Consider the following 57671-nt stretch of genomic DNA (forward strand, 5'->3'; position numbering starts at 1 on the left):
CTGATCAACGCGATCCTGGCGCTGCACGACCAGATCCAGAAGGAGCCGCTCGGCGTCAACCGCATCGAGGCGGCGCGCGCCGCCGAGGCGGCCGCGATGGAGGCCACCCCGACCTTCGAGATGAAGGGCCTGCTGCGATGAGCGAGGTCACGCCGGCCGGCGACCAGGGCGTGCAGCCCCCGGAGGGGGCGGCCACGCTCGAGATCGTCGAGGTCAAGCGCGGCATGTTCGGCGCAGGCGGCTCGGGCGACACGTCCGGCTACGGCGGCCTGATCACCCCGATCGCGATGCCCGCGGCGTCGGCCCGGCCCTACGGGAGCTGGTTCGACCAGGTGGTCGACGTGCTGATCGAGGTGCTCACCGAGGCGGGCGTCTCCCCGCAGGAAGCCATCGAGCGGGTGGTCGTGGACCTGCACGGCGCCGACAGCGCGGACGCGCAGCAGGCGGAGCTGACGATCAACGTCGCCCGCGGGCACATCGTCGCCGTCTGCCAGGCGCTGCGAGACGACCAGGACCTCCGGTTCGAGCTGTCGCTCGGCGTCAGCGGCGTGCACTACCCGCACGACGCCGGGCGCGAGCTGCACGCCGTCTACCACCTGGCCTCCATCACGAACTCGCGTCGGCTGCGCCTGGAGGTCACGGCCCCCGACGACGACCCGCACATCCCGTCGACAACGTTCGTCTACCCGTCCAACGACTGGCACGAGCGCGAGACCTACGACTTCTTCGGGATCGTCTTCGACGGACACCCCGCCCTGACCCGCATCGAGATGCCGGACGACTGGGTGGGCCACCCGCAGCGCAAGGACTACCCGCTCGGCGGCATCCCCGTCGAGTACAAGGGGGCCACGGTGCCCCCGCCGGACACGAGGAGGAGCTACTGATGAGCGCTCCGACAGACCACCGGCCGCGCGCCCCGCACGCGACCAGGCCCGCCGGGAACGAGGACATGTCGTCGACGGTGCGCGCCTTCGAGGCATACGGCGACGGCGACTGGGACGACATCGCGCGCGAGGCGATCGGCGAGGAGCGGATCGTCGTCAACATGGGCCCCCAGCACCCGTCCACGCACGGGGTGCTGCGCCTGATGCTGGAGATCGACGGCGAGACCGTCACCGAGGCCCGCGCCGGCATCGGCTACCTGCACACGGGCATCGAGAAGAACATGGAGTTCCGGACGTGGACGCAGGGCACCACGTTCTGCACCCGCATGGACTACGTGGCGCCCCTGTTCCAGGAGGCCGCCTACTGCCTCGCGGTCGAGAAGCTCCTCGGCATCACCGACGACGTGCCCGAGCGCGCCTCCGTGATCCGGGTCCTGATGATGGAGCTCAACCGGATCTCCTCCCACCTGGTCTGCCTCGGCACCGGCGGCAACGAGATGGGCGCCACCACCGTGATGACCATCGGGTTCACCGCCCGCGAGGAGATCCTGCGGCTTTTCGAGGCCGTCACCGGCCTGCGCATGAACCACGCGTACATCCGTCCCGGCGGAGTCGCGGTGGACACCCCCGAGGGCTTCACCACCCAGGCTCGCGCGGCGCTCAAGAACGTGCGCGGCTACCTCAAGCAGCTCGGCGACCTCATGCTCGCCAACCCGATCTTCAAGGCCCGCCTGACCGACGTCGGCGTGCTGAACCTGACCGGGTGCATGGCGCTCGCGGTGACCGGCCCCGTGCTGCGCTCCACGGGCCTGCCGTACGACGTCCGCAAGGACAACCCGTACTGCGGCTACGAGACGTACGACTTCGACGTCCCCACCGCCAAGGGCGCCGACTGCTACGACCGGGTCGTGCTCCGCGTCGAGGAGTGCTACCAGTCCCTGAAGATCGTCGAGCAGGCCCTGGAGCGGCTCGACCGCACCGAGGGCGAGCCGGTCATGGTGGCCGACAAGAAGATCGCCTGGCCCGCCCAGCTCGCCGTCGGCGGCGACGGGCAGGGCAACTCGCTGGAGCACATCAAGCAGATCATGGGCACCTCCATGGAGGCCCTGATCCACCACTTCAAGCTGGTCACCGAGGGCTTCCGCGTCCCCGTCGGCCAGGCCTGGCAGACCGTGGAGCACCCGCGGGGCGAGCTCGGCGTGCACGTCGTGTCCGACGGCGGCACCCGCCCCTACCGCGCGCACTTCCGCGACCCCTCGTTCAACAACCTCCAGGCCACGTCGGTGATGTGCGAGGGCGGCCAGGTGGCCGACGTCGTCGTCGCCGTCGCATCCCTGGACCCCGTGCTGGGAGGCGTGGACCGATGACCGCAGACCCGCAGACGCAGTCCGCGACGACCAAGACCCGTTACGACGCCGCCACGTGGGCGTCGCTGACCGCCGACGCTGGCGCGATCATGGCGCGCTACCCGGACCCGCGCTCCGGCCTGCTGCCGATGCTGCACCTGGTGCAGTCCGTCGACGGGTACGTGAGCCGCGACGGCATCCTGTTCTGCGCCGAGATGCTCGGCATCACCGCCGCTGAGGTCTCCGCCGTCGCCACCTTCTACACCCAGTACAAGCGGCACCCCAACGGCACCTACACCGTGGGCGTCTGCACCAACACGCTCTGCGCGGTCATGGGCGGCGACGCCCTCTTCGACGAGCTGAGCGACCACCTCGGCGTCGGGCACGACGAGACCACCGACGACGGCGCGATCACCCTGGAACGCATCGAGTGCAACGCGGCCTGTGACTACGCGCCCGTCGTGATGGTCAACTGGGAGTTCTTCGACAACCAGACCCCCGAGAGCGTGACGGCGCTGGCCGACAAGCTGCGCCTCGGTGAGGACGTCGTACCGACCCGGGGCGCCGCCTCGGTGTGCTCGTTCAAGCAGATGAGCCGGGTCCTGGCCGGGTTCCCCGACGGCCGCGCCGACGAGGGCGGACCGGCCGGCGAGCCGACGCTCGCCGGGCTGCGGATCGCCCGCGAGCGCGGCTGGACCGCGCCGTCGGCCGAGCAGGCCCGGACGTCCGGCGTACCGGCTGAGACCGGTCCGGTGGGCAAGCCCGGATCCTCCGCCGAACGTCCGGCCGTGACGCAGTCGGACACCCAGGTCGGCAAGGACAAGAAGCCCGGAGAGGACGCGAAGTGACCACGCTGACCCCCGTCCTGACCGACACCTGGGACAAGGACCGTTCCTGGCGCCTGGCCACGTACGAGCGCGCCGGCGGCTACGCCGGCCTCAAGAAGGCCCTGACGATGGACCCGGCGGCCGTGGTGCAGACCGTCAAGGACTCCGGCCTGCGCGGCCGCGGTGGCGCAGGCTTCCCCACGGGCATGAAGTGGGGCTTCCTGCCTCCGCCTGACGGCGGTCCGCGCTACCTCGTGGTCAACGCCGACGAGTCCGAGCCGGGCACCTGCAAGGACATCCCGCTCATGCTCGCCAGCCCCCAGCACCTGATCGAGGGTGTGGCGATCACGAGCTTCGCGATCGGTTGCGACCACGCGTTCATCTACGTGCGCGGTGAGGTGCTGCACGTCTACCGGCGCCTGCTGAACGCCGTCGAGGAGGCGTACAAGGCGGGCTACCTCGGAAAGAACATCCAGGGGTCGGGCTTCAACCTCGACGTCACAGTGCACGCGGGCGCGGGCGCCTACATCTGCGGAGAGGAGACGGCGCTGCTCGACTCGCTGGAGGGCCTGCGAGGCCAGCCGCGGCTCAAGCCGCCGTTCCCCGCCGTCGCCGGCCTGTACGCGCGGCCCACCGTGGTGAACAACGTGGAGTCCATCGCCTCGGTCCCCGCGATCGTCGCCAACGGCGCCGACTGGTTCTCCTCGATGGGCACCGAGAAGTCGCAGGGCCACGGCCTGTTCTCCCTGTCGGGGCACGTCACCACGCCCGGCCAGTACGAGGCGCCGCTCGGCATCACGCTGCGCGAGCTGCTCGACCTGGCCGGCGGGGTCCGCAAGGGGCACGAGCTGAAGTTCTGGACCCCGGGCGGTTCGTCGACGCCGATCTTCACGCAGGAACACCTGGACGTGCCGCTCGACTACGAGTCCGTGGGCGCCGCCGGGTCGATGCTCGGCACGCGCGCGCTGCAGATCTTCGACGAGACGGTCTGTGTGGTCCGGGCGGCGACCCGGTGGACCGACTTCTATGCGCACGAGTCGTGCGGCAAGTGCACACCGTGCCGCGAGGGCACCTACTGGCTCAAGCAGGTGCTGCACCGCATCGAGGACGGCGCTGGGCAGGACGGCGACCTGGAGCTGCTGGTCGACCTGTGCGACAACATCCTGGGCCGGGCGTTCTGCGCGCTGGGCGACGGCGCCGTCTCGCCGATCACGTCCAGCGTCCAGCTGTTCCGCGACGAGTACCAGGCGCACATCGACGGGCATGGCTGCCCGTTCGACCCGAGTGCGTCCGCGCTCTTCAAGTACACCCCCAAGACACGTACACCGGGTGCCCTCGCGGGCGCCGGCGCGGGAGGTCACTGATGACCATCACCACGAACAACCCGAAGAGCGAGGCCGCTCCGGTCGATCTGGTCACCTTCACGATCGACGGCACGGAGGTGAGCGTGCCCAAGGGCACGCTGATCATCCGCGCCGCCGAGCAGGCGGGCATCCAGATCCCGCGGTTCTGCGACCACCCGCTCCTGGCGCCCGCGGGCGCCTGCCGGCAGTGCCTCGTCGAGGTCTCGATGCCGGACCGCGAGGGCAACGTGCGGCCGATGCCGAAGCCGCAGGCCTCGTGCACCATGACGGTCGCACCCGGCATGGTCGTCAAGACGCAGCACACCTCGGCCGTCGCCGACAAGGCGCAGCAGGGGGTCATGGAGCTGCTGCTCATGAACCACCCGCTGGACTGCCCGGTCTGTGACAAGGGCGGCGAGTGCCCCCTGCAGAACCAGGCGATGAGCAACGGCCGGCCCGAGACGCGGTTCACCGACGTCAAGCGCACGTTCCCGAAGCCGATCCCGCTGTCCACGCAGATCCTGCTGGACCGCGAGCGCTGCGTGCTGTGCCAGCGCTGCACCCGGTTCAGCGAGGAGATCGCGGGCGACGCGTTCATCGCGCTGCAGGACCGTGGCGCGCACCAGCAGATCGGCCGGTTCGACGAGGACGTGCTCGGCTTCGCCGGGGCCGAGTCGAGCACGGGTCCCGTGGACCGCCCGATCGGGGAGGCCACCACCGACACGTCCGGGCGGCCGTTCTCCTCCTACTACTCGGGCAACACGGTGCAGATCTGCCCGGTGGGCGCGCTGACCGGCGCGGGCTACCGGTTCCGGTCGCGCCCGTTCGACCTGGTCAGCACCGATTCCATCGCCGAGCACGACTCATGCGGCTCCGCGATCCGTATCGACCACCGCCGCGGCCAGGTGCTGCGCCGGCTGTCGGGTGAGGACCCGGTTGTCAACGAGGAGTGGATCACCGACAAGGACCGCTTCGCCTTCACCTGGCAGTCCGCGCCGGACCGCATCGCCGGCCCGCTCGTCCGTGAGAACGGCGAGCTGCGTCCCGCGTCCTGGGTCGAGGCCCTGGAGATCGCGGCGGCTGGGCTGGCCAAGGCACGGCAGGACGGCGGCGTCGGTGTGCTGCCGGGCGGCCAGGCTCACCGTCGAGGACGCCTTCGCCTGGTCGCGGTTCGCCCGCACGGCCCTGGCCACCAACGACGTCGACCAGCGCGTCCGGGTGCACTCCGCCGAGGAGGCCGCGTTCCTGGGCCACGTGGTGGCCGGGTCCGGCATCGGCGTCACGTTCGGCGACCTGGAGCAGGCGCCCGCGGTGCTGCTCGTCGGCCTGGAGGCCGAGGAGGAGGCAGGCATCACCTTCCTCAGGCTGCGCAAGGGTGCACGGGGCAAGGCCGGTACCAAGGTCTTCTCGATCGCCCCCTACGCAACCCGTGGCCTGACCCGCCTGGACGGCACGCTGCTGCCGGCCGCTCCCGGCACCGAGGCCGAGTGGCTGACCAGCCTGACCACCAGCCTGGTGGGCGGCCTGTCCCCGGCGGACGCACCGACGTCGGACATCGACACCAGCGCCCTGGCCCAGCCGGGCGCCGTCATCCTCGTCGGCGAGCGCCTCGCCGGCTCGCCCGGTGCGTACTCGGCGGCCCTCGGGCTGGCCGAGGCGACCGGCGCGCGGCTCGCGTGGATCCCGCGGCGTGCGGGCGAGCGCGGCGGCGTCGAGGCCGGCTTGCTGCCCGACCTCCTGCCGGGCGGCCGCCCGGTCGCGGACGCCGCGGCACGCGACCAGATCGCCCAGGCCTGGGGCACCGAGATCCCGGCCACTCCCGGCCGCGACACCGCCGGCATCCTCACGGCGCTGGCCTCGGGTGCGCTGGGCGGTGCGATCGTCGGCGGGGTAGAGCTTGCCGACCTGCCCGACCCGGCCGCCGCCCGCGCTGCGCTCGACGCAGCCGGGTTCGTGGTGAGCCTGGAGGTGCGCGCCTCGGAGGTGACCGAGCGGGCCGACGTCGTGCTGCCCGTGGCGCCGCCCGTGGAGCGCGCCGGCTCGTACTGGAACTGGGAGGGCCGCGTACGGTCCTTCGGCGCCGCGCTCGAGTCGAGCGCCCTGCCCGACCACCGCGTGCTGCACGTGCTGGCTCAGCACCTGGGCGTGGACCTGCAGGCGGCCTCGCCCGCCGAGGCCCACCTCTCCATCGCCATGGCCCAGCGCACCGCGTGGGCCGGGAACCGGATCACCGTCGAGGGCGGCGCCCCCGCGGAGCCGCCGGCGGTCCTGCCGGGCCAGGCGGTCCTCGCGACCTGGCGCCTCCAGCTCGACTCGGCGCGCGGCCAGGACGGCGAGCAGTTCCTTGCCGGCACGGCCAAGCAGGCTTCTGTCCGGCTGTCCGCGGCCACGGCCGCCGGCTTCGGTGTGGTCGACGGCGACCGGGTCGCCGTCAGCACCCGGCGCGGCGTCATCGAGGCACCCGTCGCGGTGACCGACCGGATGGTCGACGGCGTCGTCTGGCTGCCGCTCGCCTCTGCCGGGAGCCGCGTCCACGACGTGCTCGGCGCGACGGCGGGCGACCTGGTCTCGGTCACCGCCCACCTGTCCGACCCGCGGGTCATCCGGGTGACCCGCACGTCCGACAACTCGGAAAGGGGAGGGCGATGAGCCCCGTCCTGGCAGCCGCGGCGCCCGGCGTCGTCGCCGACTTCTCGCAGGAGACCATCTGGGCCTCCATCGTGAAGGCCGTGTTCATCGTGGTGTTCCTGCTGACCAGCGTGCTCTTCGCCATCTGGTTCGAGCGCAAGGTCGTCGCGCGTATGCAGGTGCGTCCTGGCCCCAACTGGCACGGGCCGTTCGGCCTGCTGCAGTCGCTCGCGGACGCCATGAAGCTCCTGCTCAAGGAGGACCTGACGGTCACGCGGGCCGACCGGTTCGTCTACCTGCTGGCGCCGATGATCTCGGTGTTCTGCTCGCTGCTCGTGTTCGCCGTGATCCCGTTCGGCCCCAGCCTGCCGTTCCCCTGGACCGACTGGACCACCCCGGCACAGCTCACCGACTTCCCGGTGGCGGTGCTGTACGTGCTGGCCGCCGCGTCGCTCGGGGTCTACGGCATCGTGCTGGGCGGTTGGGCCTCCGGCTCCACCTACCCGCTGCTCGGCGCCGTGCGCTCTACGGCGCAGGTGATCAGCTACGAGCTCGCCATGGGCCTGTCGCTGGTGAGCGTGTTCATCATGGCGGGGTCGATGTCGACGTCGCAGATCGTGGACAGCCAGACGCAGATCTGGTGGTTCATCCCGCTCGCGCCGGCGTTCGTGATCTACGTGATCTCGATGATCGGTGAGACCAACCGCCTGCCGTTCGACCTCCCTGAGGCCGAGGGCGAGCTGGTCTCCGGCTACATGACCGAGTACTCGTCGATGAAGTTCGCCTGGTTCTTCCTGGCGGAGTACATCAACATGCTCAACGTCTCGGCGGTCTGCGTCACGCTCTTCCTGGGCGGCTGGCGGGCACCGGTGCCCGACGCGTTCCTGGGCGGCGCCCTCAACGAGGGCTGGCTGCCCGTCATCTGGTTCCTCATCAAGCTGTGGGCAGTCATGTTCGTCTTCGTGTGGGTGCGCGGCACGCTGCTGCGCCTGCGCTACGACCAGTTCATGGTGTTCGGCTGGAAGGTCCTCATCCCGGTAGCGCTGGGGTGGGTAGTCGTGCTCGCCGTCGTGCAGTGGCTGCAGCGGGTGCAGGGCGTGTCCTACCAGCAGTTCATCCCCGTGATCATCGGGGCCGCCGTCGTCTTCATCGCGGTCATGTGGTTCTGGCCGGAGAAGAAGGAGGCGCCACCGGGTACCGGCAAGAAGGAGACCGTCGACGCCTTCGCCGGCGGGTTCCCGGTGCCGCCGCTGCCCGGCGAGAAGCTGCCCCCGTCCAAGCGGTTCGGAAAGGAGGTCCACGGTGAGTGAACAAAAAGCGGGCGAGTACCAGCCCCTGCGGCCTCAGCCGGGGATCGTCGGGGAGCTCTTCGCCCCCGTCGCGGGCTTCGGCGTGACGCTGTCGTCGATGTTCAGGCCCACGGTCACGGAGCAGTACCCGCGGGAAAAGGTGCCGACCCAGCGCCGGTTCCACGGCCGCCACCAGCTCAACCGGTACGCCGACGGGCTGGAGAAGTGCATCGGCTGCGAGCTGTGCGCCTGGGCCTGCCCGGCGGACGCGATCTACGTGGAGGGTGCGTCCAACGCCGCCCTGCCGCAGAACGCGGGCCTGCAGGTGAACGCGGACGACTCCCAGGGGGCCCACATGAGCCCCGGCGAGCGGTACGGCGCCGTCTACCAGATCAACTACCTGCGCTGCATCTTCTGCGGGCTGTGCATCGAGGCCTGCCCCACCCGCGCGCTGACGATGACCAACGACTTCGAGCTAGCCGGCAACTCCCGTGCCGGCATGATCTACGAGAAGCAGGACCTGCTGGCCCCGCTCTCCGAGGGCATGCTCGCCGCGCCCCACCCCATGGTGGAGGGCACCACGGACACCGACTACTACAGCGGTGACGTCCTGGGCCCGACGGCGGCGCAGGTCAGCTGGGTCCGCGAGCAGCGGCCGGACGACGAGACCCTGGACGCTGCGGATGCGGCGGCCTCTGGCAAGGCGCCCGCGCCTACCCAGCTCAAGCACGAGCTGCGCCCCGACGAGGGCCCCGGCCCGGCGGAGAAGTCCGCGGGCGCGGCTGCCGTCGGCTCGGTGCACGCTCGCCCGACCGCAGGTACGGGGGTGACCGCATGACCCCGGGCGCTCTGGTGATCTCGGGCGGCGAGACCGTCCTGTTCTGGGCGGTCGCACCGCTGATGGTGCTCGCCGCGCTGGGCCTGCTGTTCGTGAAGCGCGCGGTGCACGCCGCGATGTGCCTGGTGTTCGTCATGGTCAGCATGGCGGTCCTGTACATCGCGCAGGAGGCGCCGTTCCTCGGGGTTGTGCAGGTGGTGGTCTACACCGGCGCCGTGATGATGCTGTTCCTGTTCGTGCTGATGCTCGTCGGCGTCGACGCGTCCGACTCGCTCACCGAGACCATCCGGGGGCAGCGCTGGATCGGCCTGCTCATCGGTATCGGCCTCGCGGCGTTGCTCGGCGGCGTCGTGTCCCGTGCCGCGTTCCCGCCCGCCGTCGGGCTGAACGGGGGAGACCCGGGCGGCGTGGCCAACCCGCAGGCCCTGGCCCGCGTGCTGTTCGCCGACTACGTCGTGGCCATGGAGGCCGTTGGTGTGCTGCTCGTGACCGCAGCGGTCGGCGCGCTCGTGCTCACGCACCGGCGCCGGCTCACGCCGAAGCAGGACCAGCGGGCGGTGGCGGACGCGCGCATCAGGGCGCTGCCCGACGGCGTGGTGCTCACCCCGCTGCCGTCACCCGGCGTGTACGCCCGGTCCAACGCGATGGACACCCCCGCGCTCGGCCCGGACGGCGAGCAGGTGCCGCAGTCCGTCTCGCGCGTGCTGCGTATCCGCGGCCAGGAACGTCCTGCGCCGCACGGTCCGGTGGGCGAGCTGGTCGAGACCAAGTCCTCGACGAGCCCGGCCCCCGATTCGGAGGGCGAGTCCTGATGGACATCACCAACTACGTGGTCCTGGCCGCCATGCTCTTCGCCATCGGGGCGACGACCGTGCTGCTGCGCCGCAACGCGATAGTCGTGTTCATGGGTGTGGAGCTCATGCTCAACGCGACCAACCTCGCCTTTGTCACCTTCGCCAGGCTGCACGGCGACCTGACGGGCCAGGTGCTCGCCTTTTTTGTCATGGTCGTCGCCGCCGCTGAGGTCGTCGTCGGCCTCGCGATCATCGTGACGATCTTCCGCACTCGCCGCTCGGCCTCGGTCGACGACGTCAACCTCCTGAAGGGCTGAGACGTGAACGACGTGATCGGGCTCGCCCCTTGGCTGGTCGGCATCCCGCTGATCGGTGCAGCGATCCTGCTGCTGGGTGGCAAGGCCACCGACCGCTGGGGTCACTGGCTCGGGGTGCTGGCCTCGGCCGCCTCCGCGGTCATCGGCTTCATCCTGATGTTCCGCATGATCGGTACGCCGGCCGAGGGTCGCTCCGTCGACCAGCACCTGTGGACATGGTTGTCCGCGGGCGGCCTGGACGTGGACCTGGGCCTGCGGCTAGACCCGCTGTCGATGACCTTCGTGATGCTCGTGACCTTCGTGGGCATGCTCATCCACGTGTACTCCGTGGCCTACATGGACCACGACCCGCACCGGCGCCGGTTCTTCGCGTACCTGAACCTGTTCATCGCCGCGATGCTGACGCTCGTCCTCGCCGACTCCTACCTGATGCTCTTCGTGGGCTGGGAGGGTGTGGGCCTCGCGTCCTACCTGCTCATCGGGTTCTGGGACACCGGGCGGCCCTCCGCTCGGGAGAACGCGGTGGCGGCCAAGAAGGCGTTCGTCATGAACCGCATCGGCGACATGGGCCTCATTGCGGCCATGGCGCTGATGTTCTCGACAGTGGGCAGCCTCAGCTTCGCGGAAGTGCTGCCCGCGGTCGGCGGACAGGAGGCGGCAAGCCCGCTCATCTCCACGGGCATGGCCACCGCCATCGGGCTGTGCCTGCTGCTCGCCGCGTGCGGCAAGTCGGCGCAGTTCCCGCTGCAGGCCTGGCTGGGTGACGCGATGGCGGGCCCGACGCCGGTGTCCGCGCTCATCCACGCCGCCACGATGGTCACCGCCGGTGTGTACCTCATGGTGCGGTCCGGCCCGATCCTCGAGGCGGCGCCGACGGCGCAGCTCGTCGTGGTGCTCGTCGGTGCCGTGACCCTGCTGTTCGGTGCCGTGGTGGGTACCGCGAAGGACGACATCAAGAAGGCGCTGGCCGCCTCCACGATGTCGCAGATCGGGTACATGATGCTCGCGGCGGGCCTCGGCCCGGCCGGGTACGCGTTCGCGATCTTCCACCTGCTCACCCACGGTTTCTTCAAGGCGGGGCTGTTCCTCGGCGCCGGCTCGGTGATGCACGCGATGGGCGACCAGACCGACATGCGCCGCTTCGGCGGGCTGTCGCGGTTCCTGCCCATCACCTGGATCACCATGGGCCTGGGCTGGCTGGCGATCCTCGGCATCCCGCCGTTCTCCGGCTTCTGGTCGAAGGACGGGATTATCGAGGCCGCGTTCATCCCGGTCGACGGCCAGCCCTGGCGGGCCTGGGTGTTCGGCTCGGTCACGGTGCTCGGCGCCGCGATCACCGCCTTCTACATGACCCGCCTGTTCTTCATGACGTTCGGCGGACGCCGTCCGCGCTGGACGGAGAACCAGCACCCGCACGACCCGTCGCCACTGATGTGGTGGCCGCTGGTCTTCCTCGGCGTCGGCTCGGCCGCACTGGGCGGGGTGCTCGGCATCGGCGGCACGTTCGTCACCTGGCTGGAGCCGGTGGTCGGCCACGCCGAGCACCACGAGCCCGTGCTCCCGGTGCCGGTGATCATGACCCTCACCATCGTGGTCGTGGTCGTGGGGGCGCTGCTGGCCTTCCGGATGTACGCGGTCAAGCTTGTTCCCGAGGAGGCGCCGCGCGGCTCCGTCCTGACCCGGGCGGCCCGCAGGGACCTCTACCAGGACGCGGTGAACGAGGCGGTGGTGCTGCAGAGCGCGCACGGGATCGCCCGGCTCGTCCAGGTCGGGGACAGTGACGTCGTCGACCGCGGCTGGAGCCTCCTGCCCCAGACCGTGTCGTGGTTCGGCGCGCTGTTCCGCAAGGCGCAGAGCGGATACGTCCGCTCGTACGCGGCCGGCATGGCGGGCGGCGTCCTCGTGATCGCCGTCGTCGTGTGGCTCGTGTCCGGGCTCGGTGGTGCCCAGTGATCGGAGGAGAGATGTTTCCGTGGCTGACCGTGCTCATCGCGTGGCCGCTCGTCGGTGCGGCAGTGGTGGGGCTGGGCGCGCTCGGCCGGTCCCGCAGGGGCCCCGCTAGCGCTGGGGTGGGCTTCGCCCGCCCGCTGGCGCTCGTGTTCTCGGTGGTCGAGGTGGCCCTGCTCGTCGGGGCGTTCCTGGCCTTCGACACGACCGCGGCCGCTGAGCAGCAGTTCGTCCAGACCTACCCGTGGATCCCGCAGATCGGCGCCTCGTACGCGGTGGGGGTCGACGGCGTCGGCCTGCTGCTCGTGGCGCTGTCCGTAGTGCTGGTGCCGCTGGTGCTGCTGGCCGCATGGCAGGAGCAGGGGCGGGACGAGGCGCGGCTGCGCAAGTTCGTCGGCCTCGTGCTGCTGCTCCAGGCGTTCATGGTGGCCGTGTTCAGCGCCCGCGACGTGTTCCTGTTCTACGTGGTGTTCGAGGCCATGCTGATCCCGGCCTACTTCCTCATCGGCGGGTTCGGTCAGGGTGCCGGACGGCGCAAGGCGGCCGTCAAGTTCCTGATGTTCAGCCTGGGCGGCGGGCTCATCATGCTCGCAGCAGTGATCGCGCTGTACTTCCAGGTGCCGGTGGACCCCGAGACGGGCCTGCGGGCCTCCGACGCGTTCCTCACCGCGAACCTGGCCGGCCTCGAGCTGGACCCCGTGGTCGGGCGCCTGCTGTTCCTCGGGTTCTTCATCGCTTTCGCGATCAAGGCCCCGATGGTCCCGGTGCACAGCTGGCTGCCCGACGTCGCGGGGAACGCCACCCCGGGCACGTCGACCCTCCTGATCTGCGTGCTGGACAAGGTCGGCACCTTCGGGATGCTGACCCTGTGCCTGCCGCTGTTCCCGGAGGCGTCCCGCTGGGCTGCGCCGTTCGTGATCGCGCTCGCCGTGATCTCCGTGCTGTACGGGGCCATCATGGCGATCATGCAGACCGACCTGCTGCGGCTGGTCGGCTGGACGTCGGTGAGCCACTTCGGGTTCATCATCCTGGGCATCTTCACGTTCACGCCGCTGGGCACCGCCGGGTCGAGCTTCATGATGCTCAACCACGGTCTGGCCACCGGCGCGCTGTTCCTGGTGGCCGGGTTCCTCGTGGCCCGGCACCCGGAGAAGTCGCAGCGGATCACTGACTACAGCGGCCTGCGGTCGGTCACGCCGGTGCTCGCCGGGACGTTCCTCGTGGCGGGTCTGGCGACGCTGTCGCTGCCCGGCCTGGCCACGTTCGTCAGCGAGATCATGGTGCTGATCGGCGCGTTCGGCGGGTCGCCCGCCGGCTCCGCCGGATGGGCGATCGCGGCCATTCCTGGTGTGGTGCTCGCCGCGATCTACGTGCTGCTGACCTACCAGAAGATCTTCACCGGGGCGCCGGCCGCTGGGCTGGAGGCCCTGCCCGACCTGAAGGTGCGGGAGCGCATCGTCGCGGCCCCGCTCGTGGTCGGGCTCCTGGTGCTCGGCCTCGTGCCGAGCCTGGCCCTGACCTACGTGGACGCGCCGGCCGAGCAGTCGTCGGTGGCCATCACGGCGGTCGACGAACCGGCGGATGCCGCCGCGCAGATGGGGAGTAACCAGTGACCGAGTTCGTGGCACCAGAGATCAACTGGCTCGCCCTCGCACCGCTCATCGTGGTGCTGGGTGCGGGTGTGGTCGGCGTGCTCGTCGAGGCGTTCGTGCCGGCCGCGGCCCGCCGGGCGACACAGATCGTGCTGACCCTGGCCGCCCTGGCGGGCGGGTTCGCCTTCGTCGCGGTCCTGTGGCCGCAGATCGTCGTGCAGCCGGTCCAGGTCGTAGGCGGCAGCGTGACGCTGACACCGTTCGCGCTCGGTGCGCAGGGCATCATCGCGGTGCTCGCCTTCCTGGGTGTGCTCGTGGTGGCCGACCGCACCGCGACCGGCCAGGACGCGTTCGCGCCCGCGGCGTCGGCCGTACCCGGCACGTCGTACGAGGACCTGGCCCGGAAGTCGGGCCTGGAGCAGACCGAGATCTACCCGCTGCTGCTGTTCGCGGCGGGCGGCATGATGCTCTTCGCCTCCACGGACGACCTCATCGTCATGTTCATCGCGCTGGAGGTGCTCTCGCTCCCGCTGTACGTGCTGTGCGCGACGGCGCGCCGGCGCCGGCTCCTGTCGCAGGAGGCGGCCGCCAAGTACTTCCTGCTTGGCGCGTTCGCCTCGGCGCTGTTCATCTTCGGCGTCGCGCTGATCTACGGGTTCGCGGGGACGGTGCGGCTCCTGGAGATTGCCCAGGCCGTGCAGCAGGGCGCCCTGCCGCTGGAGGGTATGACCTGGCTGCTGGTGGCGGGCGTGCTGCTGGTAGTCGTCGGCCTGCTGTTCAAGGTCGGCGCCGTGCCGTTCCACGCCTGGACGCCCGACGTCTATACCGGCGCACCCACGCCGATCACCGGTTTCATGGCCGCGTGCACCAAGGTCGCGGCCGTCGCGGCCCTGGTGGAGGTGCTGTACCGGGTCTCGATCGGCGTGCAGGGGGTCAACCCCGAGATCATGCGGCAGCTCCAGATCGTCATCGTCGTGGTCGCCGTCCTGACGATGGTCGTCGGCACAGTGGTGGGCTCCGTCCAGACCGACGTGAAGCGCCTGCTGGCCTACTCGTCGATCGCCCACGCCGGCTTCCTGCTCGTGGGTATCGCGGGCTTCAACCCGCAGGTGCAGGCCTCGACGCTCTTCTACCTCCTGGCCTACGGCATCGCCACGATCGGCGCGTTCGGTGTGGTCACGCTGGTGCGGGAGCGCCGGGCCACCCCGGCCGGGAGCGAGGACAACGGTCCCGTGGACGACGACGGCGTGGTGCTCGGCGAGGCGACGGAGATCGCCCAGTGGGCCGGCCTGGGGCGCAAGGCCCCGTGGCTCACCGCCGCGTTCGCGCTGTTCCTGCTCTCGATGGCGGGCATCCCGCTCACCGCCGGGTTCATCGCCAAGTTCGGCGCGTTCACCGGGGCGACGTCGGGCGGGCTCTGGTGGCTCGCACTCCTCGGTGTGCTCGCGTCGGTGGTCGCCGTCGCGTTCTACCTGCGAATCCTCGTGGTCATGGTGTTCCAGCGCCCGCAGGCCGACTCCGCGGAGTCGGGCGCCGGCGGCGACGTCGTCCCGGCCGGGGCCGGAACGGCCGGGGGGACCGCGACCCTGACGAAGGTGCAGGTCACAGCCGCGCAGCGGGTCGAGGTGACAGTGGTGCAGTCTCGTGGACCGGCCGCCGTGGCCATCGCCGTCTGTGCGATCGCCACAGTGATTCTTGGCATTTTCCCCACTTCGGTTCTTGGTCTGGTGGAGCAGGCAAGTAAGTTCGTGCCGTGACCTCAGCACCGCTGCCGCCCCAGACGACGACGGGTACGTCGGCGTCCGCTTCGCCGGCCGCTCCGAACGACCTGCCCGATCCGATCACGCTCGGCCTACCGATCACCGATCCGGACCTGGCTTCCCGCCTCGCGGAGCGGCTGACGGTGGTCGACGCCGCGCTCCTGGAGGCCGTCGCCAGCGCCGACAAGCTGGCCGACGGCGCCTCCCGGCACCTCATCGACGCGGGCGGCAAGCGGTTCCGGCCGCTGCTGACCCTGCTGACGGGTGAGCTCGGCGACGGTATGGCCCCGGGCGTCGTCGATGCGGCGGTGGTGGTGGAGCTGACGCAGGTCGCCTCGCTGTACCACGACGACGTCATGGACTCGGCGCCGATGCGGCGCGGAGCCCCGGCGGCCCACATGGTGTGGGGCAACTCGGTGGCGATCCTCGTGGGCGACATGCTGTTCGCGCGGGCGTCCGCGCGCGTGGCGGAGCTCGGTCCCGAGGCCGTGATCCTGCAGTCCAGGACGTTCGAGCGGATGTGCCTGGGGCAGCTGCACGAGACCATGGGTCCCGACGACGGCGAGGACGAGGTGGCCCACTACCTCCAGGTGCTGTCGGACAAGACGGCGTCCCTGCTGTCGGCGTCGGCCCGCCTGGGCGCGATGATCGCCGGTGCACCCAAGGCCGAGATCGAGGCCGTGGGCGCGTTCGGCGAGAAGGTCGGTGTCGCCTTCCAGCTCGCGGACGACGTGCTCGACGTCGCCTCGTCCGGCGAGACCTCGGGCAAGACGCCGGGCACCGACCTGCGGGAGCACGTCCCGACCATGCCGGTGCTGCTGCTGCGGCAGCACGTCGCCTCGGACTCAGCCACCGACGAGGACCGCGACCTGCTCGCGGCGCTCGACGGCGACCTGTCCTCCGACGAGGCGCTGTCGGCCGCGTTGGAGCGGCTGCGCGCCCACGCGGTGCTGGCCGAGACGCGGGACCTGGCCGTGCAGTGGGCGCGTGCCGCGTCGGCCGAGCTGGCGCCGCTGCCGGAGGGACCGGTCAAGGAGTCCCTGGCGACGTTCGCCCAGGTATTGGCGGACCGGGCGGCCTGAACCGAAAGCCTGTTCACGTACCAGACGTATTCGTACAATCTGGACGACAGCATGGGTAGTCCTGCCCACCGAAATTCCACGACGAGTCACCCGCCGGCCGGTAGGGTGCTGCCGTTGCGCCTGTGTTGATCGTCCGGGCGGGCCCAAATTCGGTGAAGTGATGAAGAGGAGGACGCATGAGCCTGGCCTCACGCGTGTTCGAGAACCGTCGGTCGATCGTGTCTGCCGGCGTGGTGACCCTCTTCGGTGCGGGGCTGGTGACGTTTGCCCTGCTGTACGACGGTGAGGCAACGGCTGATGTTCAGCTGAACGATTCCGGTGTGTGGGTGACGCAGACGGCGTCGGGCCAGCTCGGCCGGTTCAACTACGAGGCGCGGGCGCTGGACGGAGTGCTGCTCGCAGGCGCGGCAAACTTCGACGTGGAGCAGGATGCGCAGCGGGTCCTGCTGGACAACACGGGTGATTACTCGGCCAATGCGATCGATCCGGCGCAGCTGTCCCTGGGCGGGCTGATGGAGTTCCCGGCGGGGGCGAAGGTTGCTGCCGGTGGTGCGACGACCGCGGTGTACGACCCGGAGACGGGTCTCGCCTGGGTGATCCCGTTCGACTCGGCTTCCTTTGACGAGAAGGAGCTCAAGCCGACGATCAAGGCCGGCAAGGGCGGCAAGCTCACGGTCGGCACCGACGGCACCGTCTACCTCGCCGTGCCGCAGGACCACACCCTGTACACGGTCAAGACCGGAGCGCAGGGCGTGGCGCAGGGCGTGGAGGAGTCGTCGCTGCCCCTGAGCCCGACCGCAGAGGTGCAGATCTCCGCCGTCGGGGACGAGCCGGTGGTGCTGGACCAGTCCACGGGGAACCTGATCCTGCCCGGCGGGGACTCGGTCGAGGTCGAGGATGGCGCGCAGGGCATGCTGCAGCAGCCGTCGGCCGAGGCCGAGAACGCGGTGATCGCAACCTCCAAGGGTCTGGTCTATCAGCCGCTCGGTGGTGGGGATCCGACCACGCAGAACCTTCAGGGTGCTGCGTCCGGGACGCCGTCGGCGCCGGTGCAGCTCAACGGGTGCACCTACGGCGCGTGGAACTCGGGCCAGGTCAAGCGCGACTGCGTGGAGCAGGACAACGACTTCGATCAGGTCCTGGAGGGCGTGGACGCCTCGATGAACCTGGTCTACCGGGTCAACCGGGACGTGATCGTGCTCAACGACGTCGCCAACGGTCAGTTGTGGATGGCGCCGGACGAGTTCCAGCTCGTGGACGACTGGGACCAGCAGACCCCCACGGACGCCGAGGGCGAGAACGACGAGTCCGAGGAAGCCACCCCGGAGCAGGTCGACAACTTCGTCGCCGACCGGAACAAGGCCAACCGGCCGCCGGAGCCGAAGGACGACACGTTCGGGGTGCGGCCGGGCCGCACCACGGTGCTGAACGTGCTGGGCAACGACGTGGACAAGGACGGCGACGTGATGACGGCGTCGGTCAAGTCCGCCCCCGAGGGCGACCTCAGTGTGGACCGGGTGCTGGACGGCGGGGCGTTGCAGGTCGACGTGCCCGCGGACGCGACCGGTTCCACCACGTTCCAGTACGAGGTCGACGACGGCCGCAAGGGCAAGGCGACTGCTGATGTGCGGGTCAACGTGGTCCCGCTCGAGGAGAACAACCCCCCGGAGCAGCCCGGCGAGCCGGTCCTGACGGTCGGGCAGGACGGGCTGGCCAGCATCAAGGTGCTGCCCTACTTCAAGGACCCGGACGGGGACGACCTGTTCCTGACCAACGCGAGCACGGCCGACCCGTTGGACGAGGTCCGGTTCCGCCCGGACGGCACCATCGAGTTCCGTGACGGCGGCACGACCACCGGGCGCAAGATCGTGGACATCACGGTCTCCGACTCGATGAACCTGCCCGCCGAAGGTCGCCTGCTGATCGACGTGGTCGCCACCAACGTGCCACCTGTTGCGGTGCAGGACCACGTCAGCGTCCTCGCCGGCCAGCCGGTCACGGTGCGGCCGCTGGCGAACGACCACGACGCCAACGAGGACAAGCTGCGCCTGACGTCGGTCTCGGAGCAGAACGGGGCGGAGATCGTCCCGAACAACCACGCGGGAACGTTCCGCTTCGACAGCGACGAGCCCGGCTCGTACGACGTGACCTACCAGCTCTCGGACGGGCCCAACGCGACGTTGGGTCTGGTGCGCGTGGACGTTCTGACGCCGCCGGACGAGGTCGGCTCTCCGGTGGCGGTCTCGGACCAGGTGCTGCTGCCCACCGGCGGGTCCGCCCTGGTGGACGTGGTCGCCAACGACACCGACCCCGCCGGCGGTGTGCTCGTGGTGCAGGGCGTGGACGTGCCGTCCGACGCCCCGGTCAAGATCGCCGTGCTGAACCACCAGATCCTGAAGGTCTCCGAGGTCAAGCGGCTCGACGCACCCGTGACCGTCAACTACAAGGTGGCGAACGAAGCGGGGACGGTAACGGGTCAGGTGCGGGTGGTGCCGATCCCGGCGCCGGCTCAGCTCCGGCCACCGGAGGCGGGCCCGGACCTGGCCACCGTGCACGTCGGTGACGTGGTCACCATCCCGGTGCTGAAGAACGACACGCACCCGGACGGCCTGGAGCTCACCCTGACGGACGAGCTGCAGGAGGCGCCGCCGGCGTCGGCGGGGGAGGCGTTCGTCTCGGAGGACACTGTCCGCTTCCGGGCGGGTAGCGAGGCCGGGACGTTCCACGCGGTGTACGAGGTGGCGGACGCCAACGGGCAGAAGGACTCCGCGCAGGTCACGATCAACGTGATCGACGCGCCGGAGAACACCGCCCCGCAGCTGCCCGACATCGAGGCGCGGGTGCTGGCCAACGGCATCGTTCGGATCCCGCTGCCGCTGAACGGCACCGATCCTGACGGTGACTACGTGACGCTCAGCTCCATCTCGGCGGCGCCGTCGCAGGGCAACGCCACCATCGTGGACGGGTTCGTCGACTACAAGGCCGCAGTGGATGCCGCCGGCCTGGACACCTTCACCTACCAGGTGGCCGACACCCGCGGCGCGCTGGGCGAGGGCCTGGTCCGCGTGGGTATTGCGCCCGCCCCGGCTGCCAACCAGCCGCCGCAGGCCACCGACGACGAGACGACCGTGCGGCCGGGCCGCACGGTGGCGGTATCGGCGCTGGAGAACGACACCGACCCGGACGGCGACCAGATCGGCCTGTACACGGACGGCTTCGAGGGCATCGGGGACCTGGAGCCCAAGGCCGTGGAGGACGACGTGGTCGTCACCGCGCCCGCCGAGGAGAACGCGTACTCCTTCTACTACGGCATCCAGGACCGCTACAAGGCGCGCGCCAGCGGCGCGATCACCGTGAACGTCGACGCGAACGCGCCCCTGCTTCGCCCCATCGCCAGGGACGACGTGGTAACCGTGGACAACGTCGATGGCTCGGCCACCGTCACGGTGAACGCGCTGGAGAACGACACCGACCCGGACGGCGTGGCGGCCGAGCTCGAGATCTCCGTGGACCCGTCCTTGGAAACGGTGCAGATCACCGACGAGGGCGCGATCGAGGTGCAGCTCACCGAGAACGCGCAGGTCATCACCTACACCGTGACCGACATGGACGGCCTGGAGGCCAAGGCGTTCGTGCGGGTGCCGGGTGACGAGTCGCGGCCGCACATCAAGCCGGGGCTGGACCCGCTCAAGGCGTTCAGCGGGGAACCGCTGACGATCGACCTCGCCAAGTACGTGGTGGTCAGGGACGGCCATGAGCCGCGGATCACCGAGGAGAACACGGTCAAGGCCCTGGAGGGCAAGGTCGAGGTCTCCGACGAGGACACCGTGGTCTACACCTCCGAGGACGACTACGCCGGTGCGGCGTCGGTCAGCTTCGAGGTGACCGATGGCGCCGGGCCCGACGACCCCGAGGGCCTGACCTCTGTCCTGACCCTGCCGATCGACGTGACGCCGTCCAAGAACCAGCCGCCCAAGATCACCGGTACCCCGGTGCTGGAGGTCGCGGCCGGTGAGGAGGCGCCAGTTGACCTGTCGCGGTACGTCAAGGACCCCGACAAGGACCCCCTGACCTTCGTGGTCGAGGGCAAGGCCGGCGTCACCACGAAGGTCTCCGGGGCCACGGTCACCGGAGAGGTCGAGGCCTCGGTCGCCAAGGGCACCTTCGTGCAGCTTCCCATGACGGTCTCGGACGGCAAGAACCCGCCCGTCGAGGCCGAGCTGACCGTCGAGGTAGTGGCCTCCACCCGGCCGGAGGTGAAGACGACGACGGACGTGGTGCTGGACGCCCACCAGGGTGAGGCGACGACGATCCCGGTACTGGCCAACGACACCAACCCGTTCCCCGAGGAGGATCTCACGCTGTCGGACGTTCCGGTGATCGAGACCGGTGTCGGCGAAGCGGACTACGCGGGCAACCAGCTTGTGGTCACGCCCAACGAGGACTACACCGGCACGATGCAGGTGCGCTACCGCGTGCAGGACGCGACCGGGGACCCGGACCGTGAGGTCGACGGCATCGCAAAGCTGACCGTGCTGGGCAAGCCTGAGTCACCCCGCGCCCCGCGGGTGGAGGAGGTGCGCTCCGAGACTGTGGTGCTGTCCTGGGACCAGCCCAACAACAACGGCGCCGACATCACCGGTTACACCTTGCAGACCGACAGGGGTCAGGAGCACGAGTGCGCCACGACCACCTGTACGTTCGACGGTCTGCAGAACAACGTGACCTACACCTTCACGGTCGTCGCGACCAATGAGGTGGGCGACTCGGAGCCCTCACCGGCCTCGCGTGAGGCGCGTCCGGACGAGAAGCCGGACAAGCCCGCGCCGCCGCGGCTGGACTTCGGCAACGAGAGCCTGACGGTGGCCTGGACCAACCGGTCCTACACCGACCGGTCCCCGATCGAGTGCGTGAACCTGGAGATCAGCCCGGCCCCGGCCGACGGTGCCATCCAGAAGGCGTGCGAGACCAGCAGCCCGATCACCTGGACCGGGCTGGAGAACGGCACCGCGTACACCGTGCGGGTCCAGGCCAAGAACCAGGCCCCCGACCCCTCGGAGTGGTCCGACCCGTCCGCGCCGGAGACCCCGGCCGCGCCCCCGGCCCAGCCGGCCCCGCCGACCGCCAGCCGGGTGGACACCGCCGTCGGCGGCCAGATCAACGTGAGCTGGACTGCGCCCGCGAACAACGGCGCCGCCATCGAGGGCTACACCCTGACCGAGTACCAGGACGGTTCCCTGACGCGCACCCTCCCCGTGACTGGCACGTCGCAGGTTGTCCAGGACCTGAGCACCAACTCGTCCTACACGTTCACGGTGCGTGCCGAGAACAAGGCGGGCGAGTCGCCGGACAGCGGGCAGTCCAACGAGGTAGTGCCGTACGGCACGCCTGACGTGCCTACCGGCGTGCAGGCCAGTCCCGGGAACGGGCAGGCCAACGTGACCTGGAGCGGCATATCGAGCGCGGCCTTCCGTGGCCCGGGGCCCCGGTACGAGGTCCAGGCCAGCGGCGGGGGCGTTCAGAACGCCGGGAATGCGACGTCGTACACCTACGGCGGCCTGAACAACGGGACCTCGTACACCTTCCAGGTGCGGGCCTGCAACCAGTACACGTGCTCCGGCTGGTCTGCTGCGTCGAGCGCGGTGGTTCCCTTTGGCCCTGTGCCAACGCCGTCGATCAGCGCGAGCGGTGGCGACCAGCAGGTCACGTTCACGTGGGACGCGACAGCCACCAACGGGCGCTCCACCACGGTGGCGGTGAGCGGCGCAATCACCAGCACGAACAAGAGCGGTAGGCAGTCGGCATCGGCCGGCTACAGCCAGACGCTCGAGGCGTGCGTCACGGTGACGGATACCGAGGGGCAGACCGCGCGGCAATGCGCCTCGGGCACGGCCGACCCGCGGCCCAACCCGACAGCGACAGTCTCGCGTGGCGCCAGCACCGGTGTCGTGAGCGGCTGCAGCTCCGGCACCTGCAACTACTACCGGGTGACCGTCAGCGACTTCGCGGCGGGCAACCACGAGGTCGCCTGCTGGGCCGGTGACACGTCGGCCTCCGGCGGCCCCAGCGTGTGGCACGACATCATCAACCACGCCACCACCTGGGCCGGCAGCTCGCGGAGGACCTACAACTTCCCGGCGAACGGCTCGATCCAGCTCAACTGCTACTTCGGCCACCCCGGCGTACCGGTCGAGGTCTGGATCGACGGCGTGGAGTACCAGAGATCTACCTGGTAGGACCGGCCGTGACCGGCCGCCGCGCCGTCGGCGGCCGGTCACGCCATGATCAAGACAAACTTTCACCCGATGAACGAGACGTAACGAGCAGTAGGGAAACTTGAGATGACCACGATGACCCCCGAGCAGGCGGCCTGGTTCGCCCAGACCTTCGACCGGCTCGTCGGCAACGTCGGCCAGGCGGTCCTGGGCAAGGCTCCGGTAATCCGCCTTGCGCTGACCTGCATGCTCGCCGAGGGCCACCTGCTCCTGGAGGATGCTCCGGGAACCGGCAAGACCATGCTCGCCCGCTCCATCGCGGCGTCGGTCCAGGGCTCGCACCAGCGCATCCAGTTCACGCCGGACCTGCTGCCGTCGGACGTCACCGGTGTGACGATCTACGACCAGAACACCCACAAGTTCGACTTCCACGCCGGCCCCATCTTCGCCTCCATCGTGCTGGCGGACGAGATCAACCGTGCCTCGCCGAAGACGCAGTCCGCGCTCCTGGAGGTCATGGAGGAAGGCCGCGTGACGGTCGACGGCGTCGCACACGAGACCGGCCGTCCGTTCATGGTGCTGGCCACCCAGAACCCGATCGAGCAGGCGGGTACCTACCGCCTCCCCGAGGCCCAGCTCGACCGCTTCCTGATGAAGACGTCGGTGGGCTACCCGGATCACGCCTCCACGGTGGAGATCCTGTCGGGGGCCGCGCTGAAGGACCGCAGCTCGGCTCTGCAGCCGATCATCACCACCAAGGCCGTCACCGAGATGGCCGACCTGGCGGCGACCGTGCACACCGACACCGCGGTGCTGGAGTACGTGTCCCGCCTCTCCGAGGAGACGCGTAACGCGCACGAGGTGCGCGTGGGCGTCTCCGTCCGTGGTGCGCTGGCCCTGGTGCGCTGCGCCAAGGTCTGGGCCGCCGCGCACGGGCGCAACTACGTGCTGCCCGACGACGTCAAGGAGCTGGCCCAGCCGGTCTGGGGCCACCGCTTCGTCCTGGACCCGGAGGCCGAGTTCGCGGGCGCCCGCCCCGACGTCATCCTGTCCCGGATCATGGCCGACGTCGCAGCGCCGCAGGAGCGGGCCGCGGTATGACAACCACCGGGATCGGCGCAGGGGGGTACGGCAAGCGCCAGGACAAGCCGCGCGGCCTTGCTGGAGCCGTCGCTGCGGGGCGCGCGCAGGTGCTGCGCGGCCGCCGTGGCTCGGTGACCGTCGCCGCAGCCATCCGTTCGTGGGCGAGGGCCGTGGGCAGCGTGCTCGCGCCGATCCGCCAGACGTTCAGCACGTTCGGGATCGCGGTGACGATCATGGCGGTCGCCGCCTGGGTCGCCGGGCTCATGCTTGGCTGGCTCGAGGTGCTGGTGGCCGCGATCGTGCTCACCGTGACGCTCCTGTGCGCCATCGTGTTCGTGCTCGGGCGGTTCAAGTACGACGTTGTGCTCGACCTGGCACAGGCGCGCGTGACTGTCGGCGACCGCGCCGTCGGCCGGCTCGACGTGCGCAACGCGTCGAGCCGCCCGCTGCTGCCGTCCGTGATGGAGCTCCCCGTGGGCACCGGCACCGCCGCGTTCCCCGTGCCGCGCCTCAAGGGCGGCGGCTCGCACGAGGAGATCTTCACGATCCCGACCCGACGCCGCAGCGTGATCACCGTCGGTCCCGTCAAGTCGGTCCGTGCCGACCCGCTGGGTCTGCTGCGTCGCGAGATGACGTGGACCGGCGAGCAGGAGGTCTTTGTGCACCCGCGCGTGAAGAACCTCACGGGTTCCTCGACGGGCTTCCTCAAGGACCTCGAGGGGCGGATCACCAACGACATCACTAGCTCGGACGTGAACTTCCACGCCCTGCGTGACTACGTGGCCGGCGACGACCGGCGGCACATCCACTGGAAGACGACGGCGCGTACCGGCCAGCTCATGGTGCGGGTGTTCGAGGAGACCCGGCGTTCGCACCTCGCGGTGCTGCTGTCCACGCGCGCCGAGGACTACGCGAACGAGGACGAGTTCGAGCTCGCCGTCAGCGTGTGCGGCTCCCTGGGCCTGCAGGCCATCAAGGAGGACCGCGGCGTCACCGTGCTCGTCAACGAGGCCACGCTGCACGGTGACCACCGCACTCGCCTGATGGACGACCTCTCTCGGATCGAGATGGAGTCCCGCAAGTCCAAGCTGGTGGACCTCGCCCGCGCCGCGAGCATGGCCGCCGCCGACTTCTCGGTGATCGCGTTCATCGTCGGCAGCAGGGTCACGCCGACCGAGCTCCGTGCGGCGTCGGCACGTGTTCCCGCGGGGGTGCAGGTCATGGCCATCCAGTGCGTGCCGGGCGCCTCCCTGGGCCGGCATGCCATCGCCGAGCTGGGGGTGCTCACCCTGGGCCGCCTCGCGGACCTGCCCCTTGCCCTGAAGAAGATGAGCGACGCATGAGTGACGAGAACACGCGGGGCAATGCCCCGGCGGCTGGACGGACGCAGAGCAGCCAGACGCCGTACGGCACCGGTCCGGGTTATCGGACCGGTACGGGTCGGGGCACCACGCGCCGCAAGGAGGCGGACCGCCCGCGCGCACTGACCCGGCTCGCCCTGGTCGACCTGGCGGCGCTTGTTGTGATGCTCGGTGCCGTCGCCATCGGCTTCGGGCCCGTCTGGGGCTCGCTCGGCTACCTGCAGCCGACCATCGGTGGCGTCGTCGTCGGGCTCGGGATCGCCTGGCTGGGCGCCTGGCGGCGCTTCCCCGCCGTCGTGGTCACGGCCCTCGCCGTACTGGCCTACCTCTTGTTCGGCGGCGCGCTGGCGCTGCCGCACACCACCATCTTCGGTGTTGTCCCCACCCTGGACACGCTGCGCGAGCTGCTGCTCGCCTCCGTGGAGGGCTGGAAGCAGTTCGTCACCACCGTGCCGCCCATGCGGTCGTTCCCCGACCTCGGCGTCGTCCCGTTCCTGCTCATGCTCATCGTGGCACTGGTCGCGGGCACCATCGCGTGGCGCGCGAAGCATGCGGTCTGGGCAGTGGTACCGGTCGTCGTCAGCCTGGTCGGCGTCATCCTGCTGGGCACGGTCAACGAGGCGCTGCCCGTCGTGCAGGGCCTCGTGATCGCCATCGTGGCCCTCCTCTGGGGTGGGGTGCGGGTCATGGAGGCGCGCGTCGGCACGCACTCGATCAGCACGGAGTCCAGCCGTGAGGCCACCCGGCGGCTGCGCTGGTACCGCGTCCGCACGGGCGCCACGATCCTGGCCGTCGCTGCCCTCGCCGCCGGCTTCACGGCGCCGATCCTCATGCCGTCGGGGCAGGACCGGGTGGTGCTCCGCGATGCGATCGTCCCGCCCTTCGACGTGCACCAGTTCACCAGCCCGCTCGTGGCGTTCCGGCACTACGCGAAGGACGTCCGTGAGGAGGAGATCCTCACCGTCAGCGCGTATCCCGAGGGCGCCCGGATCCGGATCGCGACCCTCGACCAGTACGACGGCGTGGTCTACGACGCCACTGGCAAGGGCGGCGACACGGGTGTCTACACGCGCGTCGGCGAGGAGATCGCGACGACCGACAAGGGCACACCGATCCCGATCCAGGTCGACATCCTGAACTACAGCGGCGTCTGGGTGCCCGAGATCGGCAACCTCACCGGCCTGCAGTTCAAGGGCAGTGACGCCGAGGCGCAGATCGACGGCGCGTACTACAACACGGACACCAGCACCGCGCTCACCACCGCGGGCCTCGGGCCGGGCGACTCCTACACCCTGCACACCCTGGTAAAGGAACAGCCGGACGAGGAGACCCTGCTGCAGGGCACGATCATGGACAAGAACCTGCCGGAGACCGACCCGAGCGTGATGCCGCCGGGCCTGGCCGGCAAGGCCACGCAGTTCATGGGAACAACGACCAATCCGGCCGAGAAGCTGTTCCTGATGCGCGACGCCCTGCAGGACTCGGGTGTGTTCTCCAGCGGCCTCGCGGACCAGACTCCGTCCCGGCCGGGCCACTCCGCCGAGCGCGTCAACACGCTCGTCGCGGAGGAGAAGATGGTCGGCGACGACGAGCAGTTCGCCGTCGCGCTCGCCCTCATGGCGCGCCAGGCGGGCATCCCGGCCCGGGTGGTCATGGGCTTCTACCCCGACAAGGACAGCGACTACGTCGAGGGCGAGCCCTGGACGGTGCTCGGCAGCGACGTGCACGCCTGGATCGAGGTGCCGTTCGAGGGTTACGGCTGGGTGCCGATCGACGCCGTCCCGGACGAGCAGCCGCAGATCCAGCCCCTGCCGCAGAGCAGGCAGGAGCCGAAGCCGCCGGTGCTCCAGGACCCGGAGCCGCCGGAGGAGCCCGACCAGGCGAAGGCCGGCAGCGTCGAGGACGACGAGCAGGACGAGGCGGAGAACGACCCGTTCGACTGGGGCCTGCTCGGGATGATCCTGCTGGCGGTCGGTATCCCGCTGTTGGTGATCCTGGGTCCGATCGTCGCGATCCTTGCTTACAAGGCCCGACGCCGGACGGCGCGGCGCACCGCCGAGCAGCCGGCCGACCGCATCAGCGGCGGCTGGCACGAGGTGGTCGACGTCGTGACCGACCTCGGGACAGTGGTGCCGCTCGGGGCGACCAGGCGCGAGAGCGCCGGGGTCATCGCCGGGGAGCGCCAGGCGCCCTCCAGCCTCATGCTCGCGCACCGAGCGGACGCCTCGGTCTTCGGACAGGGTGAACCGTCGCCTGCTGACGTCGATTCCTTCTGGCTAGAGGTCGACGAGCTGGTGGGCGGGTTACGCTCCAGCGTGAACAAGCGGCAGAGGATCATCGCAGCGTTGTCGCTGCGTTCCGTCTGGGCGCGTATGGGCGGTGGACGCGGGGTGCTCGCCATGATCGGCGAGCTCGGGTCCCGGCGGAAGAAGGAGAGTCGATGACGGACGTGGTCTGCGCTGGCTGTGGATCGACACAGCGAGAAGGCGCGCCGTTCTGTGCTGCGTGCGGGCGGGAGTTCCCCCGCACCGGCCGGCCCGTCATGGAGCAGGCTCCGCCGCCGAGGGGCCAGGTGCAGCAGACCGCTGCCCGGGCCGCCGCCGGCCGGGGCGGCTCCGGATCCGTGCCCATCGTGGAGAGCCACCCGCCGATCACCACCGAGGTCGAGGTATACACGGCCACGCAGATCCCCAAGTCGGGTACCGTGCCGCCGCCGTTGGCGGCGCCCTATGCGGGAGTCGGCAAGCGGTTCCTGGCCTGGCTGATCGACGGTGTGGTCGGCGGTGTGCTGGCTGGCATCGTCATGGGTATCGGCAGCCTGTTCATCGAAAGGCCGTCGGGCACCGTAGTGCCGTCGCAGGAGCAGACGGCCGAGATGCTGGGGCAGTTCTTCGTGGTCTATCTGATCGCTGGGTTCGTGGCCTTCGGCTACTGGCTGGCGATGTGGATCTGGGAGGGGCGGACCGGCCGTACGGTCGGCAACGCCGCGATGGGGCTGCGCACGGTCTCCGTGGAGGACCGCGAGCCGATCGGGTTCGGCCGGGTCATCCTGCGGGTGCTCGTGCTCGCTGCGGGCGCCGTGGTGCTCGGCATCGGTCAGCTCGTGGTGCTGCTGAGCCCGCTGTGGGACAAGGGCGACAAGGTCCAGGGCTGGCAGGACAAGGCGGCCCGCTCCGTGGTGATCGATACCCGTGCCCCCCGGATCATGATGTCCACCGGGCTGGCACCGGTCGCCCCTGGTCCCCGGGCCCCCGGGCTGCCCGCCCTGCGCCCGGCCGCGCCGTCCTTTGGTCAGCCCGGCTCGGCTCAGCTGCCGTCCCGGGCACCCGTCGGGCCGCAGGCTCCGGTACAGGCGCCCGTGGCGGCGCCGGACCCCTGGGCGTTCCCGCAGAGCCCGGCACCCGCGGCGGCAGCGCCGACCGGGGACGGCCTCATCACGGGGATCCCGGGGAGTGCGCCCGGTGCGCCGCCGGCCGGCCCGATGCAGCAACCGGTTCAGCCGGTTCAGCCGGTCCAGCAGCAGCCGGTTCAGCCGGTTCAGCAGCAGCCAGCCCCCGCGCCGGCGCAGCGCCCCGAGTCGGCCTGGCCGTCCAAGACCTGGCCCGCTCCGCAGGAGCAGGTGGCTCCGCCAGTGCAGCAGCCGGTCGCCCCGCCGGTGCAGCAGCCGGTCCGGCCCGAGCTCCCGCCCCAGCGCGACGAGCTGTCCGACGCGACCCGGATGCAGGCCCCGGTGCTCGAACCCGCGGCGGTGGCGACAGTGGTGATCGAGCTCGAGTCCGGCGAGCGGCGTGTCATCGACGGGCCGGCCCTGGTGGGCCGCAACCCGCAGGCCACGGATGGCACCGGCGTCATCCTGGTGCGGGTCGACGACCCTACCCGGTCCGTCTCGAAGAACCACGCCGAGCTGGGCGTCGACTCCGCCGGCCTGTGGCTGACGGACCGGGGCTCCACGAACGGCACCGTCGTCTCCGCCCCCGGCCGCTCGCCGCAGGTCGCCGAGCCGGGCGCGCGGGTCCGCGTGCCCGTCGGCTCGACCGTGCACGTCGGCGACCGGCGCATCCTGGTGCATCGCAACGAGACCCGGGCATGACCCAGCAGGAACAGGGACTGACGACGACCTGGGGCGCGGCCTCGCACCAGGGCCGCCGCCGGTCGCTGAACGAGGACGGATACCTGGCCACCGGCCGGGTGTTCTTCGTTGCCGACGGCATGGGCGGCCACGAGGCGGGTGAGGTGGCGAGCGCCGAGGCGTTGTCCGCGCTCAGCGGTCTCGCCGACGTGGAGCAGGTGGAGCCGGCGCTCGTCGAGGCGTTCCTCGAGATCGCGCAGCAGCGGGTCCGCGCCATCGAGACGGACTCGGGCAACGCGCCCGGGACCACGCTCACCGGCGTCCTGGTCGACGACCGGGAGGACGTGCCGTACTGGCTGTTCGTCAACGTCGGGGACTCGCGCACCTACATGATGACCGGTGGTGTGCTCGCGCAGGTGAGCGTGGACCATTCCGAGGTCCAGGAGCTTGTCGACGCGGGTGCCATCACCATGGACGAGGCCCGTCGGCACCCCCGGCGGAACGTGATCACGCGCGCGCTCGGCGCGCAGGACGACGTCCGGGCCGACTTCCGCTACATCCCGGTCACGCTGCACGACCGTGTGCTGATCTGCTCGGACGGGCTCACCGGTGAGCTGACCGACCAGCAGATCACCAAGATCCTGCTTGAGCAGCCCGACCCGGAGCGAGCCGCCGCGTGCCTCGTGGACGCCGCGATCCAGGCCGGCGGCCGGGACAACATCACGGTGGTCGTGGTCGACGTGACGGGTGTGGAACACGACACCTTAGGCTCGTCAACAGCACCGCGGCCGGGTGCGGAGCCGGACGAGGACACCCTGCCGCGCGAAGAGCACGACGCAAGGAGCCAGGGGGTCTGAGATGACTGTGCACTACAGCGAAGGATCAGCACGGGCGGTGGTCCGCAACGGCACGGTGGTCGTGCTGCCGGGCAAGGCGCAGGCCGGCGTCGTCGACGCGCTCTGGACCGCACTGGACCGGCCCGACGGCGGCGTCGCGGCCACTCTCGCCGTGCTGGCCGCGGATGGCCTGGCGCAGACGCCGCCGTTCGCCGTCGTCTCGCTCTCGAGCGGTGACCCTGCGACGGCCGCTCACGTCGCCGTCCGCGGGACCGGCGTGAAGGTGGTCGTCAGCGCCGCGGGCGCCGGAGGCCCGGTCGAGGTGACCGGCGCGGGCGTCGTCACGTGGTCGGAGCGGGTGGTGGACGGCCCGACGTCGTTCGCGATCACCACCGACGAGGTGCCGGCGGACGAGGAGTTCCCGGTGCAGGCGGCAGTGGTGCGCGCGAGCGCGCTGCGCCGCACCCTCGTGGACGTGCCGGAGACGGCGACCCCGAGCGCCCCGGTGGGCCTGGTGGAAGTACCCGCGTTCTCCAGGGTGCCGGACTCGGGAGCCGGCGGGCGTCGGAGTGCCCGGCCGCTCGGGGGTCTCTCGGCAGCGCTGCCCGGCGGGCAGGCCTCCGGCGAGACGATCGTGCCGGGCGCGCTCGACGTGCCCGAGCTCATCGGTGGCTCCGAGCCCGAGACAGCGGCCGAGGCCGGGTCCGGGGCAGATCCGGAGCCGGACCCCGCGCCCGAACCCGCGTGGTCGCTCGGGGCGGTCTCCGCTCCTGACGAAGCGCCGAGCACGGACATCAACGAGGCCACGCAGTTCGGTGCCGAGGACGACTACGGCCACCTGTTCGGCGACACGGTCATGCGCCGGGTCGAGGACGCAGCGGTGCGGCAGGGCGAGGACGAGGACGAGAGCGAGGAGGCACCGGCGTCCGAACCGGTGCCGGCCTCGACCCCCCTGCCGTCGCCCCCGCCCGTCCCGGACCCGCCGCAGGAGGAGCCAGCGGGCGACGGGCTGATCTCGAGCGTGCCGGGCGGCTGGTCCGGTGCGTCGTCGTCGCCCGACCCCGCGCCCGGAGTGACGCCAGGCGGAGCGCAGCGGGCTGCCGCGGTCGAGGCGGCGCCCGTCGACGCCGAGGACCACGACGGCCAGACAATGATGTCCTCCGACATCGCCGCGCTGCGCAAGGCGGCCGGCGCGGGCACCCCCAAGTTCACCGCGGGCATCCTGCCGGGCGCCCCGCGGATCCTGGGCCGGGCCTGCCCGCAGGGGCACCCCAACCCGCCGACCAGCGACCGGTGCCGCACCTGCGGTGAGGAGATCGAGAGCGACGCCGAGCTGGTCTCTCGTCCCTCGCTCGGGCAGATGCTCGTCACCGGCGGTGTCCAGCCGGGGCTGGGCAACGGGCAGGTGGTGGAGCTCGACCGTCCGGTGATCGTCGGACGGCGCCCGCGCACCAACAACGCCTCCGCAGACCAGACCCCGCGCCTGGTGACGGTGGCGAGCCCGGACCAGGACATCTCCCGCTCGCACGTCGAGATCACCCTCGAGGAGTGGCACGTGCTGGTCGCGGACCTCGCGACCACCAACGGCACGACGCTCCTGCGGCCGGGCCAGCAACCCCGGCGTCTGCACCCGAACGAGAAGGTGATCGTCGTCGAGGGCGACGTCGTCGATCTCGGCGACGGAGCGACCCTGACCTTCGAAGGCATCTGGTGAGGGCTGCTACTGCCCCCAGTGCCGATGAGTGCTCCACCATCAACCAAGGAGAAGCGTGAGCAGCAAGCGTGCGCCGTCAGCGCCGCCCCACATCGCCGGGTTCGAGTACAAGAAGCTGATCGGCTCGGGCGGGTTCTCGGACGTGTTCCTGTACGAGCAGCAGCGCCCGAAGCGGCTGGTCGCCGTCAAGGTGCTCCTCAAGGAGCACGCGAGCGACGCCCAGCGCGTGGCGTTCGACTCCGAGGCCGACCTGATGGCGGTCCTGGGCAACCATCCCTCGATCGTGACGATGTACGAGGCGAGCGTCGCCGACGACGGCCGCCCCTACCTGGCCATGGAGTACTGCTCCCGCCCCAACCTCGGCGCGCGGTACCGCTCGGAACGCTTCTCGCTGGCCGAGGCGCTGCGCACCACCATCCAGATTGCCGGCGCGGTCGAGACCGCGCACCGGCTCGGGATCCTGCACCGTGACCTGAAGCCGGCCAACATCCTGGTGACGCAGTTCGGGCACCCCGTGCTGACCGACTTCGGCATCTCCTCGACGGTCGACCAGGCGTCGGCCGCCGAGGGTATGTCCATCCCGTGGTCCCCGCCGGAGTCGTTCGGCGACCCGCCGGTAGCGGGCAAGACGACGGACGTCTGGGCGCTGGCCGCCACCTGCTACACGCTGCTTGCCGGGCGCACACCGTTCGAGGTGCCCGGCGGTTCCAACACGTCCGCGGACCTCGTGGCGCGGGTCGAGCAGGCGCCGCTGCCGCCGATCGGGCGCAACGACGTGCCGCCGTCCCTGGAGCAGGTGCTCCGCATCGCCATGGCGAAGCACCCCTCCTCGCGGTACCCGTCGGTGCTGGCCTTCGCCCGCGCGCTGCAGCAGGTCCAGGTGGGCCTGGCGCGCGACATGACCCCCATTGACCTCCTCGACGAGACCGGTGCGGTCCAGGAGGAGGAAGGAAAGGACGACGACGGTACCCGGCTGAAGAACGTCACGGCCATCGACCCGGGGCAGCGGCCTGCCCCGACGTCGTCCGGTGCCGGTACCTCGACGTCGGGGGGCTTTGCGCCGTCGGCCTCGCAGTCGTCCGGGTGGGCGCCCCAGGCGGGCGGGACCAGCTCGCGGACGACCGTCCCGGCCATGGACGTGCCGGTCGCGTCGGTCGGCTGGGAAGCCCCGCCCGTGGAGGAGACGGTGCACCGCACTCGGGGACCCGAGACGCAGGAGCCACTGCCTCAGGAGCCCGAGCCGGAGAAGTCGCCGTGGGGGACCGTGGCGCTCGTGGCCGGTGCGGTGGTCCTGGTGGCGGTCATCATCGTGGGCTGGATCGCCCTCAGCGGCGGGGGCGGGGACCCCGACCCGGAGGACACCTCGACGGTCTCGGCCGAGGACCCGCCGGACGCCCCCGGTGCGGGCTACGTGCCGCCCGTCCAGGACCTGGAGCACAGGGTGCAGGGCGACGAGGTGGTCTTCACCTGGAGCCCGCCGAATTCAGGGGCGGAGGGCGATACGTACGGGTACCGTGTGCTGTCGATCGTCAATGGTGAGACCGGCTACACCGAGGTCACGGAGCCCACGGTGACCGTGGCACGGTCCGACAGCGAACCGACCTGCGTCGAGGTCGTCGTGCTGCGTGCCGGGCGGGCGTCGAACCAGCTGGTGAACGACTGCGCCGACGCGGGCTGATCGACCCCGGCCGAATGGCCGGCTGACAGGGGGAAGGGTGACTTCATGGGCGATCTCGCGCTCGAGTTCTGCGGTGAGTGGTTCGACCCTGCCCAGGCGGAGGACGGGTTCGACGTCGGCCGCGAGGGCGACCTCGCGATCGACGACAACCCTTACCTGCACCGCCGCTTCCTGCGGGTGACCCAGGAGGACGGGATCTGGTGGCTCTCCAACGTGGGCTCCCTGATCTCGGCGACCGTGTGCGACGCGGGCGGCGGCGTGCAGTCGTGGCTGCCGCCGGGGCATCGCCTGCCGCTGGTCTTCCCCACCACCTCGATCGTCTTCACCGCCGGCCCCACCACGTACGAGGTGACTGCCCAGCTCACCGATGCTCCGTACCACGAGGTCCGCTCGGAAGAGCCCGACGCGGGCGCCACGACCATCGGCGCCATCAGCTTTACCACCAGCCAGAAGCAGCTCATCGTGGTGCTCGCCGAGCCCATGCTGCGCCGCGAGGGCACCGGCCTGAGCGAGATCCCGTCCAGCGCGGACGCGGCTCGTCGCCTGGGCTGGGCCACCACCCGTTTTAACCGCAAGCTAGACAACGTCTGCGAGAAGCTCGACCGGATCGGCGTGAAGGGGCTGCGCGGCGGCCCTGGACTGCTCGCCACCAACCGGCGTGCGCGCCTCGTCGAGTACGCCGTGGCCTCACGCCTGGTGACCGCCGCAGACCTGCCCCTCCTCGACCTGAAGGACGACGCCTGACGTGCGTATCAAGCTGACGCTGAACCGACCCGACGAGTCCGGCGTGAACGTCGCGGTCACCGCGGACGCCACCGCGACGGTGCGCGACGTGGCCGAGGCCCTCTTCTCCGGTGACCCCACCCGTCAAGGCGCCCCCGCGCCCGAGAACCTGACCCTGCAGGTCGTCGGCGACGGCTCGACCAGCTTCACGAGCGGCCGGGTCCTGACCCCGACCAACGACCTGGTCCAGGCGGGCCTGCGCTCCGGGTCCGTGGTCTCGATCGTGCGGGTCTCCGAGCAGTTCGTGAACTCCGGGCAGGACCGCGGCACCGCCGTCGCGCAGCTGCGTGTTCTTGAGGGGCCTGACGCCGGGCGCGACTTCCCGCTGCCGGTCGGCACCACCTATATCGGCCGCGACCGGGGCATGGACATCCGCCTCCAGGACGGACAGGTCTCCAAGCGGCACGCCCGCATCGTCGTCGGCGAGTCCATCGAGGTGCACGACCTCGCGTCCGCCAACGGCCTGATCATGGGCGGCAAGCGGATGACGCGAGCCGTGCTGACGTCGTCGGACACCGTGACCATCGGCGAGACCGTGCTGTCCGTCGTCGCCCTGCACCGCTCCACGAGCATCGCCCCGACCAGCCCGGTCGTGGAGTTCAACCGCTCCCCGCGCGTGGTCACCCGGTTCGGCGAGAACAAGATCAAGGCCCCCAAGCCGCCCAAGCCGCCGCAGCCGCAGCGCCTGCCGTGGATGATGATGCTCGCGCCGATGGCGATGGGTGCGGTCATGTTCGCCTTCACGCGGAACCCGATCTCGCTCCTGTTCATGTTCATGAGCCCGGTCATGATGATCGGGATGTACTTCGACCGGAAGATCTACGGGAAGAAGCAGTTCGAGGAGGCGGCCGAGCAGTTCCAGGAGGCCGTTGTCGCCACCGCCGCGCGCATCGACTCAACCCACGCCGTCGAACGAGCCGTCCGGCTCGCCGAGGCGCCGTCGCTCAACGAGTCGCTAGACGCCGTCCGCCGACTCGGCGGGCTCATGTGGACGCACCGCCCCGAGCACCGCGGCTTCCTCACCGTACGGTTCGGGCTCGGCTCGGCCCCGGCCCGCACCGAGTTCGACGAACCCCGCGAGAACGACGCGATCCCCGAGCACTGGGAAAAGGTGCTGGAGCTGCAGGCCCGGTGCTCCACCATCCACGACGTGCCGATGGGCGCCGGGTTCCGGTACGGCGGCAACGTCGGCATCGCGGGGCCGAGCGGCGTCGTCGAGCCTGTGGGCCGCTCCGTGCTGCTGCAGATCGCGGCGCTGCACTCACCCGCCGACGTCGTCATCACGGCCATCACGTCCGCCCGCTCGCGGGAGGACTGGGAGTGGCTCGAATGGCTGCCGCACACCGGCTCCCCGCACAGCCCGCTCGGCGCGTCCGACCACCTGGCCGACGACCCGGGCTCCGGCATCTCCCTGCTGACCCGGCTCGAGGAGCTGGTCGAGGGCCGTGGCGTCAGCCTCGACTCCCCGGCGCCCCTGGTCGGGGAGATGGACGCGGACAAGGACCGCAAGGAAGCCCCGATCCCGCCCGTGCTGCCGGCTGTCATCGTCCTCGTGGAGGACGACGCCCCCGTTGAACGCTCCCGGCTCGTGCGCCTGGTGGAGCACGGCGCGGCCGCCGGCGTCCACGTGGTGTGGATCGCGCCCACCGTCGAGCAGCTCCCCGCCGCCTGCCGCACGTTCGTGCTGCTGGACTCCACCGCCCAGGACAACGGGGCGATGACCGGCCAGGTGCACTACGGGCAGCTCGCCTACCCGGTGCGCTGCGACGCCGCCGACCTCGGCACCGCACGCGAGGTGGCCCGGATCCTGTCCCCGGTGGTCGACGTCGGCGCGCCGACGGACGACGAGTCCGACCTGCCGCGCGCCGTCTCCTACCTGGCGCTCGCGGGCACCGAGGTCGGCAGAGACTCGAACAGCGTGGTCGAGCGGTGGCGGGAGAACCTCTCGCTGACCCCGCGCGACGGGTCGCCGCCGGTGCGGCGCAAGACCCCCACGAACCTGCGGGCGCTGATCGGGCACGACGGCGTCGAGCCGTTCCACCTGGACCTGCGCACCCAAGGCCCCCACGCCCTCGTGGGCGGGACCACCGGTGCCGGTAAGTCGGAGTTCCTGCAGTCCTGGGTGCTCGGCATGGCTGCCGCGCACAGCCCGGACCGTGTGACCTTCCTGTTCGTCGACTACAAGGGTGGTGCCGCGTTCGCCGACTGCGTCAACCTGCCCCACACCGTGGGCCTGGTCACCGACCTGTCGCCGCACCTGGTGCGGCGCGCGCTGTCGTCGCTGCGCGCGGAGCTGCACTACCGCGAGCACCTGCTCAACCGGAAGAAGGCCAAGGACCTCGCGTCCCTGGAGCGCACGGGTGACCCCGAGGCGCCGCCGAGCCTGATCATCGTCGTCGACGAGTTCGCGGCCCTGGTCGGCGAGGTCCCGGAGTTCGTGGACGGCGTCGTCGACGTCGCCCAGCGCGGCCGGTCCCTCGGCCTGCACCTGATCCTCGCCACGCAGCGCCCCGCCGGTGTCATCAAGGACAACCTGCGCGCCAACACGAACCTGCGCATCGCGCTGCGCATGGCCGACGAGAACGACTCCAAGGACGTGCTCGGGGACGACATGGCGGCGCACTTCTCGCCGTCGATCCCCGGCCGCGGCGCCGCGAAGACCGGACCCGGGCGGCTCACCACGTTCCAGACCGGCTACGCCGGTGGATGGACGAAGGACGAGCCGGAGCGGTCGACCCTCGACGTCGAGGAGATGGACTTCGGCACCGGACGGCGCTGGGAGCTCCCCGCCCCCGAGGTGGTCGAGGACCAGGACCCGGGGCCCAACGACATCGCGCGGGTGGTCACCACGATCCGCCGTGCGGCGAGCGAGGCCGGCGTGCCGCTGCCGCGCAAGCCGTGGCTGCCCGAGCTCGCCGAGACCTATGACCTGGCGCTGCTGCCCAACCGGCGCACGGACGCCCAGCTTGTGCTCGGCGTGCTGGACAACCCGCCGCAGCAGACCCAGCCGACCGTGCACTACGAGCCTGACAGCGACGGCAACCTCGCGATCTACGGCACCGGTGGCACCGGCAAGAGCACCACCCTGCGCACGATCGCGGTCTCCGCGGGCCTGACGCACCGGGGTGGCCCCGTGCAGGTCTACGGCATCGACTGCGGCTCGGGCGGTCTGTCGATGCTGGAGAACCTGCCGCACGTGGGCGCGGTGATCGCGGGAGACGACGAGGAACGTGTGACCCGGCTGCTGCGCCGGCTGCGCGAGACCCTCGACCAGCGGTCCGACCGGTTCGCCGCCGTGCGGGCCTCGACCATCGAGGAGTACCGGCGGCTCGCGAACAAGCCCGACGAGCCACGCATCATCGTGCTCGTCGACGGTATCGGCTCGTTCCGTGAGTCCTACGAGAACATCACGGCGCGCGGCTTCTCGATCTTCGGCACGTTCACGCAGCTCGCGACCGACGGGCGACCCGTCGGCATCCACCTCGTCATGAGCGGCGACCGCGCGGTCTCCGTGCCGCCGTCGCTGGCCTCCACGGTGCAGAAGCGGATCGTGCACCGGATGGCCAAGGAGGACGACTACATCATGCTCGGCGTGCCGAAGGACGTCCTGAACCCGGCGTCGGCGCCCGGCCGGGCGATCATGTACGGCCAGGAGGCCCAGATCGCCGTGCTCGGCGGGGACGCCAACGTGGCCGTGCAGTCGCGCGAGCTGGCCCGGCTGGAGCAGACCATGCGCTCGGTCGGCGGAGTGCCGCAGGCCCCCGGCGTCGAGCGGCTGCCCGACACGTTCACGCTCGACCAGCTGCCGCAGCGCACCGGCGACATGGCGACGATCGGCCTGCGCGACCTCGACATCTCGCCGGTCGGCCTGCCCCTGCGTGGCCCGCTCATGCTGGCGGGCCCGCCCGGGTCGGGGCGCACGACGGCGTTCGTGACGCTGGCGACCGCGCTCCGCCGCAACGGGGGCATGCGGCTGGTGTACCTGTCGTCGCGGCGCTCCAGCCTCTCCACGTTGGACCTGTGGGACGTCACGGCGTCCAACCCGGAGGACGTCGTGGAGTCGCTCAAGGACCTCACAGCTGCCCTCGAGAGCGATCGGCTCGCCCCGGGTACGCTCACAGTGATGATCGAGAACTACACCGAGCTCACGGGCACCCCGGCAGAGAAGCCGATGGAGGCGTTCGTCAAGCTGGCCTCCCGCAAGGAGCAGCTGGTCATCGGTGAGTCCGAGGCATCCTCCTGGAGCAAGGCCTTCACACTTGCCGGGCCCTTCAAGTCCGGCCGGAACGGCCTGCTCCTGACTCCGGGAGACACCGACGGGGACACGCTCATGAACACACCATTGGGCCGGATCCGCCGCAAGGACTTCCCGCCCGGGCGCGGATTCCTTGTCACGGCAGGCCGCGCAACCAAGATCCACGTCGCCCTGCCTGGGTGACGAGGCATGGGGAGTCCTCCCCATTCCGCGGTTTCACGGGCCATGGAATAGTTCGTGACGTCGCAGAAACGAGAGGCCGTCCACTAAGGACAGCCACAGACAAAGGAGCATGACATGGTCGCAGAGGGTGGCAACGTTTTCGGTCTTGATGTCGAGGCAGTCAAGAGCCTCGCCAACACGCTCCGGACGCAGGCCGAGTCGGTTCGCCAGGTCGTCACGACGATCACGGCGCAGATGGGTCAGACCCAGTGGAACGGCCCGGACGCCGTTCAGTTCCAGGAGGAGTGGGACGGTACCCACGCCGCCAAGCTGAACGAGATCGCCGCGGCGATCGAGGCCTACGGCACCACGGCTGACTCCAACGCCGACCGCCAGCAGGACACCTCGACCCAGTACAACTGATCGAGCCGAGGCTCTTTCAGGCAGGGTCCGGCACAGGCCGGGAATCAAAGGGTGCGGGACCGGCAACGGACCCGCACCCTTTGAAGTGGCTTTTTGGTCGCAGGGCCAGTTTTGACGCCGTCGACAACGGGACGTGAGGAGTAGCCATGAGCGGGGAAATGTACGGCGCCGATATTGAAGCGCTGCGACTCCTTGCGGACCGGTTCGACGAGGGCAGTGGAACTCTCGACACGGTCGTCGCCGCTGTCGAGGCGGCGCTTCCGCAGGAGGACGGCTGGAGCGGGCCGGACGCCGATGGCTTCCGGCAGGAGTGGACGGGCAGCCATCTGGTGCGGCTCAAGGACACGGCCGCTGCTCTGAGCGATATCGCTCTCACGGTGCGCGCCAACGCTGACGCGCAGGAGACGACGTCGAACGAGTACGTCGGTGGTGGTCCGGGCGGCTGGCCCGGCGGCGGGGAACTCGGCAACGACGAGTTCGACTGGAACTGGGGCGTGGCGGGCACGTTCGGCGCGCTTGGTTTGAAGGGCCTTACGACGTACCTGGCGGCATCCAAGGCCTGGAAGACAGGCACTGCGCTGGCCTCGTACCTCCAGGCCACTCGCCTTGGAGACGCGGCGAAGATCGCCGACGCAACGGTGGAGGTCTACCGCGGCGCGGGTGGTCTCGTGGGCCGGACCGCGGCCAGCCTCGGTGTCGCCGAAGACTTCGGGCTCATCGGCAAGATGAGCACCGCCGTCGGCCTCGCCAGCTCCGCCGGCAACATCGCGCGTTTCGCGGGCACCGCCGGTGGCATATTCGGCGTCGTCGGCGGCCTCAACCAGATGTTCAACACCCAGTACGACGGTGCTCGTGGGTGGGTCGACCGGGGAATGGGAGTCGCGTCGGTCATCGGCGGCGGTGGCGGTATCGCGATCGCCCTCGGCGCGGCGGCATTTCTCGGACCCGTTGGCGTCGGGGTCGTGGTCGGCGCTGGCCTGGTCGCTGGCGCATGGGCGCTGGGCAACATGGTGTACGACAACTGGGACACGATCTCGGGTGCCGTGGGCGACGCTGCGGGCGCTGTGGCTGGCGCCGCGGGTGCGGCCTGGGACTGGGCCGGCGACACGGCCGGTGACGTCGTGGACGGGATCGGTAACATGGCGGACGCGGCGGGAGACGCCGTATCCGACGTCGGTGACGCGGTCGGAGACGGCCTCGAAGCTGCCGGTGACTTCGTAGGAGGGCTGTTCAGTTGAGCGAGCAGACGTTGAACTTCACCAAGGCCGACTACGAGGCGGCGATCGCTGTGCTCGCCCGTGGCGAAGCCGGCAAGGCGACGCGGATCGTGAACCTGACCGACGAACAGGTCATGGTGCTCGACGGCGTCCAGACGAGCCAGCCCACGCCGATGCCCTGGCTCGAGACACAGGGCGACATCGACAAGGAGCTCGTGGGCAAGGTTGCGCTGCGGGCGCTCCTCGGCCAGGGCCTTGTGGTGCCCGCCGACCGGGGCGAGGGCAAGCCGGTCGGGATCGACGCGATCCCTGACCTCACCGGCACCCTCGTGCTGCGGCGGACCGCGCAGGCGATCCTCACTGTGGAGCGGGTGACCACCCTGGGCCGGCACTGGGTGTACTGCTACGTGCACGAGGGTTACGGGATCCTGGAGGAGGAGGTCGCGACGAGCGGCCACCACACCTACTCGGTGTACCCCGAGGCGTTCCTCGGTGAACGCCTGGAGACATTCCTCGATCCGACGTCCGCCGCAGTCATGGCGGGCAAGTCGCGCACGTTCACGGTTCGGGAGTTCGAGACCGTCGGACCGACGTTGCCCGAGCTGACGGAGTCCCTCACGGTCTGCGTGCTGTCCGTCGTCAAGGTCGGAGCGGACACGGTGCGCAACGCCACTGTGTACTCGGGGCCGCGTGGCGTGTTCACCCTGCAGGGTGACGAACGGGACGGCGTGGACGACCACCTGGTGCTGGCCGAGGTGGGCGCCGCAGTGGTCCGTGCGCTCCCCGGAAAGCTCCTCGCGGCATGAGCGGGGCGGGCACCTCTTCCGTCACCGGTGACCGGGTGACTCGCAAGGTCCGCGGGATAGCCGCGGAGTTCCCTGAGCTCGGCAGGATCCGGCACGTCGAGGCCAACCCGCCGTCGCCGACGGCGTGGTGGGTCGCGATCGGGTTCAGCATCTTCGTCGTCGTGGGCATCGTGCTCGGAAACGGCGAGGTCGTCGATGCGCTCCTTCAGATCCCCTGGTTGGTCCTGTTCGGCTGGATCGTCCTCGGATACATGGGTGCGGAAAAGGTGGTTGTGCTGGACCGGGGCCTCCTCATCGGCTCCTTCGCCTTGTTCCTGCGTCCTCGAGTGGTGCTGTTCGACCGATTCGAGGTCGACTCGATCACGGCCGCGCGTCCGGGGGGGAAACTCGGCCGAATGGTCCCCGGGCGCAGCCTCCTCATCACTGGGCGCACCGCGGTCTGGGCCTGGAACGCTGTGGCATTCGCAGCAGACCTGGGACCGGTCGCCCGCCGGAAGTATGTCGAGATGGCCGGGACGTTCAGGCCGGAGGATCCGGCGCGACGACAGCGGGTCCTCTGGTGGTTCGGCACCTGGCGGCAGCCCGACCGGCTGGTCGGCGCGCTGGAGTCCGCCCTGGTGGACCTGGGGCACCCGGTCGCCGGGCTCTCCCAGCAGGTGCTCCCGATGGTCCGGGTCAGCGGCAACCCGGCCGACGCCGCCAGCCAGATCCCCCGGTTGGTGGCCGCGCTGAATCGGTCTGGCTGACCGACCCGCTGGTAGCCGCACGAGCGGGTCACGGAGAGCCGAGTCTCCGGACCGGCCTGCGGATCCTCGCCGTGCGCACCTGGGATCTGAAATTTGGAGTGGGGTCCTATCCCCAGATGAGTTCGACGCCGTCAACGGCAGACTTGAGGAGTAGACATGAGCGGCGAAATGTACGGCGCCGATATCGAGGCCCTGCGCCTCCTCGCCGACCGGTTCGACGAGGGCAGCGGGACTCTCGACACGGTCGTCGCGGCCGTCGAGGCAGCGCTTCCGCAGGAGGACGGCTGGAGCGGGCCGGACGCCGATGGCTTCCGGCAGGAGTGGACGGGCAGCCATCTGCTGCGGCTCAAGGACACGGCAGCCGCGCTGAACGACATCGCCAGCACGGTGCGCGCCAACGCCGACGCGCAGGAGACGACGTCGAACGAGTACGTCGGTGCTGGTCCGGGCGGCGTGGTCCCGGGGTCTTCTGACCGGCCGGGAAGCATCTTCGACGTGATCGAGACCGGGATCGGCGCGATCGGCCTCGGTGCGGCCGGGTGGGCAAGTTTCAAGTACGGCCGCAACCTGCTCAACCTCGGGCGCGCCCTGGACACGGCGGGTGACGCGGCGGCGTCCGCGACGGCCTTCATCCGGCAGGGGATGCTCGTCGACGGGATGGGCATAGTCGGCAGGCTCGGCACCTTCGGCAAGTACGCCGGTGTCGCGGGCGGTGCCTTCGGCATCATCGGCGGGATCGACCAGATGTTCAACACCCAGTACGACGGCTGGCGCGGTGGCGTCGACCGGGTGATGGGTGGAGTCGGTGTCGCCGGCGGGGTAGCGACGATCGGCATGTTCCTGGGTGTCGCGGCGTTCGCCAACCCGGTCGGCATCGGTATCGCTGTCGGAGCCGGCCTGGTCACCGGTGCCTGGGCACTGGGCAACCTGGTGTACGACAACTGGGACACGATCTCCGCGTTCGCCTCCGACCCGATGCCGTACCTCGCGGACGGCGTCAAGGAGGTCGGCGAGTTCGTGGGTGACGTGGCGAGCGACGTCGGCGACGCGGTCGGCGACGCTGCCGGTGCCGTCGGTGACTTTGTGGGAGGCTTGTTCTGATGAGCGAGCAGAAGACTATGCAGTTTGGTCCGGACGACGTCGAGGCCGCGCGGGCTACGCTCGCGCAGGCACGGGACGGCGAGGTCGTCGGAATCGTGATCCTCACGGACGAGGAGGTGACGATCCTCGACGGGCCCGAGCACGAGCAGCTCGTGCCCACCCCGTGGATCGACGCCCAGGGTGACGCCGACCGGTCCCTGATGGGCCGGGTGGCACTCCGGTCGATGGCGTCCCGCGAGCTGGTCGTGGCCGCCGAGACGGACGAGAGCGGCTCCAGGGTCACCAAGATCAAGGCGCATCCCGGCATCACCGGTCCCCTCGTGCTCCGGCGCACGGCCCAGGAGATCGTCTCGGTCGAGCGGACGAGCTCCAACGGCAAGGACTGGCTGTTCGCCTACGTGCACCACGAGGACGACAAGGCCACCGTGCTCGAGGAGGAGATCTCCGGCCAGGGGCACCACGTGTTCTCGGTGTACCCCGAGGCTCTGCTGGGGGAGCGGTTCGAGAAGTTCCTGGACCCCACCAGCACCGCGCTGATGGGGACCGCCGCGAAGACCTACTCGGCCGAGGCATTGCAGGGGGCCGTCGCCAACCTGCCGCAGCTGAAGGAGGCGGTGGCGGTGAGCATCGTCTCTGGGGTGGCTCGCGGGAGCGACGAGCTGCTCAACGCGTCCGTCTACGCGGGGCCGCACGGTGTCCACGTGCTGCGCGGTACGGAGCACAACCCGGCAGGGGAGCCCGTGACGTACTCGCTGCAAGAGGTCGGCTCGCGCGGACTGCGCGCGCTGCCTGCAGAGGTGGTTCCCGCATGAGCGGCCTCGGCAGGTGGAGCCTCTGGATCGGCGTGGGCCTCGTTGTCGTCGCCGTGGTCTCAGGCGTCCTGAGCCTCATCCCGGTTGCCGTGATCGCTGGCATCCTCGCGGTGGTGGTGCTCGCCATGGCGGGGTATGACGCCATCTACAACGCGCTCGGCCGGGCCGAGCTCCGCCGTCGGGCAGCCAAGGTCGAGCGAGAGCGCGAGCAGGGGCACTAAGCCCTGCGGAGTGCGCATCCTCACAGGAACGCCACCGTCCAACCCCTGGGCGGCGGTGAGGTGCGCCTTACCCGGTCGGTAGAATCGTGGGCGGCCTTCGCTTCCCTCCTGACCTCTCGACCGGAAGGCGCCCCTTCGTGAGCACCACCCGACCCCTGCGCGTCGCCGTCGTCGGCGCCGGCCCTGCCGGCATCTACGCGAGCGACATCCTGTCCAAGACCGACCTCGACGTGAGCATCGACCTGTTCGAGCGCCTTCCCGCGCCGTTCGGTCTGGTGCGGTACGGCGTGGCCCCGGACCACCCGCGCATCAAGCAGATCATCGTCGCGCTCCACAAGGTGCTGGGCCGCGGAGACATCCGCCTGCTCGCCAACGTGGACTACGGCGTGGACGTGAAGCTCGAAGACCTGCGCCAGTTCTATGACGCCGTGATCTTCTCCACCGGCGCCATCAAGGACGCCGAGCTGGGCATCCCGGGTATCGACCTGGATGGCTCCTACGGTGCCGCGGACTTCGTGTCCTGGTACGACGGGCACCCCGACGTGCCGCGCACCTGGCCGCTGGAGGCCCAGCAGGTGGCGGTGATCGGCGCCGGCAACGTCGCCCTCGACGTGGCCCGCATCCTCGCGAAGCACGCGGACGACCTGCTGCCCACCGAGGTCCCGGCCAACGTGTACGAGATCCTGAAGACCTCCCCGGTCACGGACGTGCACGTGTTCGCGCGCCGCGGCCCGGCCCAGGTCAAGTTCTCGCCGCTGGAGCTGCGCGAGCTGGGCCACGTGCCCGACGTCGACATCGTCGTGTACCCGGAGGACTTCGACTTCGACGAGGGCTCCGAGGCCGCCATCAACTCGTCGAACCAGACCAAGCAGGTCGTCAAGACCCTGGTGGACTGGACGCTGAAGGACCCGGCGCAGAACACGGCGTCGCGCCGTCTGCACCTGCACTTCCTGAACGCCCCCGCCGAGGTGCTCGGCGAGGACGGCAAGGTGGTCGGCTTCCGTACCGAGCGCACCGCGCTGCAGGGCGACGGCACGAGCAAGGGCACCGGCGAGTTCACCGACTGGCCGGTCCAGGCCGTCTACCGCGCGGTGGGCTACTTCGGCTCGTCGCTGCCGGAGATTCCCTACGACGACGTCAAGGGTGTCATCACCAACCGCGAGGGCCGGGTCGTCGACATCGACGGCAACCAGGTCCCCGGTGTGTACGCCACGGGCTGGATCAAGCGCGGTCCGGTGGGCCTGATCGGCCACACCAAGTCCGACGCGTCGGAGACGGTGCGGCACATCGTCGAGGACGTCACCGGCGTGGCCGACGGCGAGGCCCCCGGTGACCTGGACGGCGGCCGCACGGCACCGCAGGGTACGCCGGAGGCCATCACCGAGTTCCTCGCCGGCAAGGGCGTGGAGTACATCGAGTGGTCCGGCTGGGAGCTCCTGGACGCGCACGAGCGCGCGCTCGGCGAGGCCGAGGGCCGCCTGCGGGTCAAGGTCGTGCCGCGCGACGAGATGATCTCGATCAGCAGGTCGCAGGCCTGACGGTCGGACAGTTGACGTGCGGACGGCGTGGATCCCGAACGGGGGTCCACGCCGTTCGTCTGTTCGCAACCAGCGTGCGCGATCATGGTCCCGGGAACCGCCGCCCGGCGCGGCACGTTCGGCTGGGTGGAAAGGAGTGCGATGCACAGGCACTACAACGGGCTGAAGACCGCCGCGCTGTTCGGCGGTATGTGGGTCGTCATCTTCGGGATCTGGGCGCTCTTCGGACGCAGCTCCAGCATGCTGTGGATCTTTGTGCTCATCGGTCTGGGGACCACCGCCTACGGCTACTGGAACTCCGACAAGCTGGCGATCCGGGCGATGCACGCGTACCCGGTCACGGAGCTACAGGCACCGGAGATGCACCGGATCGTGCGTGAGCTGTCCACGGAAGCGCGGCAGCCGATGCCCCGGCTCTACATCTCGCCCACCAAGGCGCCCAACGCGTTCGCCACGGGGCGCAACCCGCAGAACGCCGCGGTGTGCTGCACCGAGGGCATCCTGCAGCTCCTGAACGAGCGCGAGCTGCGCGGTGTGCTGGGGCACGAGCTGATGCACGTCTACAACCGCGACATCCTCACGGCGTCGGTGGCCTCCGCGATGGCGGGCCTGATCACCGCGGCGGCGCAGTTCCTGCTGTTCTTCGGCGGCGGCGACCGCCGCGAGGGCGGCAACCCGCTCGCCGCGATCGCGATGGCGTTCCTCGCCCCGGTCGCGGCGATGATGATCCAGATGGCGATCTCGCGCACCCGGGAGTACGACGCCGACGAGGACGGCGCCCGGCTTACGGGCGACCCCCTGGCCTTGGCCTCGGCGCTGAAGAAGCTGGAGCAGGGTACGCAGCGCGCGCCGCTGCCGCAGGACCGGGAGCTCACCAACGTGTCGCACGTGATGATCGCGAACCCGTTCCGCGGCGCCGGGATCGGGCGGCTGTTCGCCACGCACCCGCCGATGCCGGAGCGCATCCGCCGCCTGGAGACCATGGCCGGCGGTCCGTCGGGCGGTTACGGCCCGGGTGGTCTCGGCGGTCCGACGTCGGGCCCGGACGCACCGCCGTGGGGTACCCCACCCGGGATGCTCTGAAGCCTGTTCGGCGTCGTACCTACCCACGGCGACAATCCGTTAGGTCCGACCCCAACGGAATCCGTTAGGTCCGACCCTAACGACCCGCTGGCGCCCTGCGCTGTCCGTTAGTCCTTGGCACGCCGAGGCGGATACGGTGGTGCCAGATTCCCACCGGTCGCGCAGGGGCGTCCGGGTGTTACGCAGAAGGAGCACGACATGGCCGACTCGTCGTTCGACATCGTCAGCAAGGTCGACCGCCAGGAGGTCGACAACGCGCTGAACCAGGCGGGCAAAGAGATCTCGCAGCGCTACGACTTCAAGAACGTGGGCGCCTCGATCGCCTGGAGCGGCGAGAGCATAGTGATCGTCGCCAACTCGTCGGAGCGGGTGCTCGCGGCCCTCGACGTCTTCGAGATCAAGCTGATCAAGCGCGGTATCTCGCTCAAGGCGCTCGACGTCGGCGAGCGCGAGCCCAAGCCGTCGGGCAAGGAGTACCGCCTCGCGGCGACCCTCAAGGAGGGGCTGGCGGGCGAGTCCGCGAAGAAGGTCACCAAGATCATCCGCGACGAGGGCCCCAAGGGCGTGAAGACGCAGATCACGGGTGACGAGGTGCGGGTCACGAGCAAGTCGCGCGACCAGCTCCAGGAGGTCATGGCCCTCCTGAAGGGCTCGGACCTGGACTTCGCGCTGCAGTTCACCAACTATCGCTGACATGTAGGTCTGTCCCACATCAAAAACAGCTGGTTCTGCCCACCTAGGCTGCGGCCATGAGCTCCTTCGAGGTCTTGCGTGACCTGCCGCACCGCGAAGCGGCCGGGCGGCTGCTCGCCGAGGGCTGGAACGTGTGCGGCCTCGGGGACTGGGCCACGGTCTGGCGCTCGCCGGATGGAATGCAGGTCGCCAGAGTCAGTCCGTTCGAGCCGGCCTATGCGGTCTTCGTAGAGCTGTGCCGCCGCCTTGCGGGGCACCCGCTGCTGCCGCGCATCGACTTCGACACTCCCTTGGGCGGCGGGGGTCGTCTGACGGTGCTGGAGTTCCTGCTGCCGGTCGAGTCCGCCCAGGCGGAAGGCGTTTTCGAGCGCTGGGCTGCCGCAGCACCGGACGACCCGATCGCCGAGGTGCGCCGGACGGCCGAGGAGCTCAACGCCGAAGCGGCCACCTCGATCCCGTTCTGGGGCGGGCTCGACAACAACCCGGGCAACGTCATGCGGAACGCTGCAGGCGAGCCCAAGCTCGTTGACCTCTTCTACGCCGCCGGTCTGGAGATCTACCGGATCCTGCTGGAGGACCCGGCGAAGATCGCCGAGGCCTTCGCTCCAGACCGGCGCGAGTACATCTGCGACATCGTGGCCGTATCTCGGATGTCGGCGCCCGACGAGATCGCGGCACTCCGAACCGCAGCGCAGAGCATCGCTTGATCGGCGCCGCCCAGGTCAGGGCGTGCTGCGGAACTGCTCGGCCTGCTCCTGCGCCCACGTGGTGAAGGTTCGGGCCGGCCTGCCCGTGACGTCCTCGACCGTGGTCAGCACAACACCGGCGGCGTCGGGCGGGTTGGTGGCGAGCTGGATGCCGAACTCGACGTAGTCGTCGTCGTATCCGTAGCCGCGGAGCCGGTCGCGCTCGCCGTCCTCGGTGAGCTGCGCGAAGTCGATGTTCTGACCGGTGGCCTCGGCGAGGATCTGGGTGCGCTCCCTCGGGGTGAGGGCTTCCGGTCCGGTCAGCGGGTAGCTGCGGCCCGCATGCCCTTCCTCGGTGAGGGCGGTGGCGGCGACGCTCGCGATGTCGGCCTCGTGGATCATCGCGCTGGGGTAGGCGGCGAGCACTGCGACGGTCCCCTTGGTGCGGATCTCGTCAGCCCAATCGAGCGCATTGCCCATGAACTCCACCGGCTGCAGGATGGTCCAGCCGATGCTGCTGGACATCAGGGCGCTCTCGACGCTGGTCGGGGACCAACCGCCGAGCACGGTGGCTCGGCCGATGCCGTGCCGCTCGGCGAGGGCGACGATCTCCGGGCCGTTGGTCAGGTCGCTGAAACCGTCGCCGCCGAAGGTGATCAGGTGGATCCCCTCGACCCCCTCGAAGGCGGCGTCGAGCGTGCTGGTGTCGTTGAGGTCGCCCTGCACCGCCTGGACGCCGGCCGGAAAACCGGCCTTCGCGGGGTTGCGGGTCAGGGCGCGGACCTCGTGGCCGGCCTCGTGGAGCTGGTTGACGAGGTGACGCCCGACCTGGCCGGTTGCTCCGGTGACAAGAATGCGCATGTTCTTAGGTTCCCTCTCGGTGGTCCTGGTCGCTACGAGGTTGCTAAGTACTATTCTCCCGGGACTTGTGGCCGCTATATGGCCACAAGTCGAACTAGATTTGTGTCATGTCGACCAGCACCCGAGTCCTCGAGCTCCTCGGCCTGCTTCAGAACCGGCGCCACTGGCCCGGCGACGAGCTCGCGCGCCGGCTCGGCGTCAGCCAGCGCACGCTGCGCCGGGATGTCGACGGCTTGCAGGAGCTCGGGTACCCGGTCACCACGACGCGGGGCACCGGTGGCGGCTACCAGCTCAGCCCCGGCGCCGCCCTCCCGCCCCTGGTGCTCAGCGAGGACGAGGCCGCCGCCGTCGTCATGGGACTCAAGGAGATCGCCGCCGGCGCATACCCGACGTCAGGGGACGCCGCACTGAGTGCCATGGCCAAGATCGTGCAGGTACTTCCCGCGCGGATCCGACGGCGCATCGACAGCCTCCGAGCCGTCGTCGTCCAGTCGCAGGACACCGGGCGGCGAGCTGCCATCACCGATGTCGCATCATTGACGACTGTCGCCCTGGCCTGCCGGGACACCGAGACGCTGGAGCTGCAATACCGCACGAGATCCGGTGAGGTCGGCGGCCGGACGATCCACCCGCACCGGGTCGTCAGCGTCGACAATCGCCTCTACCTGATCGCCTGGGACCTCGACCGAGCAGACTGGCGCACCTTCCGCGTCGACCGCATCACCGACCCGAGCCGCACCGGCAAGCGGTTTGTCCCCCGCCGGCTTCCCGCGGACGATCCCGTCGAGTACGTGCGCGCCCAGATCAGGTCGTTGCCCGCCAGGTTTCCCGTACATGCCACTGTGCAGGCCCCCGCCGAGCAGGTCCGGGCCGAGATCGCGCACTACGGGACGGTGGAGCCCATCAACGAGACCTCGTGCCGGGTATACATCCCCGCCGCCTCGCTCGACTGGGCCGCCTTCTGCATCGCAGCCCTCGAAGCCCCCGTCGTCATCCATGGCCCACCCGAGGCCGTCGAGTACATGCGCGGCTGGGGTCGGCGCCTCATCGCCGGCACACAGGGTCAGTGACCGGCGTCGGGCTGCATGGCCGGTGAAGGGTAGACGGTGAAGACCCGCTGGCCGTCCAGCCACTCGCTGAGCCGCTTCGCCTCGGCCGCCAACGCGTCCCGGGCGGCCGGGGAGACGTCGTCGTCGAGCAGCCTGAGCTCCACCACGCCGTCAGGGTCCTGCACCCACGCGCCGACCACGCGCCCGTCGACCCAGACGGTGGTGCCGGCATTGCCCGGCGCTGTCGAACAGCTGGGGTCCATGCGGGCCGAGAAAAAAGCCGCGGTTCTTCCAGCCCATCACCGTGGGGTCGAGCAGGGGCAGCAGCGCAACCCACGGCTCGGCGGCCGGAGCCGGCTCAAGATCGTCCTCACGCAGCCAGCCGACCGAACCGTCCGCCAAGGAGACCTGCTGCGCGCCCAGGTCGTCGAGCGCCGTACGGACCGCGGACTTGGTGCCCCCGAGCCACCAGGCCAGGTCCTCGACGGTGCCGGGCCCGTACGACCACAGCCAGCGACCCACCACCTCGGCGTAACCCTGCCGCGACTCGAGCGCGTCGGGGACCTGCTGCCCCCACCAGGCCTGCGTCGTCGTCCACGTCGGGCGGCTCGTGTACCAGGCGCCGGCGTTGCCCGCCCGGGCCACCCTGCCGTCGAGGCTCAGCTGGGTGAGCACTCGCGGAGCGATGGCGATCGGCCCGCCCCAGCGCTTGTCCGGGGCCTGCACGATGACGCCGTCCGCCTCGGGCACCTCCTCCCGGATCTGCTTGGACGGTCGCTGCACACCGTCGGACAGGCAGGCGAGCACCGCGGCCTCCGCGGTCTCCAGCCAGGCTGCGCCCTGCCCGACGTCGGCCGGACCCCACCGTTCGAGGTCCTTGATCAGCCGGTTGCGGTAGGCAGCGGCCACTCTGGCGGACGCGCTGCCCCACACGGCCGGCACCAGATCGCGGGGGAACACGAACAGCGTCTCGCGCATCGACTGCTGCCGGACGAGTGAACGCGTGTCGTAGAGCGCCCGTTCGACGTCGTCCAGGTCGAGGCCGTCGACCCGCGCCCAGCACGACAGGTGCACGCTCGGCGGGTCGGTCGCGTGCAGACACACCACCGCGCGGGCGGCCTCCTCCGGGGATCCCACCCGTGCCGATCCCGCAAGAGCATGCCGCACACCCAGCCGGGCGCGGCGTTCGTCGTCGGATACCAAGCGCATGTGCCCATCCTGTACGAGACGGCGGCAACCGTGGTTCCATTCGGCGTGCGCGATGAGAGTGAAACGGGCGATAACCCTGTGCGAGACCTGGTGCCGTTCCGGACGGCCGTCCGCGCGTGGTTCGCCATCTCCTGGCAGACGTTCGGCGGGCAGGCCGGCCAGATCGCCGTCATGCAGCGCACGCTCGTGGACGAGAAACGGTGGATCGGCCAGGGCAGGTTCCTGCACGCGCTGAACTACTGCATGCTCCTGCCCGGTCCGGAGGCGCAGCAGCTCGCCGTCTACACCGGCTGGCTGCTCAACGGGTGGCGCGGCGGCATCGTCGCCGGCGGGCTCTTTGTGCTGCCGGGGATGCTCGCCCTGCTGGTCCTGTCCGCGGTGTACGTCGCGTTCGGTGAGACCACGGTCGTCTCGGCGGTGTTCGCCGGGCTTGCTCCGGCGGTGCTGGCCATCGTGGTCCAGGCAGTGGTCCGGGTCGGACGACGCTCCCTCACCAGCCCCGCGCTGGTCTTCCTCGCGATAGCGGCGTTCGCGGCGCTGACGCTGTTCGCGGTCCCGTTCCCGCTCGTTGTGCTCGGAGCCGGGGTACTGGGGTGGGTGGTGCACCGGTACGCACCGGCCTGGATCGCCGCCCCTGCCGGCCGGGAGCAGGCCGACGGCCCGGCGCCCCTGATCCCCGACGACGCCCTGCACACCGAGCGCCCGTCGGGGCGCCGCGCGCTGCGGGTGCTGGTGCTGGGTGTCGTCGCGTGGACGCTCCCGGTCGTCGTGGTGGCCATGCTGACCGGCGTCGGGAGCGTGTTCACCCAGCAGGGCCTGTTCTTCTCCGGCACCGCCCTGGTGACGTTCGGCGGGGCCTACGCCGTGCTGGCCTTCGTGGCCCAGCGCGCCGTGGAGACGTACGCCTGGGTGACACCGGGGGAGATGACCCGCGGCCTGGCCCTGGCCGAGACCACACCCGGCCCCCTGATCATGGTGGTGCAGTTCGTCGCGTTCCTCGGCGCCTACCGCAACCCGGGTGACCTGGACCCGTGGGTCGCAGCGGTGCTCGGCGCCCTGCTGACCACCTGGGTCACGTTCGTCCCGTCGTTCCTGTTCATCTTCCTCGGCGCGCCGTACGTCGAACGGCTCCGGGGCAACCGGGCGCTGGGCGCCGCGCTGACGGGGATCACGGCGGCCGTGGTGGGCGTGATCGCCAACCTGGCGCTGTACTTCACCACCCAAACCCTCTTCGCCACCACCAACGTCTGGACCGCGGGGCCCCTGCGGCTCGACGTCCCGGACCTCACCACGCTCCAGCCCGCCGCGCTGGGGATCGCGGTGCTGGCTGTCCTCCTGCTGTTCGTGGTGCGCTGGCCCGTGCTGCGGACGCTCGGCGTCTGCGCGGGCGTGGGGCTTACGCTCGGGCTCGCCGGGCTGCTCTGACGCCCGGGCGGTCAGCCGACGACGACGGGCTCCACGACGCGCACGGCCGCGGCCGGATCGGCGTCGGCCTCGGTGCGAGTGAGCGACAGCCCGTGGCCGCGGCGGCGGAACAGCAGCGCCGACAGCACGGCGCCCAGAGCGAAGAAGCCGGCCCCCCACCAGTACGCGGTCGAGTACCCGGCGATCGCCGCCTGTGCGCCGACCTCTGCGGTGACGGGTGCGTGGGTCACGAGGTAGTCGGCGGTGGCGGTGGCGGCCAGGGTGTTGAGCAGGGCGGTGCCGATCGATCCGCCGACCTGCTGGCTCGTGTTCACCATCGCCGACGCGACGCCGGCGAACTGCCGGTCGACGCCGAGCGTCGCCGTCTGCATCGACGCGGGCATGATCGTGCCCATTGCGAAGCCGATGAGCATCAGGGGCCCGAGCACGTTCGCGGCGTAGGTGCTGGAGCCGTCCAGGAAGGTGAGGAAGTACATGCCCGTCGCGCCCAGAACCATCCCCACCGGGACCAGCGCCTTGGGGCCGAACCGGGGCACGAGCACGTTGGTGCCGAGCTGCGCGGCGAGTATCAGCATCCCGATCATGGGCAGGAACGAGAGGCCCGTCTGGATCGGCGAGTACCCGAGCGTGAGCTGCAGGTAGTAGGTCACGAAGAGGAAGATGCCGAACATGCCCGCGCCGGTGATCAGCACCGAGATGTAGGCCGCGCCGCGGTTGCGGTCGAGCACTATCGAGAGCGGGAGGAGCGGGTGCGTCGCCCGCGTCTGCCAGACGACGAAGGCGGTCAGCAGCACGCCGGCGCTGGCCAGCATGCCCCAGGTCAGAGGCGCGTCCCAGCCACCGCTCTCGGCGTTCGAGAAGCCGTAGACCAGGCCGAAGAGCGCACCCGAGACGAGCAGCGTGCCCGGCACGTCGAGCTTCGGCCGTGAGCCGGTACGGGTGATGCGGGGGATGAAGGCGAGGGCCCCGACGAGGGCGAACGCCGCGATGAAGACGTTGATGTACAGGTTCCAGCGCCAGTCGAGGGACTCGGTCAGGATGCCGCCGAGGAGCAGCCCGACCGCGCCGCCCGCCCCGGCGATGGCGCCGAAGACGCCGAACGCGCGAGCGCGCTCCTTCGGGACAGTGAACGTGGTGGTCAGCACGGCGAGCGCGGTGGGGGCCAGCAGGGCGCCGAACGCACCCTGGAGTGCGCGGGCAGCAACGAGCAGCTCGAACGAGCCGGCGGCACCACCGAGCGCCGAGGCGACGGCGAAGCCGATGAGGCCGATGACAAACGTGCGCTTACGGCCGATGAGGTCGGAGAGGCGCCCGCCGAGCAGCAGGAGGCTCGCGAACGCGAGGGAGTAGGCCGTGACGACCCACTGGCGCTCGCCGTCCGAGAAGCCGAGGTCGGCCTGGGCCGAGGGGAGCGCGATGTTCACGACTGTCGCGTCGAGCACGACCATGAGCTGTGCGAGCCCGACCACGACGAGCGTGATCCAGCGACGGCCGTTTGCCGCGGGAGCTGAGGTTTCGGACATGCTCGCCACCATATACGGAACTGGCGAGTTCCGGATACGGCTGGTTCAATAATTCACCTGACGGTAAGGTCGAGCTGGACCAAGGAGGCGACAGCGATGACGCAGATCGAGCAGGTCGAGGCCAAACCCCGGCTCGGCCGCAAGAGGGACCACACCCGCGATCCCGAGATCCTGGAAGCCGCGCTCGAGGTCCTGTCGGAGACCGGCTACGACGGAATGACCATCGACATGGTCGCCGCGCGCGCCAAGGCGGGTAAGGCGACGCTCTACCGCCGGTGGTCGTCCAAGTCCGACCTCGTGCTCGACGCCGTCGCATGCATGAAGTCGGCCGATCTTGACCTCGACGCCCTCCCGGACACCGGCACCCTGCGCGGCGACCTCATCGCGATGATCAGGACGCCGAGCATCCGCGCCGCGGAGCGCAAGCTCAAGGTGATCGCCGGGATCGTGTCCATGATCGCCCGCAGCCCCGAGCTCGCCGTCGCCGCGCGCGAGGCCCTCGTCGAGCCGCGCGCATCGGCCAACCGCATCCTGTTCCAGCGGGCGATCGACCGTGGCGAGATCCCGCCCGACGTCGACATCGAGAACCTCTGCATGATCGGCCCCGCGATGGTTGCGTACCGGCTGCTCATGCTGGGCAAGCCCGTCGACCGCGAGTTCCTCGTCGCGAACATCGACGGGATCGTCCTGCCCGCCGCCGGGGTGCGTACCCTCCCGGCATCAACAGGGACGCCGGCTTGACCCACCTGCCGCGCGTGGTCGCCACCGACCTGGACGGCACGCTGCTGCGCAGCGACGGCAAGGTCTCCGACCGCACCCGGCAGGTCCTCGCGGACCTCGACGCGGCGGGCGTCGAAGTGGTCTTCGTGACCGCCCGCCCACCACGCTGGCTCACCCACCTCGCCGACACGGTGGGCGGCCACGGTCGCGTGATCTGCATCGGCGGAGCCTGCGTGCTCGACCTCGCCTCGGGCGAGACCCTGGAGACCTGCGGGTTCGACGACGACGCCGCGCGCTCCGTCGTGGACGGCATCCGGACGGCACTGCCCCACGCCGCGCTCGCCTTCGAGCGACCCGGCGGCGTCGTGTTCGACCCGCACTACCCGAACCGGGAGCCGGCCCTCGACCCCGGCCTCTGGTCGATACCGGTCGAGGACACGCTCGGCGCTCGCGGCCCGGTGTCCAAGATCCTCGCGCTCGATCCCGCGCACGTGCCCCCGCCGGGCGTGTTCTCGGACCCGCCGGAGGAGATGCGGCTCGCGCAGGAGCTGTTCTTCGCCGCGGTGCGGGGCGCCGTGGGGGTGCACGCGCAGCTGGCGTACTCGGGCGCCGTCGGCCTGGCCGAGCTCATGCCGCCTGGCGTCGACAAGGCCGCCGCGCTGGCCCGGTGGTGCACACGCCTCGGTGTCGACGCCGCCGACGTCTGGGCCTTCGGCGACATGCCCAACGACCTGCCGATGCTCACCTGGGCCGGCCGTGGCATCGCCGTCGCCAATGCGCACGGGGACGTGCTGGCGCGCGCGGACGCCGTCGTCGGGCATCACGATGCCGATGGTGTGGCCGAGGAGCTGGCCGCCGCGCTGGCCCGGCCGGCCGGGGTACGCGCGGGGGAGCAGGGGACTTAAGGCATACGCGGGCGGGGTGGGTTGCTGCGAGTAGACGATGTCTACTCACAGCAACCCGAGGTCCTGGCCGGCTTTGCCCGCAGAGGCGCTCGCCGCTGGCGGTGCTGCCTGTTCGCGGCGGGGTCTGTCACATCCGGGGTCTCGGGATCGTCGAGGGGATGACGGCGCGCAGAGCGCCGATGCGATGGGCCGGACCTCCGGCCACGACGAGAGGACCAGCGATGACTACCGAGACCACTGTCCAGGACATGGCCAAGGAGCACGGCTACACGCCGTCGGCGACGCCGACCCTGCGGACCCTCACCGCTCGCACGAAGAACCCCGCGCTGCTGGTGGACGGCGGGCTGAAGGCTCTCACCGGGATCGGGCAGCTCACCAGGGGTCAGGGTGTGCCCGACCGCACGCTGGAGCTCACGCATCTGCGCACCAGCCAGATCAACGGGTGCGCCTGGTGCGTGGACTTTGGTGTGCGGGCCATGCAGAAGGCCGGGGAGCCGATCGACCGGCTCGCGGCCGTGGCGACCTTCCGGGAGTCGCCCCTCTTCAGCGAGGCGGAGGCCGCCGCGCTCGAGCTCGCGGAAGCCGTGACCCGGATCGCCGACCAGTCCGACCGGGTGCCCGACGACGTCTGGGCGCGCGCCGCGGAGCACTACGACGAGCAGGCGCTGGGCGTCCTGGTGCTGCACATCTCGATGACGAACCTGTTCAACCGGGTCAACGTGGCAACCCGCCAGATCCCGGGCCAGTTCTGAGGCTGGTCCGGTTCTCGTCGTCGGCTAGTCCAGGCCTGGGCGAGGTGAACGTCTGCTCTGGCGGATGCCGTCGAAGGTGAGCAGTGCGAGCGCCGCCCAGACCAGGGCGAACCCGGCCCAGCGGGCCGGCGGCATGTGCTCCCCGAAGACGAGCAGCCCCACCAGGAACTGCAGCACCGGCGCGAGGTACTGCAGCATCCCGATCACGGACAGAGGTAGTCGCCGCGCGGCGGCACCGAACAGGAGCAGCGGCATGGCGGTCACCACACCCGACGCTGCGAGCAGCAGCGCATGCCCGACGCCGTTCCCGGTGAACGTCCCGGCGTCGCCGAGCCACACGAGGTAGGCGATGGCGAACGGGGCCACGACAACCGTCTCGACCGCGAGGCCGGGCAGGGCGGTGACGGTGCGGCCCACGCGGTTCTTCACCAGCCCGTAGAGGCCGAACGAGACGGCCAGGCACAGCGAGATCCAGGGCAGTCCGCCGAGCCCGGTCGACAGCACGACGACGGAGGCGACGCCGAAGCCCAGCGCCACCCACTGCACGGGGCGTAGCCGTTCGTGCAGGACCAGCACGCCGAGCAGCACCGTGACGATCGGGTTGATGAAGTAGCCGAGGGCGGCGTCGAGCACACGGTCGGAGAGCACCGCGTAGACGTAGACCACCCAGTTCACGACGATCAGGACCGCCGCGATGGACAGGGTGCCGAGGGTGCGGGGCGAGCGCAGTACGTCCCGGAATTCCCCGAGCTGCCGGACTACGGCGAGGACGATGACGCAGAACACGAGGCTCCACAGCACCCGGTTGGCGACGATCTCCAGCGCGCCGGCCGGTCGGAGCAGGGGGAAGAACAGGGGCATCGCGCCCCAGAGCAGATAGGCGCCGACACCGAGGGGCAGACCCCAGCGATCCTGGTGTTGTGTCACTGCGTCACGATAGGTCGCGCGCGGGGTTCCGGGGCTCGGCGGGCCCTGTGGGGCTCGTCACCCGCGGGGGCAGCTTTTCGATTTCTCGCGGGGGCTGGTTGGAGGCTATGGTTGGCTCCGTTCACGGCTGGTTGCCCGAGCGGCCAAAGGGATCTGACTGTAAATCAGACG

44 protein-coding genes, 1 tRNA gene and 1 pseudogene (2 of these 46 only partly in view) are annotated in these 57671 nt (G+C 70.5%); 41 read left to right on the forward strand and 5 right to left on the reverse strand.

Features of this window, described 5'->3' with window-relative positions; translation table 11 throughout:
- The 35 genes and pseudogenes from AB1046_RS19390 to AB1046_RS19560 all read left to right on the forward strand — a co-directional run.
- Positions 1 to 141, forward strand: the 3' end of a protein-coding gene (locus tag AB1046_RS19390; RefSeq protein ID WP_369370929.1) for an NADH-quinone oxidoreductase subunit B family protein. Its footprint begins 411 nt before the window's first position; only the last 141 of its 552 coding nucleotides appear in the window; the start codon falls outside the window, past its left edge; it ends in the stop codon at positions 139 to 141.
- Positions 138 to 884: an NADH-quinone oxidoreductase subunit C gene (locus AB1046_RS19395; protein WP_369370930.1), complete on the forward strand. Its 747-nt coding sequence runs from the start codon at positions 138 to 140 to the stop codon at positions 882 to 884. Before AB1046_RS19390 ends, AB1046_RS19395 begins: the two co-directional genes overlap by 4 nt.
- 65 nt (positions 885 to 949) lie before the next feature.
- Positions 950 to 2251, forward strand: coding sequence for an NADH-quinone oxidoreductase subunit D (locus AB1046_RS19400; RefSeq protein ID WP_369375777.1), 1302 nt, complete (start codon positions 950 to 952; stop codon positions 2249 to 2251).
- Positions 2248 to 3078 carry an NADH-quinone oxidoreductase subunit NuoE gene (nuoE, locus tag AB1046_RS19405; protein WP_369370931.1) on the forward strand — a complete coding sequence of 277 codons (831 nt, stop codon included), beginning with the start codon at positions 2248 to 2250 and terminating at the stop codon, positions 3076 to 3078. Before AB1046_RS19400 ends, nuoE begins: the two co-directional genes overlap by 4 nt.
- Positions 3075 to 4421, forward strand: coding sequence for an NADH-quinone oxidoreductase subunit NuoF (nuoF, locus tag AB1046_RS19410; protein WP_369370932.1), 1347 nt, complete (start codon positions 3075 to 3077; stop codon positions 4419 to 4421). The genes nuoE and nuoF overlap by 4 nt, the downstream gene beginning before the upstream one ends.
- A pseudogene (locus AB1046_RS19415) lies at positions 4421 to 7049 on the forward strand (NADH-quinone oxidoreductase subunit G). Before nuoF ends, AB1046_RS19415 begins: the two are co-directional and overlap by 1 nt.
- On the forward strand, positions 7046 to 8338 hold the full coding sequence (gene nuoH, locus AB1046_RS19420) for an NADH-quinone oxidoreductase subunit NuoH (protein ID WP_369370933.1): 1293 nt from the start codon (positions 7046 to 7048) through the stop codon (positions 8336 to 8338). Before AB1046_RS19415 ends, nuoH begins: the two are co-directional and overlap by 4 nt.
- A complete protein-coding gene (gene nuoI, locus AB1046_RS19425) occupies positions 8331 to 9155 on the forward strand; it encodes an NADH-quinone oxidoreductase subunit NuoI (protein WP_369370934.1) in 825 nt (274 codons plus the stop codon). Before nuoH ends, nuoI begins: the two co-directional genes overlap by 8 nt.
- Positions 9152 to 9967 carry an NADH-quinone oxidoreductase subunit J gene (locus AB1046_RS19430; protein WP_369370935.1) on the forward strand — a complete coding sequence of 272 codons (816 nt, stop codon included), beginning with the start codon at positions 9152 to 9154 and terminating at the stop codon, positions 9965 to 9967. Before nuoI ends, AB1046_RS19430 begins: the two co-directional genes overlap by 4 nt.
- Positions 9967 to 10266 (forward strand): NADH-quinone oxidoreductase subunit NuoK, encoded by a 300-nt coding sequence (gene nuoK, locus AB1046_RS19435; RefSeq protein ID WP_369370936.1) that lies wholly within the window; start codon positions 9967 to 9969, stop codon positions 10264 to 10266. The genes AB1046_RS19430 and nuoK overlap by 1 nt, the downstream gene beginning before the upstream one ends.
- Positions 10267 to 10278: 12 nt before the next feature.
- Positions 10279 to 12219, forward strand: a complete 1941-nt coding sequence (gene nuoL, locus AB1046_RS19440; RefSeq protein ID WP_369375779.1) for an NADH-quinone oxidoreductase subunit L — start codon at positions 10279 to 10281, stop codon at positions 12217 to 12219.
- A gap of 11 nt (positions 12220 to 12230) precedes the next feature.
- Positions 12231 to 13826, forward strand: coding sequence for an NADH-quinone oxidoreductase subunit M (locus AB1046_RS19445; RefSeq protein WP_369370937.1), 1596 nt, complete (start codon positions 12231 to 12233; stop codon positions 13824 to 13826).
- Positions 13823 to 15562: an NADH-quinone oxidoreductase subunit NuoN gene (gene nuoN / locus AB1046_RS19450; protein ID WP_369370938.1), complete on the forward strand. Its 1740-nt coding sequence runs from the start codon at positions 13823 to 13825 to the stop codon at positions 15560 to 15562. The genes AB1046_RS19445 and nuoN overlap by 4 nt, the downstream gene beginning before the upstream one ends.
- A complete protein-coding gene (locus AB1046_RS19455; protein WP_369370939.1) occupies positions 15559 to 16647 on the forward strand; it encodes a polyprenyl synthetase family protein in 1089 nt (362 codons plus the stop codon). Before nuoN ends, AB1046_RS19455 begins: the two co-directional genes overlap by 4 nt.
- Before the next feature lie 176 nt (positions 16648 to 16823).
- Positions 16824 to 22883: an Ig-like domain-containing protein gene (locus tag AB1046_RS19460; RefSeq protein ID WP_369370940.1), complete on the forward strand. Its 6060-nt coding sequence runs from the start codon at positions 16824 to 16826 to the stop codon at positions 22881 to 22883.
- Positions 22884 to 22988: 105 nt separating this feature from the next.
- A complete protein-coding gene (locus tag AB1046_RS19465; RefSeq protein WP_369370941.1) occupies positions 22989 to 23963 on the forward strand; it encodes an AAA family ATPase in 975 nt (324 codons plus the stop codon).
- Complete coding sequence (locus tag AB1046_RS19470; RefSeq protein ID WP_369370942.1) at positions 23960 to 25288, forward strand: DUF58 domain-containing protein; 1329 nt, start codon at positions 23960 to 23962, stop codon at positions 25286 to 25288. Before AB1046_RS19465 ends, AB1046_RS19470 begins: the two co-directional genes overlap by 4 nt.
- Positions 25285 to 27750: a transglutaminaseTgpA domain-containing protein gene (locus AB1046_RS19475; RefSeq protein ID WP_369370943.1), complete on the forward strand. Its 2466-nt coding sequence runs from the start codon at positions 25285 to 25287 to the stop codon at positions 27748 to 27750. Before AB1046_RS19470 ends, AB1046_RS19475 begins: the two co-directional genes overlap by 4 nt.
- Positions 27751 to 27878: 128 nt before the next feature.
- Entirely contained in the window at positions 27879 to 29396 is a 1518-nt protein-coding gene (locus AB1046_RS19480) for an RDD family protein (protein ID WP_369370944.1), read from the forward strand.
- Positions 29393 to 30232, forward strand: a complete 840-nt coding sequence (locus AB1046_RS19485; RefSeq protein WP_369370945.1) for a PP2C family serine/threonine-protein phosphatase — start codon at positions 29393 to 29395, stop codon at positions 30230 to 30232. Before AB1046_RS19480 ends, AB1046_RS19485 begins: the two co-directional genes overlap by 4 nt.
- A 1-nt stretch (position 30233) precedes the next feature.
- The gene (locus AB1046_RS19490) at positions 30234 to 31925 is read left to right on the forward strand and encodes an FHA domain-containing protein (RefSeq protein ID WP_369370946.1); all 1692 of its coding nucleotides are present in this window, start codon (positions 30234 to 30236) and stop codon (positions 31923 to 31925) included.
- Between the two features lie 55 nt (positions 31926 to 31980).
- Positions 31981 to 33603, forward strand: coding sequence for a serine/threonine-protein kinase (locus tag AB1046_RS19495; protein ID WP_369370947.1), 1623 nt, complete (start codon positions 31981 to 31983; stop codon positions 33601 to 33603).
- Between the two features lie 45 nt (positions 33604 to 33648).
- Positions 33649 to 34347: a hypothetical protein gene (locus AB1046_RS19500; protein WP_369370948.1), complete on the forward strand. Its 699-nt coding sequence runs from the start codon at positions 33649 to 33651 to the stop codon at positions 34345 to 34347.
- 1 nt (position 34348) lies between these two features.
- Positions 34349 to 38824, forward strand: a complete 4476-nt coding sequence (locus tag AB1046_RS19505) for an FtsK/SpoIIIE domain-containing protein (protein WP_369370949.1) — start codon at positions 34349 to 34351, stop codon at positions 38822 to 38824.
- Between the two features lie 114 nt (positions 38825 to 38938).
- The gene (locus AB1046_RS19510; protein ID WP_369370950.1) at positions 38939 to 39226 is read left to right on the forward strand and encodes a hypothetical protein; all 288 of its coding nucleotides are present in this window, start codon (positions 38939 to 38941) and stop codon (positions 39224 to 39226) included.
- 146 nt (positions 39227 to 39372) lie between these two features.
- Complete coding sequence (locus AB1046_RS19515; RefSeq protein ID WP_369370951.1) at positions 39373 to 40464, forward strand: WXG100 family type VII secretion target; 1092 nt, start codon at positions 39373 to 39375, stop codon at positions 40462 to 40464.
- Complete coding sequence (locus AB1046_RS19520) at positions 40461 to 41249, forward strand: hypothetical protein (protein ID WP_369370952.1); 789 nt, start codon at positions 40461 to 40463, stop codon at positions 41247 to 41249. Before AB1046_RS19515 ends, AB1046_RS19520 begins: the two co-directional genes overlap by 4 nt.
- A 35-nt stretch (positions 41250 to 41284) precedes the next feature.
- Positions 41285 to 41995, forward strand: a complete 711-nt coding sequence (locus AB1046_RS19525; protein ID WP_369370953.1) for a hypothetical protein — start codon at positions 41285 to 41287, stop codon at positions 41993 to 41995.
- A 156-nt stretch (positions 41996 to 42151) separates the two neighbouring features.
- Complete coding sequence (locus tag AB1046_RS19530) at positions 42152 to 43096, forward strand: hypothetical protein (RefSeq protein ID WP_369370954.1); 945 nt, start codon at positions 42152 to 42154, stop codon at positions 43094 to 43096.
- Positions 43096 to 43908, forward strand: coding sequence for a hypothetical protein (locus AB1046_RS19535; RefSeq protein ID WP_369370955.1), 813 nt, complete (start codon positions 43096 to 43098; stop codon positions 43906 to 43908). The genes AB1046_RS19530 and AB1046_RS19535 overlap by 1 nt, the downstream gene beginning before the upstream one ends.
- The gene (locus AB1046_RS19540; RefSeq protein WP_369370956.1) at positions 43905 to 44129 is read left to right on the forward strand and encodes a hypothetical protein; all 225 of its coding nucleotides are present in this window, start codon (positions 43905 to 43907) and stop codon (positions 44127 to 44129) included. The genes AB1046_RS19535 and AB1046_RS19540 overlap by 4 nt, the downstream gene beginning before the upstream one ends.
- A gap of 137 nt (positions 44130 to 44266) precedes the next feature.
- On the forward strand, positions 44267 to 45667 hold the full coding sequence (locus tag AB1046_RS19545; RefSeq protein ID WP_369370957.1) for an FAD-dependent oxidoreductase: 1401 nt from the start codon (positions 44267 to 44269) through the stop codon (positions 45665 to 45667).
- A gap of 141 nt (positions 45668 to 45808) precedes the next feature.
- A complete protein-coding gene (htpX, locus tag AB1046_RS19550) occupies positions 45809 to 46750 on the forward strand; it encodes a zinc metalloprotease HtpX (RefSeq protein WP_369375781.1) in 942 nt (313 codons plus the stop codon).
- A gap of 198 nt (positions 46751 to 46948) precedes the next feature.
- The gene (locus AB1046_RS19555) at positions 46949 to 47443 is read left to right on the forward strand and encodes a YajQ family cyclic di-GMP-binding protein (protein ID WP_369370958.1); all 495 of its coding nucleotides are present in this window, start codon (positions 46949 to 46951) and stop codon (positions 47441 to 47443) included.
- A gap of 56 nt (positions 47444 to 47499) precedes the next feature.
- The gene (locus AB1046_RS19560; protein WP_369370959.1) at positions 47500 to 48150 is read left to right on the forward strand and encodes a hypothetical protein; all 651 of its coding nucleotides are present in this window, start codon (positions 47500 to 47502) and stop codon (positions 48148 to 48150) included.
- Positions 48151 to 48165: 15 nt separating this feature from the next.
- Here the strand turns inward: AB1046_RS19560 and AB1046_RS19565 are convergent, their stop codons facing one another.
- The gene (locus tag AB1046_RS19565) at positions 48166 to 48990 is read right to left on the reverse strand and encodes an SDR family oxidoreductase (protein ID WP_369370960.1); all 825 of its coding nucleotides are present in this window, start codon (positions 48988 to 48990) and stop codon (positions 48166 to 48168) included.
- 107 nt (positions 48991 to 49097) lie between these two features.
- Here AB1046_RS19565 and AB1046_RS19570 point away from each other — a divergent pair, with 107 nt between their 5' ends.
- Positions 49098 to 50060, forward strand: a complete 963-nt coding sequence (locus AB1046_RS19570; RefSeq protein ID WP_369370961.1) for a helix-turn-helix transcriptional regulator — start codon at positions 49098 to 49100, stop codon at positions 50058 to 50060.
- On the opposite strand, the gene AB1046_RS19575 is transcribed toward AB1046_RS19570, so the two are convergent.
- Together AB1046_RS19575 and AB1046_RS19580 are read right to left on the reverse strand one after the other, a co-directional pair.
- Positions 50054 to 50206 (reverse strand): hypothetical protein, encoded by a 153-nt coding sequence (locus tag AB1046_RS19575; protein WP_369370962.1) that lies wholly within the window; start codon positions 50204 to 50206, stop codon positions 50054 to 50056. The two genes, AB1046_RS19570 and AB1046_RS19575, sit on opposite strands and share 7 nt — an antisense overlap.
- Before the next feature lie 4 nt (positions 50207 to 50210).
- Complete coding sequence (locus AB1046_RS19580) at positions 50211 to 51248, reverse strand: winged helix DNA-binding domain-containing protein (protein ID WP_369370963.1); 1038 nt, start codon at positions 51246 to 51248, stop codon at positions 50211 to 50213.
- Between the two features lie 90 nt (positions 51249 to 51338).
- Between AB1046_RS19580 and chrA the strand changes: the two genes are divergently transcribed.
- Positions 51339 to 52673, forward strand: a complete 1335-nt coding sequence (gene chrA / locus AB1046_RS19585; protein WP_369370964.1) for a chromate efflux transporter — start codon at positions 51339 to 51341, stop codon at positions 52671 to 52673.
- 11 nt (positions 52674 to 52684) lie between these two features.
- Here chrA and AB1046_RS19590 read toward each other — a convergent pair whose 3' ends face one another.
- Positions 52685 to 54196 carry an MFS transporter gene (locus AB1046_RS19590; RefSeq protein WP_369370965.1) on the reverse strand — a complete coding sequence of 504 codons (1512 nt, stop codon included), beginning with the start codon at positions 54194 to 54196 and terminating at the stop codon, positions 52685 to 52687.
- Between the two features lie 96 nt (positions 54197 to 54292).
- On the opposite strand from AB1046_RS19590, the gene AB1046_RS19595 reads away from it, so the two are divergent.
- The 3 genes from AB1046_RS19595 to AB1046_RS19605 all read left to right on the forward strand — a co-directional run bounded on the left by AB1046_RS19595 (position 54293) and on the right by AB1046_RS19605 (position 56573).
- Entirely contained in the window at positions 54293 to 54937 is a 645-nt protein-coding gene (locus tag AB1046_RS19595) for a TetR/AcrR family transcriptional regulator (RefSeq protein WP_369370966.1), read from the forward strand.
- Positions 54934 to 55821: an HAD family hydrolase gene (locus tag AB1046_RS19600; protein WP_369370967.1), complete on the forward strand. Its 888-nt coding sequence runs from the start codon at positions 54934 to 54936 to the stop codon at positions 55819 to 55821. Before AB1046_RS19595 ends, AB1046_RS19600 begins: the two co-directional genes overlap by 4 nt.
- A gap of 221 nt (positions 55822 to 56042) precedes the next feature.
- Positions 56043 to 56573: a carboxymuconolactone decarboxylase family protein gene (locus AB1046_RS19605; RefSeq protein WP_369370968.1), complete on the forward strand. Its 531-nt coding sequence runs from the start codon at positions 56043 to 56045 to the stop codon at positions 56571 to 56573.
- Positions 56574 to 56597: 24 nt separating this feature from the next.
- On the opposite strand, the gene rarD is transcribed toward AB1046_RS19605, so the two are convergent.
- Positions 56598 to 57500, reverse strand: coding sequence for an EamA family transporter RarD (rarD, locus tag AB1046_RS19610; protein ID WP_369370969.1), 903 nt, complete (start codon positions 57498 to 57500; stop codon positions 56598 to 56600).
- A 125-nt stretch (positions 57501 to 57625) separates the two neighbouring features.
- Here rarD and AB1046_RS19615 point away from each other — a divergent pair.
- A tRNA-Tyr gene (locus tag AB1046_RS19615) sits at positions 57626 to 57671 on the forward strand (it continues 36 nt past the right edge of the window).

This window comes from Promicromonospora sp. Populi (assembly GCF_041081105.1).
In the GTDB taxonomy this organism is placed as follows: domain Bacteria; phylum Actinomycetota; class Actinomycetes; order Actinomycetales; family Cellulomonadaceae; genus Promicromonospora.

Bases quoted from the DNA above. Each gene is read 5' to 3' on its own strand.
- AB1046_RS19395 (WP_369370930.1), top strand. From the start codon at position 138: ATGAGCGAGGTCACGCCGGCCGGCGACCAGGGCGTGCAGCCCCCGGAG.
- AB1046_RS19400 (WP_369375777.1), top strand. From the start codon at position 950: ATGTCGTCGACGGTGCGCGCCTTCGAGGCATACGGCGACGGCGACTGG.
- nuoE (WP_369370931.1), top strand. From the start codon at position 2,248: ATGACCGCAGACCCGCAGACGCAGTCCGCGACGACCAAGACCCGTTAC.
- nuoH (WP_369370933.1), top strand. From the start codon at position 7,046: ATGAGCCCCGTCCTGGCAGCCGCGGCGCCCGGCGTCGTCGCCGACTTC.
- AB1046_RS19430 (WP_369370935.1), top strand. From the start codon at position 9,152: ATGACCCCGGGCGCTCTGGTGATCTCGGGCGGCGAGACCGTCCTGTTC.
- nuoK (WP_369370936.1), top strand. From the start codon at position 9,967: ATGGACATCACCAACTACGTGGTCCTGGCCGCCATGCTCTTCGCCATC.
- AB1046_RS19445 (WP_369370937.1), top strand. From the start codon at position 12,231: ATGTTTCCGTGGCTGACCGTGCTCATCGCGTGGCCGCTCGTCGGTGCG.
- AB1046_RS19460 (WP_369370940.1), top strand. From the start codon at position 16,824: ATGAGCCTGGCCTCACGCGTGTTCGAGAACCGTCGGTCGATCGTGTCT.
- AB1046_RS19465 (WP_369370941.1), top strand. From the start codon at position 22,989: ATGACCACGATGACCCCCGAGCAGGCGGCCTGGTTCGCCCAGACCTTC.
- AB1046_RS19470 (WP_369370942.1), top strand. From the start codon at position 23,960: ATGACAACCACCGGGATCGGCGCAGGGGGGTACGGCAAGCGCCAGGAC.
- AB1046_RS19475 (WP_369370943.1), top strand. From the start codon at position 25,285: ATGAGTGACGAGAACACGCGGGGCAATGCCCCGGCGGCTGGACGGACG.
- AB1046_RS19485 (WP_369370945.1), top strand. From the start codon at position 29,393: ATGACCCAGCAGGAACAGGGACTGACGACGACCTGGGGCGCGGCCTCG.
- AB1046_RS19490 (WP_369370946.1), top strand. From the start codon at position 30,234: ATGACTGTGCACTACAGCGAAGGATCAGCACGGGCGGTGGTCCGCAAC.
- AB1046_RS19500 (WP_369370948.1), top strand. From the start codon at position 33,649: ATGGGCGATCTCGCGCTCGAGTTCTGCGGTGAGTGGTTCGACCCTGCC.
- AB1046_RS19510 (WP_369370950.1), top strand. From the start codon at position 38,939: ATGGTCGCAGAGGGTGGCAACGTTTTCGGTCTTGATGTCGAGGCAGTC.
- AB1046_RS19515 (WP_369370951.1), top strand. From the start codon at position 39,373: ATGAGCGGGGAAATGTACGGCGCCGATATTGAAGCGCTGCGACTCCTT.
- AB1046_RS19530 (WP_369370954.1), top strand. From the start codon at position 42,152: ATGAGCGGCGAAATGTACGGCGCCGATATCGAGGCCCTGCGCCTCCTC.
- AB1046_RS19535 (WP_369370955.1), top strand. From the start codon at position 43,096: ATGAGCGAGCAGAAGACTATGCAGTTTGGTCCGGACGACGTCGAGGCC.
- AB1046_RS19540 (WP_369370956.1), top strand. From the start codon at position 43,905: ATGAGCGGCCTCGGCAGGTGGAGCCTCTGGATCGGCGTGGGCCTCGTT.
- htpX (WP_369375781.1), top strand. From the start codon at position 45,809: ATGCACAGGCACTACAACGGGCTGAAGACCGCCGCGCTGTTCGGCGGT.
- AB1046_RS19555 (WP_369370958.1), top strand. From the start codon at position 46,949: ATGGCCGACTCGTCGTTCGACATCGTCAGCAAGGTCGACCGCCAGGAG.
- AB1046_RS19560 (WP_369370959.1), top strand. From the start codon at position 47,500: ATGAGCTCCTTCGAGGTCTTGCGTGACCTGCCGCACCGCGAAGCGGCC.
- AB1046_RS19565 (WP_369370960.1), bottom strand. From the start codon at position 48,990: ATGCGCATTCTTGTCACCGGAGCAACCGGCCAGGTCGGGCGTCACCTC.
- AB1046_RS19570 (WP_369370961.1), top strand. From the start codon at position 49,098: ATGTCGACCAGCACCCGAGTCCTCGAGCTCCTCGGCCTGCTTCAGAAC.
- AB1046_RS19580 (WP_369370963.1), bottom strand. From the start codon at position 51,248: ATGCGCTTGGTATCCGACGACGAACGCCGCGCCCGGCTGGGTGTGCGG.
- AB1046_RS19590 (WP_369370965.1), bottom strand. From the start codon at position 54,196: ATGTCCGAAACCTCAGCTCCCGCGGCAAACGGCCGTCGCTGGATCACG.
- AB1046_RS19595 (WP_369370966.1), top strand. From the start codon at position 54,293: ATGACGCAGATCGAGCAGGTCGAGGCCAAACCCCGGCTCGGCCGCAAG.
- AB1046_RS19605 (WP_369370968.1), top strand. From the start codon at position 56,043: ATGACTACCGAGACCACTGTCCAGGACATGGCCAAGGAGCACGGCTAC.